This window comes from Rhodococcus sp. 15-2388-1-1a (genome assembly GCF_002259145.1).
Lineage (GTDB): Bacteria > Actinomycetota > Actinomycetes > Mycobacteriales > Mycobacteriaceae > Rhodococcoides.
The window spans coordinates 171,723-229,393 of record NZ_NPFP01000039.1; the positions used below are offsets into that span (position 1 = coordinate 171,723).

At 66.3% G+C, this 57,671-nt stretch carries 12 protein-coding genes (2 of these 12 cut by a window edge); 8 read left to right on the forward strand and 4 right to left on the reverse strand.

Annotation, left to right across the window (positions count from 1 at the left end):
- The 3 genes in view from eutC to CH302_RS21275 are tightly spaced (at most 55 nt apart) and all read left to right on the forward strand, a layout consistent with a single transcriptional unit that may run on beyond the window.
- Window positions 1-174: the 3' end of an ethanolamine ammonia-lyase subunit EutC gene (gene eutC / locus CH302_RS21265; RefSeq protein ID WP_052047380.1), read on the forward strand. It extends 618 nt beyond the left edge of the window; the window shows 174 of its 792 coding nt (coding positions 619-792); its start codon lies off the left edge, out of view; its stop codon occupies window positions 172-174.
- Window positions 175-229: 55 nt separating this feature from the next.
- On the forward strand, window positions 230-1,864 hold the full coding sequence (locus CH302_RS21270) for an AMP-binding protein (protein WP_052047379.1): 1,635 nt from the start codon (window positions 230-232) through the stop codon (window positions 1,862-1,864).
- A 13-nt stretch (window positions 1,865-1,877) separates the two neighbouring features.
- A complete protein-coding gene (locus CH302_RS21275) occupies window positions 1,878-3,824 on the forward strand; it encodes an acetoacetate--CoA ligase (RefSeq protein ID WP_037188350.1) in 1,947 nt (648 codons plus the stop codon).
- On the opposite strand, the gene CH302_RS21280 is transcribed toward CH302_RS21275, so the two are convergent.
- Complete coding sequence (locus CH302_RS21280; RefSeq protein WP_037189018.1) at window positions 3,800-4,234, reverse strand: acyl-CoA thioesterase; 435 nt, start codon at window positions 4,232-4,234, stop codon at window positions 3,800-3,802. The two genes, CH302_RS21275 and CH302_RS21280, sit on opposite strands and share 25 nt — an antisense overlap.
- A gap of 73 nt (window positions 4,235-4,307) precedes the next feature.
- On the opposite strand from CH302_RS21280, the gene CH302_RS21285 reads away from it, so the two are divergent.
- The 5 genes from CH302_RS21285 to CH302_RS21305 all read left to right on the forward strand — a co-directional run bounded on the left by CH302_RS21285 (window position 4,308) and on the right by CH302_RS21305 (window position 55,196).
- Window positions 4,308-5,765 (forward strand): amidohydrolase, encoded by a 1,458-nt coding sequence (locus tag CH302_RS21285; RefSeq protein WP_037188348.1) that lies wholly within the window; start codon window positions 4,308-4,310, stop codon window positions 5,763-5,765.
- A gap of 60 nt (window positions 5,766-5,825) precedes the next feature.
- The gene (locus CH302_RS21290; protein ID WP_037188346.1) at window positions 5,826-6,251 is read left to right on the forward strand and encodes a PPOX class F420-dependent oxidoreductase; all 426 of its coding nucleotides are present in this window, start codon (window positions 5,826-5,828) and stop codon (window positions 6,249-6,251) included.
- A 283-nt stretch (window positions 6,252-6,534) separates the two neighbouring features.
- Entirely contained in the window at window positions 6,535-27,405 is a 20,871-nt protein-coding gene (locus CH302_RS21295) for a non-ribosomal peptide synthase/polyketide synthase (RefSeq protein ID WP_255138735.1), read from the forward strand.
- 53 nt (window positions 27,406-27,458) lie between these two features.
- Entirely contained in the window at window positions 27,459-49,214 is a 21,756-nt protein-coding gene (locus CH302_RS21300) for a non-ribosomal peptide synthase/polyketide synthase (RefSeq protein WP_052047377.1), read from the forward strand.
- Between the two features lie 228 nt (window positions 49,215-49,442).
- Window positions 49,443-55,196, forward strand: a complete 5,754-nt coding sequence (locus CH302_RS21305) for an amino acid adenylation domain-containing protein (RefSeq protein WP_230596162.1) — start codon at window positions 49,443-49,445, stop codon at window positions 55,194-55,196.
- Window positions 55,197-55,268: 72 nt separating this feature from the next.
- On the opposite strand, the gene CH302_RS21310 is transcribed toward CH302_RS21305, so the two are convergent.
- The 3 genes from CH302_RS21310 to CH302_RS21320 form a co-directional block, all read right to left on the reverse strand.
- The gene (locus CH302_RS21310) at window positions 55,269-56,204 is read right to left on the reverse strand and encodes an esterase/lipase family protein (protein WP_037188336.1); all 936 of its coding nucleotides are present in this window, start codon (window positions 56,202-56,204) and stop codon (window positions 55,269-55,271) included.
- 147 nt (window positions 56,205-56,351) lie between these two features.
- On the reverse strand, window positions 56,352-57,233 hold the full coding sequence (locus CH302_RS21315) for a glycosyltransferase (protein ID WP_037188333.1): 882 nt from the start codon (window positions 57,231-57,233) through the stop codon (window positions 56,352-56,354).
- A gap of 55 nt (window positions 57,234-57,288) precedes the next feature.
- Window positions 57,289-57,671 carry the end of an ABC transporter permease gene (locus CH302_RS21320; protein ID WP_052047376.1) on the reverse strand. Its footprint extends 472 nt past the window's final position, so only the last 383 of its 855 coding nucleotides appear in the window; the start codon falls outside the window, past its right edge; its stop codon occupies window positions 57,289-57,291.

A 57,671-nucleotide genomic window follows, 5' to 3' on the forward strand; every position in this document is an offset into this window, starting at 1 on the left:
CGCAACTGCATCTCCAACATCCATCCGCCGGAAGGTCAGGGGTATGCGCAGTCGGCACGAATCGTGGCCGGTCTGTTGGCCGGTGCCAGGAAGCTCGGGCGGTCGGGTGTGGCGTTGAAGGACACCTCGCGAGCCGATGTGCTCGAGGCGACCGAGGCCCTCACCCTGGAGTGACATCACCCCTATCCGGGGGTGGCCGAGGGTGACGGCGGTCACTACCGTGGGGTGTATGGACAGTTATTCTTCCGGTGCGTCCGACACCGCGGTGCTGGACGACACGATCGGCGCAAATCTGGATCGAGCTGCGGCGCGGTACTCGGATCGTGATGCGTTGATCGATGTTGCGTCCGGGCGGAGGTGGACCTACTCGGAGTTCGTCGCCGACGTCGATCTGTTGGCGGCCGGATTGCTCGTGGCCGGAGTCGAGGTGGGTGACCGCGTCGGGATGTGGGCACCGAACTGCCCGGAATGGGTTCTGGCGCAGTACGCGACGGCCAAGATCGGTGCCGTGTTGGTCAACATCAATCCCGCGTATCGCTCGCACGAGCTGCAGTTCGTGCTGAAGCAGGCCGGGGTGTCGGTGTTGTTGTCGGCCACGGAGTTCAAGGGATCGAACTACGCGGCGATGATCGACGACGTGCGTCCCGAGGTGGAATCCCTGCGTGAGGTGCTGTTCATCGGGAGCATCCAGTGGGAAGCGATGACCGATCGCGGGCATCGAGCGCTGGCGAAGACTCCGCACATGATCACGGATGTGTCCGAGCGGCTCGGTGCCGACGATGCCATCAACATCCAGTACACCTCGGGGACAACGGGTTTCCCGAAGGGTGCGACGCTGAGTCACCGAAACATCCTCAACAACGGCTTCTTCGTCGGCGAGCTGTGCCATTACACCGCCGAGGACCGCGTGTGCATTCCGGTGCCGTTCTACCACTGCTTCGGCATGGTGATGGGCAATCTCGCGTGCACGTCCCACGGCGCAGCGATGGTGATTCCCGGTCCCTCGTTCGATCCGGTGGCGACGTTGACGGCCGTCGCCGCGGAGAAGTGCACGTCGCTCTACGGAGTCCCGACGATGTTCATCGCCGAACTGGCACTGGAGAACTTCGAGAGTTTCGACCTCGGCAGTCTGCGTACCGGCATCATGGCCGGATCACCGTGCCCCACCGAGGTGATGAAGCAGGTCATCGAGCGGATGGGGATGGCCGAGGTGTCGATCTGCTACGGCATGACCGAGACGTCGCCGGTGTCCCTGCAGACGCGGAGCGAGGACTCCATCGAGCAGCGGGTGTCGACCGTCGGACGCGTCGGTCCGCACCTCGAGGTCAAGATCGTCGACCCGATCGAGGGCAGCACACTGCCGCGCGGCGAGGCGGGCGAGCTGTGCACCCGCGGCTATTCGGTGATGCTCGGCTATTGGGAGCAGCCGGAGAAGACCGCCGAGGCCATCGACGACGAGGGGTGGATGCACACCGGCGACATCGGGGTGATGGACGACAACGGCTACGTGGCGATCACCGGGCGGATCAAGGACATGGTGATTCGCGGCGGCGAGAACATCTATCCCCGCGAAGTCGAGGAGTTCCTGTACACCCACCCCGATGTCCTCGACGCACAGGTCATCGGTGTGCCCGATCCGAAGTACGGCGAGGAGCTGATGGTGTGGATCAGGATGAAAGACGATGCCACGCCACTCGATTCGGCTGCGATACGGTCTTTCTGTGACGGACGGCTGGCGCACTACAAGATCCCGCGGTACGTGCACGTGGTCGACGAGTTCCCGATGACGGTCACCGGCAAGGTGCGCAAGGTCGAGATGCGCGAGCGATCGCTCGGTCTGATCGAACAGCTGCCGTTCGGCTGACATACTCGCTTCCATGATCAGTGCGCTGTGGACGCCGACGGATTCCGATCTTGCCGAGGCTCGGGTGACCGAGTTCGCGCGCTTCGTCGAGCAACGTCACGATGTGCTTCTACCGGACTACTCGGCTCTGTGGCGATGGTCGACGAACGAGCTGGAACTGTTCTGGCGAGCGGTGTGGGACTTCTTCGAGGTCCGCTCCTCCAGCGTGCCGAAAACTGTGCTCGCAGAGCGAGATATGCCGGGAGCACACTGGTTTCCGGGTACGCAGCTGAACTACGTGGACCAGGTGATCAGGCACGCTCGACCCGGTCGCGCCGCAATCGTCCACGCCCGCGAAGACGGTTCGACGCGGACCGTGACGTGGCAGGAGGTGATCGATCGGGCCGGGGCGCTGGCGGGGACGCTCGCAGGCGCGGGAGTTCGACGCGGCGACCGCGTCGTCGGATATCTGCCCAACGTTCCCGAGGCGGTGATCGCATTCCTGGCGACCGCGAGCCTGGGGGCGGTGTGGTCCGCGTGTGGGCAGGACTACTCGGCCTCGGCGGCGCTCGACCGTCTGGGTCAGCTCGAGCCCACAGCGCTGATCACTGCCGACGGGTACGTGTACGGAGGGAAGTTCAGGGACAAGGCCGCCGATGTCGACGCGCTCACGTCGGGGTTGCCGACGCTACGGGTCGTGGTGACGGTCGGCGAGGCGTCGGGAAGCGCGGTGAGTTGGTCTGCCGCAACAGCGCAGAGTCGCGATTTGAGTCCGGTCGCAGTGCCTTTCGATCACCCGCTGTGGGTCGTGTTCTCCTCGGGTACCACCGGTCTGCCGAAGGGGATCGTGCACGGTCACGGCGGTGTCGTGCTCGAGCATCTCAAATCCGTTGCCCTGCACTCCGATCTGGGACCAGAGGACGTGTTCTTCTGGTACACCAGCCCCAGCTGGATGATGTGGAACTTCCAGGTCGCCGGTCTACTGGCCGGGTCCACGATCGTGTGCTCCGACGGAAATCCGTCGTTCCCTACGCCGGATGCGCTGTGGGACATCGCAGCCAGGCTGGGTGTGACGTATCTCGGAACCAGCCCCGGCTATGTGCTCGCGTGCATCAAGGCCGACGCGCATCCCGGCACCGATCACGATCTCTCGGCACTGCGAGCCGTCGGGATCACCGGATCCGCGATGCCTGCGACGTCGTCGATCTGGTTGTCGGAGAACATCGGAGCCCACGTGCCGGTCTTCTCCATTTCCGGTGGCACCGACGTGGTGTCGGCATTCGCCGGGGGAGTGCGGACCGCGCCGGTCTGGGCCGGGGAGCTGTCGGTGCCGTTCCTCGGCGTCGCGCTCGACGCCTACGACGAGGAGGGCGACGCAGTCCGTGGCACCGTCGGTGAGCTGGTCGTCACCGAGCCGATGCCGTCGATGCCGCTGTACTTCTGGAACGACGCGGACGGATCTCGTTACCGGGACGCATACTTCGACACCTATCCGGGAATCTGGCGGCTCGGCGACTGGATCACCATGACCGATCGCGGCAGTGTTCTCGTACACGGGCGGTCGGATTCGACGCTCAACCGCAACGGAATTCGTATGGGGAGCGCCGACATCTATCAGGCCGTCGAATCTCTGGACGAGGTCACCGAGGCGCTCGTTCTGGGCATCGAGCTACCCGACGGCGGATACTGGATGCCCCTGTTCGTTGTGGTCCCGGACGGCGTGACCGACGAGTTGCGGGAACGCATCGAATCCGTCATCAGAACGCAGGCGTCGCCGCGACATGTTCCCGACGACGTCATCGCCACGCCCGCGATACCTCACACTCGAACCGGGAAGAAGCTCGAGGTACCGCTCAAACGGCTCTTCCAAGGTGCCACTGCCGCAGGCACTCTCGATGCACGTGCCGTCGACGACCCGGCTGCGTTGGCGTGGTTCGTCGACCGGGCGACCGAGTTTCAGCGAGTCCAGCGCGCGAGATAGGCCTTCTCCTCGGGCGCGATGCGGCGCAGGGTCTCGGCACCGACGTCGACCATCGCCATCCGGGTCGTCGCCACCACGGCGGGCGGCGATTCCGGTGCCGCACCCGCGGCGCGTACCTCGTACCCGATGGTGAAATCGACAGCGCGCACCTTCTCGAACCACAGTGTGACGTCGAGCGGACCGTCCGAATGCCGGAGCGGCTTCTTGTACGCAATGGTCACATTCGCGATCAACGCACTCTTGATCAGAGACTCGTTGGCCTCGCCCTCGCTGAGCAGCCATTCGATGCGCGCCTCTTCGAGCAAGGTGACCATCCGTGCATGGTTGATGTGCGCGAAGGCATCCATATCGGACCACCGCACCGTCACGCTCGCGTGATATCCGACGGGACCGGCCGGCTCTGTCTGCATCGCACCAGGCTCTGTTTCCATTGCTAGAGGATGGCATGCGCGCCCGTGACCACGACGCTCTAGAGTCCCAGGAGTGATTATCGCCAATGTCGCACTGGATGGTTCCGGCGTGCTCTTCGACATAGAACTCACAGGATCGGTCATCGCGTCGATCACTCCGGCGGGCACCAGGCGCGCACGGGGCGAGGAGGTGCTCGACGGTGGGGGCGGGGTGGCGTTGCCCGGGTTCGTGGACTCTCACGTGCACCTGACGCAGTGGGCGGCGGCGCGGCGGCGAATCGATGTCGGGTCCGCCGCATCGGCTGCCGACGCGGTCGCCCTGGTGTACCCCTACGCGCGCACGGCAGGCGAATCGGTGGTGCGCGCCAACGGCTTCCGTGACGCACACTGGCCGGAGGAGCCGCACAAGGACCTGCTCGAGAATGCGCTGCCCGGTGCTCGCGTGGCGATGACGAGCATGGATCTGCACACGTTGTGGCTGAGCCCGGCGTTGCTCGACGATCTGGGTATCGATCACCCCACCGGTGTGCTGCGCGACGTCGACGGTCTCGAAGCGGTCATGGCGCTCGAGGAGCAGGACGATCCGGCCGAACTCGATCGGGCCGTGCTCGACGCCACCGCCGCACTGGCGGTCCGCGGCGTCACCGGCGTCGTGGATTTCGAGTTCGCCGACAACAAGACGGTCTGGGATCGACGGCTGTCGGCCGGTTCGCCTGCGGTGCGAGTCGACACGACGGTGTGGCCGCAATGGCTCGACGAAGCACTCGAGCGCGGCGAGCGCACCGGCGACGTCTCGGCTCTGTCGGAACTGGTCCGGCGCGGACCGCTCAAGGTGATGCTCGACGGTTCGCTCAATACTCGAACGGCGTGCTGCCACGATCGGTACCCGGGCGTCGACGGGGACGACGCGTACGGGCTGTTGCTCGAAACTCGGGACGATCTGTACCGGCTCGTCTCGCGGGCGTCGGGAGGCGGAATCGTGCCTGCCATCCACGCGATCGGTGACCGCGCCAACGGCATCGCCCTCGATGCATTCGAGCGCGCCGGCTGCGGTGGCCGCATCGAACATGCGCAACAGATACTGCCGGACGACGTCGCGCGCTTCGCTGCGCTGGGCGTCGTGGCATCGGTGCAACCGCAGCACGCGATGGCCGATCGCGACATCGCCGAGGACCTGTGGGCCGGACGGCGCTCGGTGGCCTACGGTTACGGCTCGCTGCACCGAAGCGGTGCGACCTTGCTCTTCGGTTCCGATGCCCCGGTCAGTCCACCGGAGCCGCTGGCGGGAGTCGCCGCAGCGGTGTTCCGTACCGACGACGACCGACCCCCGTGGCACCTGGACGAAGCCGTGCCCCTCGAGGTGGCACTGCGCGCAGCGTGCGGCGGCCGTGGCGCGCTCCGAGAGGGGGATGCAGCGGACATCGTCGTTCTGGTCGAGCATCCCGTGCACCGCTCGGTGCACGATCTCGCCGAGACGGAGATCAGAGCCACGATCTGCGCCGGTGCGCTCACACGCGCAGCTGCTGTGTAGGAGCACGGAGGCGAAGCCCACGGATCGATCTTGTCGGTGTGGCCGCGTAGCGTGACTGCGATGACGTCGATCACCGATCCGCGCGTACGCGAGTTTCTGTCCGCGGGTACCCGCACCGGCAAGCTCGGATACCTCGCCTCCGACGGAAGGCCCCTGGTGGCACCCATCTGGTTCCTCGTCGAGGGCGACCAGATCGTGTTCAACACCGGGGCCGACACGGCGAAGGGAAAGTCGATTCGCCGTGACCCCCGCGTCGTGCTGACCGTCGATCTCGAAGAGCCGCCGTACGGATTCGTCCAGGTGCAGGGCATCGCGTCGGTCGACGAGGACCCCGCGGAGTTGCTCCGCACCGCCACCGAGCTCGGGGCCAGGTACATGGGCCGCGATCGCGCCGAGGAGTTCGGCGCACGCAACGGTGTTCCGGGCGAATTGATCGTTCGGGTGACACCGAACAAGGTCATCGCCGCTTTCGACATGACGGCATGACGACCGACGGTCGCCGCACGTTCGGCACTGTAGATTGACCGGGTGCCGAATCGAGTCGGAGTGTGTCGGGTCGGCTCGGATCGGGTATCGACTTGTAACGGTCCGGTACATACGTACGGATATGTACTGAAAGGTAACTTCGAGTTGCTCCCGGTGAGAAAATAGAGAACGAAGTAAGCAACTTGCTCGACGTGTTCGGTGCCCGCCGATCGCTGCCGGTTCGGCAGCCGGTGGGGGCGCGTGTGATTGTGGGAAAGAGAGGAATCGATTGGACCCGCTAGGTGTGGAAGGTGCTGGACACGACGACGGAGTCGGCAGTCCTGAGCATTCGTCGTTCCCCCTGTCACCGGCCCAATTGGGAATGTGGTTCGCGCAGCATGTGGACCCCTCGGTACCCGCGAACATCGCCCAGTACATCGAGCTGCACGGCGAGCTCGACGTGGAGTTGCTTCGTCGATCATCCTCACAGGCGGCACTCGAACTGCAGTCCGGATTCGTGCGCATCGTCGAGATCGACGCCGAGCCCCGGCAGATCGTCGATCCCACCCTCGACGACTCCCTGAACTACCTGGACCTACGCGGCGAGGCCGATCCTCGTGCAGCGGCCCTGGCGTGGATGCACGGCGACTACAGCGCGCCGATCGACATTCTGCGCGACCGACTGATCGCCGCGACCGTGCTGCGCCTCGAGGACGACGTCTGGTTCTGGTACGAGCGCGTGCATCACGTCGTGCTCGACGGATTCGGTGCCGTCACGTTCATGAACCGTGCGGCGGAGCTCTACACCGCGGCGGTGGAGGGCACCGAACCGAGCAAGAACCTGGCGTCGGACCTGACGAAGGTCTACGACATCGACGTGGCCTACCGCGACTCGAGCCGTTTCGAGGCCGACCGCGAGTACTGGGCGTCGCGGATCGACGGTATCGACGGAGTCACCACCCTCGCCGGTCACACGGCTGCACCGGCGGCGACGAGTCAGATCGACAGCACAGCCCTGTCCGCCGAGACGATGGACGGACTCGAAGCCCTGCGAAGCGAGACCGACACGACGATGGCAACCATCGTCATCGCCGGCTTCGCCGCCTACCTCGCGCAGATGACCGGACGCGAGGACGTCGTGCTCTCGCTCCCGGTCACCGCGCGCACCACCGCGGTGTTGCGCCGTTCCGGCGGCATGGTCTCCAACGTCGTTCCCCTCCGACTCGACGTGTCGGGTGACACCACCGTCGAGACGCTGCTCGCGCGCGTCAACGCCGAGGTCTCCGGGGCCCTGCGGCACCAGCGATACCGGCACGAGGACATTCGGCGCGATTCCGGAGCGGCCAGCGGTCAGGCCTCGTTCTTCGGTCCGTGGGTCAACATCATGCTGTTCTTCGGCGAGGTGCGCCTCGGTTCGATGGTCGGCGGCATCAACATTCTCTCGACCGGCCTCATCGAGGATTTCGGGCTCAACCTCTACACCAGCGTTGCCGGGTCGACCACCCACATCGACTTCGAGTCCAACCCCAATCTGTACGGACCCGAGCAGTCCGGGCGGAACCACGAGAGGTTCGTCGAATTCTTCGCCCGGTTCGTGGCGGCGGGAGCCAAGAGCGCGGTGTGGGATCTGGCACTGACCGACGGTGGCGAACGCGAACTCGTCGTGGCCGAGTGGAATGCCACCGAGCACGAGACCGAGCCACGCACGCTGCTGTCCGCCTTCGAAGCGGCTGCGGCCGCACACCCCGACGCGACGGCCCTGGTGTACGAGGGCGAGTCGGTCACCTACGGTGCACTCTCCGCGCGAGTGAACGGCCTGGCGCGTCACCTGATCGATATGGGTGTCGGCCCCGAGACTCTCGTCGGACTCTCGATCCGCCGTTCGTTCGACCTCGTCGTCGGCATGTACGCGATCGTGGCGGCAGGCGGCGCCTGGGTGCCGATCGACCCCGACCACCCTGCCGATCGGACCGCGTACATTCTCGACTCCGCGCAGCCGCGGTGTGTGCTCATCTCCTCGCACGACGACGTTGCGCTCCCCGAGGGAACCGAGACGGTTGCGGTCGATCTCGTCGACTGCGCGTCGCGGTCCACGGCACCCGTTCGGGACTCCGAACGCACTGCGCCACTGCGACTCTCGAATACCGCGTACGTGATCTACACCTCCGGTTCGACCGGACGGCCGAAGGGCGTCGCGGTCGAACACGCGGCGATCGACAATCAGATGGAGTGGATGCTCTCGGAGTATCCGATGGATGCATCCGACGTCTATCTGCAGAAGACGGCCACCACCTTCGACGTCTCGCTCTGGGGATTCTTCCTGCCTCTGCGGGTCGGCGCGACAATGGTGCTCGCCACTCCCGACGGGCATCGCGATTCGGTCTACGTGGCCAACAAGATCGCCGAACATCGGGTCACCATCACCGATTTCGTGCCGTCGATGCTGACGGTGTTCGTGGCCAATGCACCGACGGGTACCTGCAGTTCGTTGCGCCACGTGTTCGTCATCGGCGAGGCATTGCCGGTCGAGACCGCAGCGTCGTTCCGCGCACTGTGCTCGGCGGGGCTGCACAATCTCTACGGCCCCACCGAGGCCGCGGTCTCGGTCACCTATCACCCCAGCGGACCGCAGGACACTCGCACCGTTCCGATCGGTGTGCCCGAGTGGAACACCAAGGCCTTCGTTCTCGACGGTCGGCTACGACCGACCCCGATCGGCGAATCGGGCGAGCTGTACCTCGCGGGAGTTCAGCTGGCGCGCGGCTACGTGGGCCGACCGGATCTGAGCTCGGATCGCTTCGTCGCCAACCCCTTCGGCACCGGCGGCGAGCGGATGTACCGCACCGGTGACCTCGTGCGCTGGCGTGGCGACGGAGTGTTGGACTACATCGGCCGGACGGACTTCCAGGTCAAGTTCCGCGGACAACGCATCGAGCTCGGCGAGATCGAAACGGTTCTGCTCGCCAACGAATCGATATCGCAGGCAGTGGTATTGGTGGTCCAGACGGTCACCGGTGATCAGTTGGTGGCGTATGTCGTCGCGGCTCCGGGACGATCCATCGAATCCGCCGCGGCGATCGAGTTCGCCGGCCACGCCCTACCGTCGTACATGGTGCCTGCAGCGGTCGTCGTCCTCGACGCCCTGCCACTGAACACCAGTGGCAAGCTCGACCGAAAAGCGTTGCCGGAACCGGTGTTCAGCAGCGCGAAGAAGTATCGGGCCCCGCAGAGCCGGGCGGAGTACGTTGTCGCCGGTATCTACGAGGATCTGCTCGGTGCCTCCAAGGTCGGTCTGGACGAGGACTTCTTCGAGCTCGGTGGCAACTCTCTGATCGCCACGCAGTTGGTGACGCGAGTCGGCAGCGCTCTCGGAGTTCGCCTCGGCGTCCGTGAGCTGTTCGAAGCTCCCACGGTCGGCGCGCTGGCGGCCAGGGCCGAATCGGCGGCTCGGCTCGGGGCGGACACCCCGGTGCTGGAGTCGCGGGAACGGCCCGAACGTATTCCACTCTCTCCTGCGCAACAGCGTATGTGGTTCCTCAACCGCTTCGACCCCACCACCGCGGTGTACAACCTGCCGTTCTCCGTCCGTCTGACCGGTCCGCTCGACGTGGTCGCCCTGTCGGCCGCATTCGCCGACGTCGTCGACCGACACGAGACCCTGCGCACCGTCTACCCCGAGGTGGACGGCTCACCGGAACAGGTTGTGCTCACGGCGGCGCGGACCCCGGCGACGATTCTGCCGGTCCGCATCGAACGCGACGAACTGGGCGGTCGCCTGCACGAGCTGGTCGCCAAGGGATTCGACGTCACGGTCGATACACCGTTCCGCATCGCACTCTTCGAGATCTCACCGACCGAGCACGAACTCGCGATGGTGCTGCACCACATCGCCGCCGACGGGGCGTCGTTCGGTCCGCTGGCGCGGGATGTGCTGGTGGCCTACTCGAGCCGGGTCAAGGGGCGCGCACCCGAGTGGACGCCTCTCGAGGTCCAGTACGCCGACTACGCGCTGTGGCAACGAGCGGTGCTCGGTCCCGAGACCGATCCGCTGTCCTTGGCTTCGCGCGAAATCGCGTACTGGAGCGCGACTCTCGAAGATCTTCCCGATCAGTTGGCACTGCCGTCGAGCAGGCCTCGTCCCGCAGTGTCCTCGAACGCGGGCAGCAAGCTTCGGGTGGACGTGCCTGCGCATCTGCACGCCTCGCTGGCGAGCCTGGCCCGGGCGAACAACGCCTCGCTGTTCATGGTCATGCAGTCCGCGTACGCGCTCCTGCTCGCCCGGCTCAGTGGCACCACCGACATCGCCATCGGTGCGCCCGTGGCCGGTCGAGGAGAACCAGCACTCGACGACCTGGTCGGCATGTTCGTCAACACACTCGTACTGCGCACCGAGGTCGATCCGGCGTTGACGTTCGAGGAACTCCTCTCGCGCGTTCGTGACACGGACCTGTCCGCGTTCGCGCATGCAGACGTGCCGTTCGAGCGCCTCGTCGAGGTGCTGAACCCGGTGCGTTCGACGTCCCGGCACCCGCTGTTCCAGGTCGCGATCTCGCTGGAATCGGCGATGTCTCGTGAACTCACCGTCGGTGGCCTGCGCGCCACAGCCGCCGAATTCGACGTTCCCATCGCCAAATTCGACGTACAGCTGTGGCTGACCGAGCATCTCGACGACGGGGCACCCGCGGGTATCGACGCGGTGTTCGAGTACGCCACAGATCTGTTCGACGCCGATCTCGTCGAGAGTTTCGCTCGTCGCTTCCTGGCGATTCTGGACGCGGTCACCACGGACTCGACGGTGCCGGTCGGCGACGTCGCAATCGTCGATGCCGCGGAGCACCGGTCCGTGGTGTCGCAGTGGAACGCATCGGGAGACGACGTCTCTCGGGAGCTGACCCTGGTGGATCTGTTCGACGCCGCTGCCGCACGTCACCCGGACGGCGTCGCGGTGCGCTTCGGTGACTCGTCGATGACCTACGCCGAGTTCGACGCGCACTCCAACCGTCTTGCCCGCGTTCTCATCTCCCACGGCGTCGGCCCCGAAAGCCTGGTCGCCGTCGCCCTTCCGCGGTCTGCGGAACTCGTCGTCGCGCTCGTCGCGGTGATCAAAGCCGGCGGTGGATACCTCCCCGTCGATCCGAGCTACCCACTCGACCGAGTCGAGTACATGCTCGACGACGCTCGGCCCACAACCGTTCTGTTGTCCGGCTCGAACCGAGTGGAACTGCCGTCCGACGTCGAATCTCGTACCGGCGCAGCATTGCTCGACATCGACACCGTCGATCTGTCGTCGGTGTCCGGCGATCGTCTCACCGACGAGGACCGGACGAGTCCGCTGCGACCCGACAACGTCGCCTACGTCATCTACACCTCGGGTTCGACAGGCCGCCCCAAGGGCGTGATGATTCCGCATCGCAACGTCGTTCGGCTGCTCGACAACACCGATTCGGTCTACGGCTTCGGTGCCGACGACGTGTGGACGATGTTCCACTCCTACGCCTTCGATTTTTCGGTGTGGGAGCTGTGGGGCCCGTTGCTGTACGGCGGCACGTTGGTCGTCGTCGACTACTTCACCTCGCGGTCGCCGGAGGCATTCCACCGCTTGCTCGTCGACGAGCAGGTCACGGTGCTCAACCAGACGCCGTCGGCGTTCTATCAGCTGTCCGAGGCCGATCGCACGACGGCAACCGATCATGGCGAACTGTCACTGCGCTACGTGATCTTCGGCGGTGAAGCCCTCGAACAACGGCGTCTGACCGGGTGGTTCGAGCGGCACGGGCACCGTTCGCCCCAGCTCGTCAACATGTACGGCATCACCGAGACGACCGTGCACGTGTCCTATCGTGCGCTCGATGCCGCGTCCGTCGAGACCAGTGCCTCGGTGGTCGGCAAGCCCATCGCCGGACTGCGGGTGTTCGTGCTGGACACCCGCCTGCATCCGGTTCCGGTCGGGGTGCCCGGCGAAATGTACGTTGCCGGTGGACAACTCGCCCGCGGTTATCTCGGCCGCCGGGAGCTGACGTCGGTTCGCTTCGTGGCGAACCCCTTCTCGTCGGGAGCCGACGACGGATCGCTGCTGTACCGAACCGGTGACCTCGCACAGTGGAACGCCGCAGGCGAACTCGAATACCTCGGTCGTTCCGACGATCAGGTCAAGGTCCGTGGATTCCGCATCGAGCTGGGCGAGGTGGAGGCGGCGGTGACCGCGCAGCCGACCGTCACCCAGGCCGCCGTGGTCGTTCGCGAGGACTCGCCCGGTGCAGCTCGACTGGTCGCCTACGTGGTGTCCGCTGCGGTCGAGGGTCGGCCGATCGTCGACATCGAAGACATCAGAACCGGTATCGCCGAGGTACTTCCGGAGTACATGGTGCCGTCGGCGTTCGTCGTGCTCGACGCCATCCCACTGACCGTCAACGGCAAGCTCGATCGCCGGGCACTGCCGGCTCCGGTGTTCGAGGTGCGCGAGTTCCGTGCCCCGACGACACCGATCGAGGAGATCGTTGCCGACGTCTTCGCGGACGTTCTCGGGGTGGAGCGCGTGGGTCTCGACGACGATTTCTTCGAGCTCGGCGGTAACTCGCTGATCGCCACACAGGTGGTCTCGCGCCTGGGAGTCGCTCTCGATGCCACCGTGCCGGTGCGCATGCTGTTCGAGGCGTCGACCGTGGCGCTGCTCGCAGTACGGGTGGAGCAGGCCGCAGGGGAGGGCGGCCGCACCGCACTCGTCGCGACCGTGCGGCCCGAGCGAATTCCGCTCTCGCTCGCGCAGCAGCGAATGTGGTTCCTCAATCGATTCGATGCCGACTCCACCGCGTACAACATTCCGTTCGCATTGAGACTGACCGGCGAACTCGACGTCGCCGCGCTGCAGGTTGCGATCATGGACGTGATCGACCGGCACGAGTCGCTGCGCACGGTCTACCCGGACGCCGCGGCCGGCCCGCAGCAGTCCATCCTCGACGCCGCTCAGACGGTGCCGAACCTGATGCCCATTCCGACGTCCGCAGCCGATATTCAGCGGCAGGTCTTCACACTGGCGTCGACGACGTTCGACGTGACGGTCAACGTTCCGATTCAGGCCCGCCTCTTCGAGATCGGTCCTCGCGAGCACGTCATCGCCATGGTGGTGCACCACATCTCGGCCGACGGCTGGTCGATGGGTCCGCTGGCCCGCGACCTCATGATCGCGTACGCCTCGCGTACCGCGTGGGAGAACCCGGCGTGGATGCCGCTCGAGGTGCAGTACGCCGACTACAGCCTGTGGCAGCGTTCGGTTCTCGGCTCCGAGGACGATCCGCAATCGCTGATCTCCGGTCAGGTCGACTACTGGGCCGACATGCTTGCCGGTCTGCCCGACCAGCTGGATCTGCCGACCGATCGGCCGCGCCCGAATCGTCAGTCCTACCAAGGATCGTCGATCCGATTCGATGTACCGGCCGAGGTCCATCGAGGCCTGTCCTCGCTGGCCCACACGCACAACGCATCGCTGTTCATGGTCGTCCACGCGGCTCTGGCGGTGCTGCTCGCACGCCTGTCCGGCACCGAGGACATCGCGATCGGTACTCCGGTCGCAGGCCGAGGCGACGCAGCCCTCGACGACGTGGTCGGCATGTTCGTCAACACCCTCGTGTTGCGCACCGACATCGAATCGGGTCGGACGTTCTCGGAGCAGATCGGGCGCGCCCGCGAAGTGGCGCTCGGCGCGTTCGGACACGCCGATCTGCCGTTCGAGCGTTTGGTCGAGGTGCTCAATCCGTCCCGATCGCAGGCGCGGCACCCCCTGTTCCAGGTGATGCTCTCGTTCGAGAACCTCACCCGCACGCACGTCGACCTACCGGGTCTGTCGGTGGACAGCGTCGCCCTCGATGCCGAGGTGGCGAAGTTCGACCTGCAGCTGACCGTCACCGAGTCCATCGGAGTGGACGGTCGCGGACAGGGCATGGCCGCCGAGTTGACCTACGCGACCGACCTGTTCGACGCCGCGACGGTGAGAGGGTTCTCCGAACGTTTCGTGCGGATACTCAGTGCCGTGGTGGCAGATCCCTCGCTGTCGGTGGGAGACATCGACCTTCTCGACGACGGCGAGCGCGACCGAGTCGTGACAGCGTGGAACCGCACCGAACACGAGGTACCGGACCGGGTGACGCTGGTCGACCTGTTCGATCGTCAGGTGGCCGAGACTCCGGATGCCAGAGCATTGGTGTTCGAGGGTGAGCGGTTGACCTATGCGGAGTTCGCGGGGCGTGCGAATCGTCTTGCGCGACTTCTGGTGTCGGCCGGGGTTGGGCCTGATTCGCTGGTGGGGCTCGCGATCGGGCGGAGTCTGGACCTGTTCGTGGGTATGTACGCGATCGTGAAGGCCGGTGCGGGATACGTGCCGATCGATCCGTCGCAACCGGCGGATCGGAACGAGTACATCGTTGCCACGGCGGCTCCGGTTCGGGTGTTGTCGACGACGCGTGATCACGTGGAGTTCGCGGGGGTCGAGACGATCGACATCGACACCGTCGACGTGTCGGGCCTGTCTGCGGCACCGTTGACCGATGCCGAGCGCACGGCACCGTTGCGGGCGTCGAATCTCGCGTACGTGATCTTCACATCGGGTTCGACGGGACGTCCCAAGGGCGTGGGTGTCTCGCACGAGGCGATCGTGAATCGGTTGTTGTGGATGCAGCACGAGTACGGGTTGACCGCCGAGGACGTGGTGTTGCAGAAGACTCCGTCGACGTTCGATGTGTCTGTGTGGGAGTTCTTCTGGGCGCTGCAGAACGGGGCGTCGGTGGCCATCGCTGTTCCGGACGGTCATCGGGATGCGCTGTATCTGCTCGATGTCATTGCTCGCGAGCATGTTTCGGTGGTGCACTTCGTGCCGTCGATGATGTCGGTGTTCGTACCCGAGGTGGAGCGACGCCGAGCGTCGGGTGCCTCGCTGCGGTTGGTGTTCGCATCCGGTGAGGCATTGGCTCCCACCACGGCCCGCGCGCTACGGCGAGCAATCGCTGGAGTGGAGTTGCACAACCTGTACGGCCCAACCGAGGCTGCCGTCGACGTGACCTATCACGCTGTCACGGACGAGGATTCGGAGGTGATGCCCATCGGAGCACCGGTGTGGAACACCTCTGTCTACGTGCTCGATTCGCGACTGAATCCCACTCCCGTCGGTGTCGCAGGTGAGCTCTATCTCGCGGGTACTCAGCTGGCACGTGGCTATGTGGGACGCTCGGACCTGACCGCGGACCGCTTCGTGGCACATCCGTTCGCTACCGGCGGGCGGCGCCTCTATCGCACCGGCGACGTCGTGCGGTGGAACCGCAACGGCGAGCTCGAATACGTGGGACGGTCGGACTTCCAGGTGAAGCTGCGCGGCCTGCGCATCGAACTCGGCGAGATCGAATCGGCATTGCTGGCACAACGCTCGATCTCCCAGGCGGTCGTCGTGGTCCGCCACGAGCAACTCGTCGGGTACGTCGTACCGGCCGGTGCCTCGGTGGAGACCGGTGCCGTCCTCGGCGCGCTGCGGTCTCGGCTCGCGGAGTACATGGTGCCGTCGACGCTGATCGTGCTCGAGGAGTTTCCGCTCGGCGCGAGTGGAAAGCTCGACCGTAAGGCGCTACCCGATCCCGCTTTCGAGGTGACCGAGTACCGGGAACCGACCAACGACATCGAACGCACCGTTGCCGAGGTCTTCGCCCAGGTCCTCGGAGTCGAGCGTGTCGGTCTCGACGACGACTTCTTCGAGCTCGGCGGAAACTCCCTCATCGCAACGCAACTGGTCTCGCGACTGGGCGTGGCCATGGACACCAGAATCGCGGTGCGAGAGCTGTTCGACACCTCCACGGTGGCCGATCTGGCCGCGCGGTTGGGCACACTGGTCGCCACGGGAAGCCGCCCGCCGTTGGTGCCTCAGCAACGGCCGCAACACATTCCGTTGTCGCTCGCGCAGCAGCGAATGTGGTTCCTCAACAAGTTCGACGTCGAATCCGCAGCCAACAACATTCCGATCGCCGTGCGACTGTCCGGTCTGCTGGACCGCCGCGCAATGCAGATTGCGGTCGCGGACGTCGTGGCTCGGCAGGAATCCCTGCGCACGGTGTTCCCGGAGACCGACGGAACCGCACACCAGGTCATCGTCGACGCAGCCTCGGCCACGCCGGATCTGACGCCCATCGACATCGCCGCACACGAGGTCGCGGATGCGTTGCGAGAACTGGCGACCACCGGATTCGACCTGTCGAAGGACCTGCCCTTCCGAACCAGACTCTTCGAGGTCAGCCCCACCGAGCACCTGTTGGTTTTCGTCGTCCACCACATCGCGGCCGACGGGTTCTCGCTGGGCCCGCTGACCCGAGACGTGATGAACGCGTACGCGGCTCGCTCGCTGAACCAGGAGCCCTTCTGGTCTCCGCTGCCGATCGACTACGCCGATTACAGCCTCTGGCAGCGCCAGGTACTCGGTTCCGAGGACGACCCGCAGTCTGTCGTCTCGCAGCAGATCGACTACTGGACAACCGCTCTGGCCGGCCTGCCGGACCAGCTCGACGTGCCGTCCGACCGCCCGAGGCCCGTCGTGGCGTCGAACAGTGGTGCGCTCGTGCGCTTCTCCATAGACGAGGATCTGCACCGCGCACTGATCGATGCCGCCAGAGCAGAGAACGCCTCGCTGTTCATGGTGGTGCACACCTCCTTGGCCGTACTGCTGTCGCGGTTGTCCGGCGAAGCCGACATCGCGATCGGCACCCCGGTCGCCGGACGCGGTGAAGCTGCCCTGGACGACTTGATCGGCATGTTCGTCAACACGCTGGTGTTGCGCACCGAGATCGACACGGCGCGTCGATTCGACCAGGTACTCGCCGACACCCGCGAGACCGACCTGTCGGCTCTGGCCCACGTGGACGTACCGTTCGAGCGACTGGTCGAAATCCTCAACCCCGCCCGATCCACGGCTCGTCATCCCCTCGTGCAGGTGGTGCTCGCGTTCCAGAACCTGGGACAGAAGGATCTCGAACTGCCGGGACTGTCGGTCTCCGGTGTCGATTTCGAGACGCTGGTCGCACTGTTCGATCTGCAGTTCACGTTCGTCGAGTCGATCGGACCCAGCGGTGCTCCGCAGGGCATGACCGTAGACGTCACCTACGCCACCGATCTGTTCGACGAAGCCACGGTCGTCACGCTGGGCGATCGCCTGATCACAGTTCTCGAAGCCGTCGCCGACAACCTCTCGACCGTGGTCGGCGACATCGAACTGCTCGAGCCCGTCGAACGCAGGCGTGTGCTGGTCGACTGGAACGACACCGAGCACGAGGTCGACCGAGCACAGACGTTGGCCTCCCTCGCCGGACAGGTCGACTCGTCCTCCACCGCACTGGTTTTCGGAGACGACACGCTCACCTACGGCGAATTCCAGGAACGGGTCGCTCGGCTGGCGCGCTTCCTGATCGACCGTGGTGTCGGACCCGAGAGCGCAGTGGGCATCGCTGCCCGTCGCTCGGTGGAACTGCTCGTCGGAATCCACGCGATCATCGCCGCCGGTGGCGCGTACGTACCGATCGATCCCGACCAGCCGGCCGAGCGGATCGCACACATTCTCGGAACCGCGGCACCGGTCTGCGTGCTGACCACGTCACGAGACGCGGTGGAGGCCGACGGCGTCGAGGTCCTCGACATCGACACCCTCGATCTGTCCGGCTTCTCCGATACGCCGATCACCGACGCGGACCGAATCGGTGCGCTGGCACCGTCGAACACCGCCTACGTCATCTTCACGTCGGGTTCGACCGGGCAGCCCAAGGGCGTGGCCGTCACCCACGAGGCGATCGTGAACCGCCTGCTGTGGATGCAGTCGGAATACGAGCTCACCACCGACGGCGTCGTGCTGCAGAAAACCCCCGTCACATTCGACGTGTCGGTATGGGAGCTGTTCTGGCCGTTGCAGATCGGTGCCACGTTGATCATCGCGAAACCCGACGGTCATCGTGATCCGCAGTACCTGCTCGAGACGATCGAGGCGCAGTCGGTCACGACGGCACACTTCGTACCCTCGCTGCTCGAGGTCTTCGTTTCCGTCGTGGCAGCAGCGCCGTCGACTGCGGCCACCACTCTGCGGACTCTGTTCGCCTCCGGAGAGGCGCTGCCCGCCGAGGTCGGCGATCGGCTCCGACGGGTGCTGCCGGGCGTGGCGCTGCACAACCTCTACGGTCCCACCGAGGCTGCCGTCGACGTTACCTATCACGCGGTCTCGGAAGCGGACGTCGACCTCGTGCCGATCGGTGTCCCGGTGTGGAACACCAGAACGTACGTCCTCGACGCGCGACTGTCTCCGGTCGCTCCCGGGGTGGCGGGCGAGCTGTACCTCGCCGGAGTTCAACTGGCCCGCGGATACCTCGGACGAACGGACCTGACGGCCGATCGATTCCTTCCCGACCCGTTCGGAGAACCGGGCACGCGCATGTACCGCACCGGGGACCTGGTGCGCTGGCGTGCGGTGCCCTCCGGTTCGGGACGGTTGGAATACCTGGGCCGCACCGACTTCCAGGTCAAGCTCCGCGGACTGCGAATCGAACTCGGCGAGATCGAGACCGTGCTGCGCAAGCATCGGTCCGTGGAATCGGCCGTCGTTCTGGTTCGGCAGACAGCTGCCGCGGGCGATCAGCTGGTCGCCTACGTCGTACCCGCTGTCGGCGGAACCGTCGACGTTGCCGAACTGACGGAGTTCGCGTCGCGCTCGCTCGCGAGCTACATGGTCCCGGCCGCGACCGTCGTGCTCGACGCACTGCCGCTGACGCCCAACGGCAAGCTCGATCGTCGTGCGCTGCCGGAGCCGAACATCGAGCAGCGTGCTTTCCGTGCGCCGACCACGACGTCGGAAACCGTTGTGGCAGAGGTGTTCCGCGATGTCCTCGGAATCGATGTGGTCGGTGCGGACGACGAGTTCTTCGCCCTCGGCGGCAACTCCCTCGTCGCCACGAGAGTGGCGTCGAGAATCGGCGCGGCACTCGACACCACGGTGACCGTCCGGACCATCTTCGAGGCCTCGACCGTGTCCGCCCTGGCGGCCAGGCTCGACGAGCTCTCGGGCTCGGGCCGTCGAATTCCTCTGGTGCGCACCGATCTGCCGGATCTGGTACCGCTCTCGCTCGCGCAGCGCCGCATGTGGTTCCTCAACCGGTTCGACCCCGAGTCCGCGACGGAGAACCTCCCCGTCGCCATCGATCTCGGCGGCGACCTCGACATCCCCGCCCTGCGCGCGGCCGTCGCCGACGTCGTCGAGCGGCACGAGTCGCTGCGAACGGTCTACCCGGAGGTCGACGGTGTCGCTTCTCAGGTGATCGTTCCGGCTCAGCAGGTGGTTCCGGATCTGGTGCCCACGGCGACCACCACGGCCGAACTGCCGTCGGCGTTGGCGGCGCTGGCCATGGGCGGGTTCGACGTCACCACTGCGCCGCCGTTGCGTGCCGCGTTGTTCGAGCTGGACTCGGACCGCCACGTTCTGGCGTTCGTCACCCATCACATTGCCGCAGACGGATTCTCGATCGGTCCCATGACTCGGGATCTGATGGTCGCGTACGCGGCGCGCAGCGCGGGCACCGAGCCCGGTTGGGCTCCGCTCGCCGTCCGCTACGTCGACTACACGCTCTGGCAGCAGGCCGTTCTCGGCTCCGAGGACGATCCGACGTCACCGGTCTCGAACCAGATTCGGCACTGGACTCGGGCACTCGCTTCGCTGCCGGACGAGGTCACCTTCCCCGGCGATCGAGTCCGCCCGGATCGGTCGTCGTACCGCGGCGGCAACATCACCCTCGCCCTCGATGCCGACACGCACGGACGCCTCGGCGACGTGGCCCGCGCCAACCAGAGCTCGCTGTTTATGGTGTTGCACTCCTCGCTCGCCGTGCTGCTGGCCCGACTGTCCGGAGAGACCGACATCGCGATCGGTACACCGGTCGCAGGGCGCGGCGAGGCCGCACTCGACGACGTCATCGGAATGTTCGTCAACACGCTGGTGCTGCGCACCGATATCGATCACGGCGGCGCATTCACCGAGCTTCTGGCGCGGGCACGCGAGACCGACCTGTCGGCGTTCGCCCACGCCGAGGTGCCGTTCGAGCGGCTCGTCGAGGTACTCGACCCACCGCGGTCGGCGGCTCGTCACCCGCTCGTCCAGGTGATGCTCACCGTGCAGAACATGGAGCAGACCGAGCTCGAACTCCCGGGCCTGAGCGTGCGCGCAGTCGACCTCGAGGTCGAGACGGCCAAGTTCGACGTTCAGTTCACGTTCACCGAGAACCACGTCGACGGCGGCATGACCATCGACGTCACCTTCGCCCGCGACCTGTACGACGACAGCACGGCGCGTGCAATCGGCGAACGTCTGATCCGCGTCCTCGAGTCCGTGGCACTCGACCCGGGTCAGCGAATCGGCGACGTCCCGGTGATGGACGAAGCCGAACGCGGCCGTGTACTCGCACTCGCCCAGGACGCGCCTGCCGTCGCCGATTCGCTCGACACGATCGTCGATCTCTTCGCCGCTCGGGTGGCCGAGGACCCCGACGCTCCCGCAGTGGTGTTCGAGGGTGCCTCCACGAGCTACCGACAGATCGACGAGTCCTCGACGGCACTGGCGAGAATTCTCGCCGCCCAGGGGGTCGGGCCGGAGTCGCTGGTGGCCGTCGTGCTGCCGCGCACCGCCGATCTCGTCGTGGCACTGCTCGCGGTGCTCAAAGCCGGGGGTGCCTACGTACCGATCGACCCGTCTTACCCGGCGGACCGCATCGAATTCGTCCTCACCGATTCTCGTCCGGTGGCCGTCCTGACGTGGACGGGTGTGGAGGTGGCGCTCCCCGCAGCGCTTCCCAGGATCGACATCGACACCGCCTCGGCCGAGAGCGACCTGCCGGCGACCGATCCGATTCCGGCGACCGCGGCTGCGACGGCGTACGTCATCTACACCTCGGGCTCGACAGGCAAGCCCAAGGGTGTGCTGATCCCGCATCGCAACGTCGTACGGCTGTTGGCGAACACCGCGCGGCACTTCGGTTTCGGTCGAGGCGACGTGTGGACGCTGTTCCACTCGTTCGCGTTCGACTTCTCGGTGTGGGAACTGTGGGGCCCGCTGACCACCGGCGGTAGCGTCGTCGTGGTCGACTACTTCACCTCCAGATCGCCGGAAGCATTGCGGGAGTTGCTCATTCGTGAGCGTGTCACCGTTCTCAACCAAACTCCGTCCGCGTTCTACCAGCTCGATCAGGTCGATCGCACCGCAGGCTCGGCAGATGCCTATTCGTTGCGGTACATCGTGTTCGGTGGCGAGGCGCTGGAACTGCGACGACTGGCCGGTTGGTTCGATCGTCACGGCGACGACTCCCCGCAACTGGTCAACATGTACGGCATCACCGAAACCACGGTCCACGTCTCGCACCGTGTCGTGGACGCGCGGTCCGCGGCGCAGGCATCGGGATCCCTGGTGGGACGCGCCATCTCCGGGCTGTCGGTGTACGTACTGGATTCGCGGTTGTCGCTGGTACCCGCAGGCGTGCCGGGGGAGATGTACGTCTCCGGTGGTCAGGTCGCGCGCGGGTATCTCGGCCGAGCCGGATTGAGCGCGACGAGATTCGTCGCCGATCCCTTCGCAGGTGACGGATCCGTGCTGTACCGCACCGGCGATGTCGCTCGGTGGTCGACCGACGGCGAACTCGAGTTCGTCGGTCGCGCCGACGACCAGGTCAAGATCCGCGGTTTCCGAATCGAGCTGGGCGAGGTCGAATCCGCCGTTGCGTCCGCTCCTGCCGTCGGGCAGGCAGCGGTGATCGTGCGCGAGGACACTCCCGGTGCCGCACGCCTGGTTGCCTACGTCGTGCCCGCGGCCGAGTCGACCATCGACATCGACGTCGTCAGGGCCGCGATCGGGGAGAACCTTCCCGAGTACATGGTGCCCTCGGCCTTCGTGGTGCTCGACGCGATTCCGTTGACCGCCAACGGAAAGCTGGACCGACGAGTCCTGCCCGAGCCGGCTGCGCGCACTCGTGAATTCCGGTCACCGACCACTCCGGTGGAGGAAATGGTCGCCGACGTCTTCGCCGATGTTCTCGGCGTCGAACGTGTCGGTCTCGACGACGACTTCTTCGAGCTCGGCGGCAATTCGCTGGTGGCAACACAGGTGGTGTCCAGGCTGGGCGCCGCAGCGGACACGACTGTTCCCGTGCGCGCTCTGTTCGAGGCACCGACGGTCGCGGCTCTGGCTGCGCGGGTCGAGCAGGGTTCGGGCGCAGGCGCGCGTCCGGCGCTGGTGGCATCGACGCGACCGAGCCGAGTGCCGCTCTCGCTCGCGCAGCAGCGGATGTGGTTCCTCAACCGCTTCGATTCCCAGTCCACCGCGTACAACATCCCGTTCGCACTTCGGCTCAGCGGACGTCTCGATGTCGACGCGTTGCAACGTGCGGTCTCCGACGTGATCGAGCGTCACGAGACTCTGCGATCGGTGTACCCGGATTCACCCGAGGGCCCGCATCAGGTGATAGTGCCGATGTCGGAGGTTCCCACCACCCTCGAGGTGATCGACACCGACGCGGAGTCGGTGACCACTCGAGTTCTGGAACTGCTGTCGGCGACGTTCGACGTCACGACCCGGGTGCCGCTGAAGACCGCGCTCTTCCGCGTCTCGGACACCGAATTCGTACTCGGCATGGTCATCCACCACATCAGTGCCGACGGTCTTTCGGTGATGCCGTTGTCCACCGACGTCATGACCGCATATGCCGCGCGCACCCGCGGTTCCGATCCGGCGTGGGCACCGCTGCCGGTGCAGTACGCCGACTACGCGCTGTGGCAGCGACAGGTTCTCGGGTCCGAGGAGGACTCGGAATCGATTGCTGCGCAGCAGATTCGGTACTGGGAGAATGCTCTGGCCGAGTTGCCCGAGCAGATCGAACTACCGCTCGATCGTCCGCGTCCCGCCGAGCAGACCTTCCGGGGCAGCCGCGTCGATTTCCGGATCGACGCAGCCGCGCACGCTCGACTGTCCGAACTGGCACGCGCGCACAACGCGACGGTGTTCATGGCGGTGCATGCGGCGTTCGCCGTGCTGCTCTCGCGCATGTCGGGATCGCCGGACATCGTCGTCGGAACCCCCATCGCGGGTCGTGGCGAAGCGGAGATCGAAAACCTCGTCGGCATGTTCGTGAACACGTTGGTGCTGCGGCTCGACGTGGCTGCCGGAGCGAGTTTCGAGGACCTTCTCGACGCAGCTCGAGAAACCGATCTGCAGGCCTTCGCCAATTCCGACATGCCGTTCGAGCGGCTCGTCGAGGTCGTCAACCCCACCCGGTCGACGGCCCGTCACCCGCTGTTCCAGGTCGGCTTCTCGTTCCAGAACTTCGCGCGCCGAGAATTCGAGCTCGACGGACTGGACATCTCGGCACTGGACACCGAGACCGGAACGTCGCAGTTCGACCTGCACCTGATCGTCTCCGACGCCCCGCGCGACGACGAGGCGTCCGGTGGCTTCGATGCGTTGTTGACCTACGCGACCGATCTGTTCGACGAGCGCACCGCTCGCTCGCTCGTCGCGCGGTTCGAGGCCGTTCTCGACGCCGTCGCGGCGTCGCCGTCGACCCCGGTCGGGGACCTGGATCTGTTCCTCGACGGTGAGCTGCCCGCCATCGTCGACGAGTGGAACGACACCGACCGTGAGTTCGATTCCGCAGTCGGCGGCACTCTCGCCGATCTGTTCGCGGACTCGGCAGCGCGTCACGCCGACGCCGTTGCACTCGTGCACGACGACGGCACGCTGACGTACGGCGAGTTCTCCGAGCGGGTGTCGCGTCTGGCCCGTCACCTGATCGGCCTGGGTGTCGGACCCGAAGTTCCAGTCGGACTTGCCATCAGGCGATCGGTGGATCTGCTCGTCGGCATGTACGCCGTATCCGTGGCCGGTGGTGCCTACGTCCCGATCGATCCGGATCAGCCGGCCGAGCGCAACGCGCTCGTGTTGGAGACCGCTGCGCCGCTGTGCGTACTCACATCCGGTGCCGTCGGGCCGGAGATCTCTTCTGCGGCAACGGTCGTCGATCTGGCACAGCTCGATCTCACGAGCCGGTCGTCCACGCCGGTGGGGACCTCCGAGCGCCGCGGTGTGCTCTCCGCCGAGAACACGGCCTACGTCATCTTCACGTCCGGCTCCACCGGGCGACCCAAGGGCGTGGCGGTCTCGCACGGTGCCGTCGTCAACCAGTTGAACTGGCTGCGCGCGGAGTACGGCCTGAACGAGACCGATGCTTCGCTGCTCAAGACCGCAGCGACATTCGACCTGTCGGTGTGGGAGTTCTGGTCGCAGCTGACCTCGGGTGGGCGGCTCGTCGTCGCGAACCCCGAGGGGCATCGCGATCCGGACTACCTGCTCACGCTGGTCCGTCGGCACGCGGTGACGACGTTGCATCTGGTCCCGTCGATGTTGTCGATGCTCGGCACCGTTGCCGCGGGCGAGCTGTCACCCGATCTGCGACGCGTCCTGGCCATCGGTGAAGCACTACCCGCAGCGGTGGCGCAGGATTTCCGACGGCACAACGGTTCCGCCGAGCTGCACAACCTCTACGGCCCGACCGAGGCAGCGGTGTCGGTGACCTCGCACCCGGTCACCGATGCCGACACCGTGGCCGTGCCGATCGGCGTGCCCGAGGCCAACACCGCCGTGTTCGTGCTGGACTCTCGTCTCCATCCGGTTCCTGCCGGAGTCACCGGAGAGCTCTATCTCGCCGGTGCGCAACTGGCGCGAGGATACTTCGGGCGAGCAGACCTCACCGCCGAGCGGTTCGTGGCGAATCCGTTCGACGCGAACGGAACGCGGATGTATCGCACGGGCGACCTCGTACGCTGGCGAGTTCCGCTCGTCGACGGTGCGCCGGCAGCGGCCCGCCTCGACTACATCGAGCGTGCCGACTTCCAGGTCAAGATTCGCGGATTCCGCATCGAACTCGGTGAGATCGAGGCTGCCCTGCGCACACAGGCAACGGTGGCCGACACCGCCGTCGTGGTGCACTCCGGCGAATCGATGGGGGACCAGTTGGTCGCCTACGTCGTCGGACAGTCCGGAGCTGTACTCGACGTGGCGAGTGTCGAAGCCGAACTCGCTCGCGCCGTGCCGTCGTACATGGTTCCTGCGGCGTTCGTCGTCCTCGATGCCCTCCCGCTCAACGCCAACGGCAAATTGGATCGACGGGCCCTTCCGTCACCGCAGTTCGAGGTTGCCGAGTTCCGTGCCCCGGTCACTCCGATCGAGGAGATCGTCGCGGCCACCGTGGCGGAACTACTCGGTCTCGATCGCGCCGGACTCGACGACGACTTCTTCGCGCTCGGTGGAAACTCATTGGTCGCAACGCAATTGGTCTCGAGGCTGGGCCAGGCGCTCGACGCCCAAATTCCGGTGCGAGCAGTGTTCGCGGCGTCCACCGTTGCAGGTCTGGCCGCTCACATCGCCCCGCTCGTCGGTGGCGGTGCGCGCCGGGAACTGACCGTCCGTGAGCGACCCGATCTGCTTCCGCTCTCGATCGCTCAGGAAAGAATGTGGACGATCAACCGGATCGACCCCGGTTCCTCGGCGTACAACATTCCTGTCGCGGTCCGGCTGACCGGCACACTCGACATCGACTCCCTGCGCGGGGCATTCGACGACGTTCTCGGACGCCACGAGATTCTGCGCACGGCATACCCCGATTCGGTCGACGGGCCGGTGCAGCAGATCGGTTCCGTCGCCGACGTGCGGGTCGACCTGACGCCCGAGCGGGTGGAACCTGATGCAGTGATCTCGCGCCTGACCGAGACCCTCGGTGCCGGGTTCGACGTCACGAAGTCGGTTCCGGTGCGGGCCGCGCTGCTACAGGTCGCCGAGAACGAGCACGTACTCGCCGTGGTGGCACACCACATCGCCGCCGACGGCTTCTCGATGGGTCCGCTGATCCGTGATGTCATGGTGGCCTACACCGCTCGGGTTGCGGGGGAGATGCCGGCATGGACGCCGCTACCGGTCCAGTACGCCGACTTCGCGCTGTGGCAGCGTGACGTGCTCGGCAGCGAGAGCGACCCCGAGAGTCCGCTCGCGAAGCAACTGGCGTACTGGACGACCGAGTTGGCAGGAGCGCCGGAACAGTTGGCGCTCCCGCTGGATCGGCCGCGACCGCCTCGCCCGACGATGCAGGGTGCCTCGTACGACTTCTCGTTCGGCACCGACATCGCATCGGCGATCGAGAAGATCGCGCGCGAACACTCGGCGACGACGTTCATGGTGGTGCACAGTGCCTTCGCCGTGCTGCTCTCGAGGCTGAGCAACTCCTCCGACATCAGCATCGGCACTCCCACTGCAGGTCGCGGTGAACAGCAACTCGACGAGCTCGTCGGCATGTTCGTCAACACGCTCGTGTTGCGAACTCGACTCGATCAGAGCGGCACGTTCACCGAGCTGCTGCAGCAGGCCAAGGACAAGGACCTGGCGGCGTTCGGCCACGCGGACGTCCCCTTCGAGCGGCTCGTCGACGCACTGGGCCGGGCACGGTCGAGTGCCTACACCCCGCTGTTCCAGGCCATGCTGACCTTCCAGAACCACGTGACCGGAACGTTCGAGTTGCCGGGTCTGCAGGTGCAGGCCTTGCCCGCGGGCGACGACCAGGCCAAGTTCGATCTGCAGCTGACCGCAGTCGAAAGATTCGACGACACCGGCGCTTTGCGTGACATCGACGCGACGTTCACCTATGCGACGGCGATCCTCGACGAGTCGTCGATCGCGACGTTCGCCGATCGACTGCTGCGGATTCTGAACGCCGTCGTCTCGGATCCGGATGTGGTGCTGCGGTCCATCGACATCCTCTCCGACGAGGAAAAGGCCGAGTTCGCACCGCGAACCAAGCCCAAGACGGTGGACGATCTACCCGAACTGGTTGCCCGGGCAGCGAACGTCGCACCCGATGCGGTGGCACTCGAACACGAATCGACGACGATCGATTTCGCTGCTCTGCACGCCAAACTGGCACAGATGTCGGCAACGATGGGCTCGGCTGTGAAGCCGCAGGCTCTGGTGACGGTCACACTGTCGGCACTGGTTCCGGGTATCTTGCCCGCCCTCGGTGCTGAGGGGCTGAACACCGCTCTGGCATCGTTGATCGAACGGGCGGAGTCGGTGATCGCGTCGTCGTGACGAGAACCGAGTTCGCCGGTTGTGCACGTGGATCGATCAGGAGGAAAAGTTAGATGGCGGTAGGACGTCGAAGCGATGCAGCTCTGACGGTCGAGGACCTTCCGCGCTTGGTTCGGAGCGTTGCAGCGGTCGAACCCGACCGCGTAGCGCTCGTGCACCTCGGTACGGAACTGACCTACGCCCGCCTGGACGAGGAGATCACCACCCTCGATGCGGCCATGGGCGGCGTCCTCGGCCCCGACGCGCTGGTCCCGGTCGTGCTGTCCAACACTCTCGCGGGCCTCATCGAGGCCACCGAGGGTGGTCTGGACGCCGTCGTGTCGACCGTCGTCGCGGATGCAGTGTCGGTTCTCGGCGACGACGATTCGACGTCGAGCCCGGCCGATCCCGAAGCCACCACGCTGTACACGTTGTTCGCCGATCAGGCCGAGCGCACCCCGGACGCACCTGCCCTCGTCTTCGGCGACGAGACTCGAACCTACGCCGAGTTCGCAGCCTCGGTGGAGCGTCTCGCCCGAGTGCTGATCGCACGGGGAGTCGGCCCCGATTCGGCGGTGGGACTGTCGATTCGCCGATCGTTCGATCTGCTGGTGGGTATGTACGCCGTCTCCGCAGCAGGCGGGGCCTACGTTCCGTTGGACCCGGATCATCCGATCGATCGACTCGGGTACGTTCTCGACACCGCGAACCCGGTCCTGGTCCTGACGACCACGATCGACCTGCCGCAGTTGCCCGAGGGCACCGTCACCGTTCTCGTCGACGACGTCGACCTGACCGATGTGCCGGGAGGGCGGATCACCGATGCGGATCGACGTGGCACCCTGACCGAGGACGACCTCGCCTACGTCATCTTCACGTCCGGTTCGACGGGACGTCCGAAGGGTGTGGCGGTGAGCCACCGCGCCATCGTCGCCAACATCTCCTGGCGTCAGCGCGAGTACGCGATGAGCGCTGCCGACGTCGTGTTGCAGAAGACTCCGTTCACGTTCGACGTGTCGGTGTGGGAGTTCTTCTGGCCGTTGCAGATCGGTGCCACGCTCGTGATCGCCGAGCCCGACGGACACCGCGACCCCGCCTATCTCGCCCGCATCATCGGCGAGCGCAGCGTGACCGTGACGCACTTCGTGCCGTCCATGCTCTCGGTGTACGTCGCCGAACCCACTGCTGCGCAGGCCGATTCGCTTCGGATGGTGTTCGCCTCCGGTGAGGCCCTCCCGGCGCGGACCGTCAACGCGTTCCACTCGATCTCGAACGCGGAACTGCACAACCTCTACGGGCCGACCGAAGCGGCCGTCGACGTCACGTACTACCGAACCCAGCAGGTGGAAGAGGCCTCGGTACCGATCGGCGCTGCCGTCGACGACACCGACCTCTACGTGCTCGACGAGGGTCTGCGGCGCTCACCCCGTGGAGTCGAGGGAGAGCTCTATCTCGCGGGCGTGCAGCTCGCTCGCGGATACCTCGGCCGCACCGACCTGACGGCCGATCGATTCGTGGCCGACCCGTTCGGTGAGCCGGGTGACCGCATGTACCGCACCGGCGACCTGGTGCGCCGACGCGGCGACGGCCTGATCGAGTACATCGGCCGCACCGACTTCCAGGTCAAGCTACGCGGCCTCCGCATCGAACTCGGCGAGATCGAGCAAGCGCTGCTCGCCGAGCCCGAGGTGACTCAGGCCGCTGTGCTCGTTCACGCCGACCGGTCGCAGGCACAGCTGGGCGAGCAGCTCGTCGGTTACGTCGTCAGTACCGAACCCGAGCTCGATCACGACGGCCTCGCGGACGCGGTGCGCCGTCGTATGCCCGAGTACATGGTGCCGTCGGTATTCGTCGTCCTGGACGAGTTCCCGCTCGGTGCCAGCGGAAAGCTCGACCGAAAGGCGTTGCCCGCTCCCGATTTCGCGTCGCTCGTACGCGAATACCGCGCCTCGAGCACCGACACCGAAACGGCCTTGGCGGCGATTTTCGAGACCGTGCTCGGCATCGATCGCATCGGCGTCGACGACGACTTCTTCGTCCTCGGCGGAAACTCGCTCAACGCCACCCGCGTGATCGCGCGAGTCAACGCAGAACTGGGCACCGCGGTGGATGTGCGGTCGTTCTTCGACGCACCGACCGTCGCCGAACTCGCCGCGGCAGTCGACGCCGCAGGCTCGGCGCACGCGCGACCGGCGTTGGTTGCGCAGCAGCGGCCCGAACGTGTGCCGCTGTCGCTGGCCCAGCAACGGATGTGGTTCCTCAACCGATTCGAGCCGGACTCGGCTGTGAACAACATCCCGGTCGCCATCGCGTTGAGTGGTGAACTCGATTTCACGGCCCTGCAGTCGGCCTTGGTCGACGTGTTGGATCGGCACGAATCGCTGCGGACGGTCTACCCCGATCACGACGGTATCGGCTTCCAGCGAGTGCTCGAATCGGACTCGGTGGCAGTGGAATTGGAGCGAGCGACGGCCACCGGAGCCGACGTCCCCGCCGCGCTGCTCGAATTCGCGCTCAGGCCCTTCGATCTGGCGGTACAACTGCCCTTCCGTGCGGTGCTGCTCGAGACGTCCGAGACCGAGCACGTGCTTGCGTTCGTGGTGCACCACATCGCGGCCGACGGATTCTCGATGGGCCCGCTGACGCGAGACGTGGTGGCGGCCTACGTTGCCCGCTCGAACGACCAGGCCCCTCGATGGACTCCGCTCGAGGTGCAGTACGCGGACTTCACGCTGTGGCAGAGGGCCGTCCTCGGTAGCGAGGACGATCCGGATTCGCTGATCTCGGCGCAGGAGAACTACTGGCGGCACCAGCTCGGTGGTGCTCCCGACCAATTGGAGCTACCGACCGATCGTCCTCGCCCGGCTGTCGCCACCACCAACGGCGGCACGCACACGTTCGAGATCGACGCCGACCTCGTCCGCGAGCTGGAGAAGCTCGGACGGGACCACAACGCAACGACGTTCATGGTCGTGCATGCCGCACTGGCGGTGTTGCTGGCCAAGCTCGCCGCCGCCGACGACATCAGTATCGGTACTCCGGTCGCCGGCCGTGGTGATGCGGCCCTCGACGACGTCGTCGGGATGTTCGTCAACACACTGGTGCTGCGCACCGAAGTCGATCCACGGACGTCGTTCGACGATCTGCTGCGCGAGACGCGGGAGGTGGACCTCGCCGCGTTCTCGCACGCCGAGGTGCCGTTCGAGCGTCTGGTGGACGTGTTGGCCCCGGTGCGCTCGCAGGCACGGCACCCGCTGTTCCAGGTGATGTTGACGTTCCAGAACCTGGACCGAACCTCGGTGGAACTGCCCGGCTTGACCATAGCGGCGGTCGACTACGAAGCAGACCTGGCGAAGTTCGATCTGCAGGTGACGCTGTGGGATTCGGCACCGGCCGGCTCCGAGCCCGCAGGCCTGACGGTCGCCCTGACCTATGCTGCGGACCTCTTCGAGAAATCGACGATGGACCGGTTCGGTGAGCGGTTCGTTCGTGTTCTTCGTGCGGTCACCGCAGCGCCAGCCGTAGCCGTCGGAGAGATCGACCTGCTCGACTCGGTCGAGCAGAAGTCCGTGCTGGCGTTCGGTTCGGGGCAGGCGCACGAGATCCCCGGCGGAACAACGCTGGTGGATCGGTTCGACGCTCGCGTCGAGCAGACTCCCGACGCGCAGGCCCTGGTGTTCGAGGACGTCCGGCTGACGTACGCCGAGCTCGACGCGCGCGCGAACCGCCTGGCGCGGTACCTGATGTCCGTGGGTGTCGGGACCGATTCGACGGTCGGCCTCGCGGTAGGCCGCAGCATCGAGCTGCTCGTCGGCATGTACGCGATCGTCAAGGCCGGTGCCGCGTACGTACCCATCGATCCGGCTCAGCCGGCGGAGCGCAACGAGTACATCGTGAGCACGGCCGCGCCGGTACGGGTGCTCTCGAGCACCCGAGACCACGTCGAGTTCCCGAGTGTGGAGACGGTGGACATCGACACCGTCGACGTGTCGGAGTACTCGTCGGCGCCGGTGACCGATGCGGAGCGGACGGCACCGCTGCGGGCAGAGAACCTCGCATACGTCATCTTCACCTCGGGGTCGACGGGTCGGCCGAAGGGCGTCGGCGTATCGCACGCGGCGATCGTCAACCGGTTGTCGTGGATGCAGCACGAGTACCCCCTCGGTCCGCAGGACGTGGTGTTGCAGAAGACACCGGCGACGTTCGACGTGTCGGTGTGGGAGTTCTTCTGGGCGTTCCAGATCGGCGCATCGGTGGTCGTCGCCGTTCCCGAGGGCCATCGGGATCCGTCGTACCTGCTCGATGTCATTGCGCGCGAACAGGTTTCGGTGGTGCACTTCGTACCGTCGATGATGTCGGTGTTCGCGCCGGAGGCACTGCGCAGGCCGGACGCGGGAGCGTCGCTGCGTACGGTGTTCGCCTCGGGGGAGGCGCTCGCGCCTGCCACCGCACATTCACTGCGCCGCGCACTCCCGCAGGTGTCGGTGCACAACCTGTACGGCCCGACCGAAGCTGCCGTCGACGTGACGTATCACGCGGTCACCGACGCGGACACCGCAGTGGTGCCGATCGGCTCGCCGGTGTGGAACACCGATGTGTACGTTCTCGATTCGTCCTTGCGGCCGGTTCCGGTCGGAGTGTCGGGAGAGCTCTACCTCTCGGGTGTCCAGCTCGCCAGGGGATACGTGAGCCGACCCGATCTGACCGCGGATCGCTTCGTCGCCGATCCGTTCGCAGTCGACGGTGAGCGGATGTACCGCACCGGCGACGTGGTGCGATGGCTGCCCACCGGCGAAGTGGAGTACGTGGGCCGGTCCGACTTCCAGGTGAAGCTGCGTGGCCTGCGTATCGAACTCGGCGAAATCGAATCGGCTCTGTTGGATCTGCCCGAGATCGCTCAGGCCGTGGTGCTCGTGCGACGAGAACAACTGGTCGCCTACGTCGTTCCCGCCGAAGGCTCGATCGACGTGGACCGGGTACGCACGGCACTACGTGAGCGTCTGGCCGAGTACATGGTGCCGTCCACCGTCGTGGAATTGGCGGAGTTCCCGCTCGGCGGAAGTGGCAAGCTCGATCGAAAAGCACTGCCCGATCCGGAATTCGAGGCAACACCCTACCGAGCACCGTCCGATCCGATCGAAGAGATCGTCGCAAACGTGTTCGGCGCGGTTCTCGGACTCGACCGAGTCGGTGTGGACGACGACTTCTTCGCGCTCGGCGGCAATTCGCTCGTCGCCACTCAGGTCGCCGCACGACTCGGTGCCGAACTGGGCACGACGGTGCCCGTCCGAACGATGTTCGAGGCAGGCACGGTGGCAGCCTTGGCTGCTGCGTTGGAAAGCCACGTCGGCCACGGAGCGTCCGCGCCCCTGGTGCCGCAGGAACGCCCCGAACGAATTCCGCTCTCGCTCGCCCAGCAGCGGATGTGGTTCCTCAACCGATTCGAGCCCGAATCGGCGGTCAACAACATCCCCGTGGCGATCCGGCTCACCGGAGCACTCGACACCGCGGCCCTGAACGCGGCGGTCACCGACGTTCTCGACCGGCACGAAGCACTGCGCACGGTCTACCCGAGTGTGGACGGAGCGGGGCACCAGGTAATCCTGCCTGCCGAATCGGTGGCACCGGACCTGACGCCCACCACACCGTCCGCCGACGGTGCGGTGGCCGACCTGATCGCTTTCGCCTCCGAAGGATTCGACGTCACCCAGTCGATTCCGTTGCGCGCCAGACTGTTCCGAGTCACCGACGACGAGTACGTGCTGGTCGTCGTGGTTCACCACATCAGTGCCGACGGGTGGTCCATGGGCCCGCTGACGCGCGATGTCATGACCGCGTACCTCGCTCGTGTGGCCGGCGAGGCTCCGCAGTGGACGCCCCTGTCGGTTCAGTACGCCGACTTCGCGCTGTGGCAGCGCGCCGTGCTCGGCGACGACGCGGACCCGAGCAGCCTGATGGCAGCACAGGCGAACTACTGGCGTTCCGCACTGGCGGACCTGCCCAGTGAGCTGACTCTGCCGTACGACCGGCCGCGTCCTGCGGTCCAGACCTACTCGGGCGGGCGGTTCCAGTTCGACATCGATGCGGAGCTGCGCGCCTCGCTCGACGATCTGGCCCGGTCGACCGGAACCACCCTGTTCATGGTGCTGCACGGTGCACTCGCTCTGTTCCTCGCTCGTATGTCGACGTCGGACGACGTTGCGGTGGGTACCGCCGTCGCAGGCCGCGGCGAGGCCGTCCTGGACGACGTGATCGGTATGTTCGTCAACACCCTGGTGCTCCGCACCTCGGTCGATCGAAGCAAGGGATTCACCGACCTCCTCGGCCACGTCCGGGACGTCGACCTCGATGCGTTCGCACACGCGGACATCCCCTTCGAGCGTCTCGTCGATCTGCTCGAACCCGAGCGCACGACAGCCAGGCACCCGCTGTTCCAGGTGGCGATCGCGTTCGAGAACCTCCCGCCGAGCGAATTGCACCTACCTGGTCTGACGGTCTCGGCTGTGGACGTCGAGGTCGACACCGCCAAGTTCGACCTGTCGTTGACGCTGCACGAGAAGTCCGACGGCACCGGTCTGGCCGCCGGCTTCCTCTATGCGCGAGACCTGTTCGACGAGAAGACGATCGAGGTGTTCTCGCGTCGTTTCCGTTGGCTGCTCGAAGCGATCGTGGCGACACCGAACACCCCGGTGGGCGATCTGTCCATCCTCTACGACGACGAGTACGACCGGCTCACACACGTCCACGGTGACGACGTGTTGGCCGGTGGCACTCTGGCCGAGATCTTCGCTGCCGGAGCCGCACTCGACCCGTCGGCGACCGCGATCCGCTACGAGGGCCGCTCGATCTCGTACGCCGAACTCGATGCGACGTCCTCGCAGCTCGCCCGGGTGCTCATCGAGCGCGGGGCCGGCCCCGAATCCGTTGTGGCTCTGGGATTCCAGCGCTCCTACTTCATGGTGCTCGCGGTGTGGGCAGTGGCCAAATCCGGGGCTGCACACCTACCCGTCGACCCGACGTACCCGCAGGATCGCATCGCCCACATGGTCTCGGACTCCGAGGCCGTACTCGGCCTGACCACCCGGGCGCACTCGGATCGGCTCGCCGACGGACAGCAGGATCTGCTCTGGCTGAGCGTCGACGACGAGGAGTTCGTGGCCGAGGTCCGCACCCGCTCTGCCGAGCCGGTCACCGACGCCGACCGCCTGCGACCCGTCACGTTCCAGAACCCGGCCTACGTCATCTACACCTCGGGCTCGACCGGCAAGCCGAAGGGCGTCGTCGTCACGCACGCCGGACTCGGCGGTGTTCTCGACGCAGCAACCGACCTGTACCACCTGAAACCGGCCTCGAGGTTCCTGCACGTCTGCTCGCCCAACTTCGATCCTTCGGTCCTGGAGTGGATGGCGGCGTTCTCCGTCGGCGCGACGTTGGTGGTCGTACCGGCATCGATTCTCGGCGGCACCGAGTTGTCCGAATTGTTGAAGGCGGAGAGGGTCACTCACACGATCATCACGCCCGCGGTGCTCGGCACGATGAGTCCCGACGGGATCGATTCGCTCGAGGTGCTCTCGGTCGGCGGCGACGTGACCACGCCCGAATTGCTCGCCCGGTGGGCAGGGGACCGGAAGTACTTCAACGGGTACGGACCGACCGAGACCACGATCATCTCCAGCTTCGCTGAGTTGACGCCCGGCGAGCCGATCACCATCGGTCGACCGATTCACGGCATGTCCGTGCTGATCCTCGATTCCCGACTCGAACCCGTTCCGACCGGTGTCGCGGGTGACCTCTATCTGTCGGGCGGTGCGCTCGCTCGCGGTTATCTCGGTAGGCCCGGTCTGTCTTCCGAGCGCTTCGTGGCCAACCCGTACGGCATCGACGGCGCACGGATGTATCGCACCGGCGACGTGGTGCGGTGGACCGACGACCTGCAGCTGCAGTTCGTCGGACGCACCGACTTCCAGGTCAAGGTGCGCGGCTTCCGTATCGAGCTCGGCGAGATCGATTCCGCGCTCACCGCTGTTCCCGAGGTCGACTTCGCCGTCACACTCGGTCACGAACTGCCGTCGGGCGTCACGACCCTCGTGTCGTACGTTCTGCCGACGCGCGGGTCCGTCGTCGACGTCGACGAGTTGACCGCCTTCGTCGGAAAATCACTGCCGGCCTACATGATTCCGTCGTCGATCATCGTGCTCGACACCGTTCCACTGACCCCTGTCGGCAAGTTGGATCGCGCCGCACTTCCCGCGCCCGTGTTCGAGGCCCGTGAATTCCGAGCACCCACAACCGCGGTCGAAGAGATCGTTGCCGGAGTGTTCGCCGACGTCCTGCACATCGATCGAGTGGGATTGGACGACGACTTCTTCGCCCTGGGCGGTAACTCGTTGATCGCCACCCAGGTGGTCTCGCGACTCGGCGCGGCCCTGGACACCGTCGTGCCGGTGCGCGCGCTGTTCGAGAGCTCGACCGTCGCCGCGCTGGTGGCGCACGTGGAGAGCGCTGTCGGTTCGGGCGGTCGAGCTGCACTCGTGGCGGGTCCGCGTCCCGAGCGCCCACCGCTCTCGCCGGCGCAGCAGCGGTACTGGTTCCTCAACCAGTTCGACACGACGTCGTCGGTGGACAACATTCCGTTCGCCGTGCGGTTGTCCGGCGAGCTCGACGTCGCTGCGCTGCAGTCCGCGGTAGGCGACGTCGTCGAACGCCACGAGTCTCTTCGTACCCGGTACCCGGACTCGGCGCAGGGCCCGTTCCAGCAGGTGCTCTCGGCGTCCAAGGTGCGCATGGACCTCGCCGTCCGCGACGTGGCCGGTGCGAATGTCGTTGCGGCTGTGACCGAGTTCTTCGGGCGCGGCTTCGATGTCACCGTCGAGGTGCCGGTCGACGCGCGTGTGTTCCGCGTGGGTGAGAACGAGCACGTCCTGGCCTTCGTCGTACACCACGTGTCGGCCGACGGTGCGTCGATGGGCCCGCTGGCCGTCGACGTCATGACCGCGTACACCGCGAGATCTGCAGGGGCGGCCCCGGACTGGGAGCCGCTCGAGGTGCAGTACGTCGACTTCGCGTTGTGGCAGCGAACCGTGCTCGGTACCGAATCGGATCCTGATTCCGTTGCAGCGCAGCAGGTGTCGTTCTGGAAAGATGCGCTCGCCGAGCTCCCGGATCAACTGGTACTGCCGACCGACCGCCCGCGCCCGCCTGCGCAGAGTTTCCGCGGCGATGCGGTGCGGTTCACCGTCGACGCAGGCACGCACGCCGCTCTCGCCGAGCTCGGACGTACCGAGCAGGCAACGTTGTTCATGGTGGTGCACTCGGCATTCGCGGTGTTGCTCGCACGCCTGTCCGGTTCCGAGGACATCGCCGTCGGAACGCCCATCGCCGGCCGCGGCGAGCGGGCTCTCGATTCGATGATCGGGATGTTCGTCAACACTCTCGTCTTCCGGTCGACCGTCGAATCGTCGATGACCTTCCGTCAGTTGCTCGCTCAGGCCCGTGAGCGGGACTTGGCCGCGTTCGCGCACTCCGACGTTCCGTTCGAGCGTCTCGTGGAGGTGCTGAACCCGGTGCGGTCGACGGCACGCAACCCCCTGTTCCAGGTGGGCCTGTCCTTCCAGAACCTCGCCGAGTCGACGTTCGAGCTGCCGGGTCTGACGGTGAGTGCCGTCGAGGCGGATGCTGTGACGGCCAAGACCGATCTGCAGCTGTCCATCTCGGATCGTTACGACGCGGACGGCTCGCCTGCGGAACTGTCGGCCGAATTCGGTTACGCCACCGATCTCTTCGATCGCGCCACGGTCGAAGCCTTTGCCGACCGGTTCGTTCGCCTCCTCGCCGCAGTGGCCCAGGACCCCTCGGCCGTCATCGGCGATCTCGCTCTGCTCTCGCCCGAGGAGCACACCCGGATCGTGCGCACGTGGAACGACACCGATCACGATGTCGATGCGTCGCAGACCCTGGTATCGCTGTTCGACCGACAGGTGCAGGCGCAGCCCGACGCGATCGCGGTGGTCCATGCGGGAGAATCGCTGTCGTACGCCGAGTTCGATCGTCGAATCAACCGGTTGGCTCGCGTCCTGATCGGTGCAGGCGTCGGCCCGCAGGTGACGGTTGCCCTGGCGATCAGGCGCTCGGTGGATCTGCTCGTGGCGATGTACGCCGTCGCCAAGGCAGGCGGGGCGTACGTACCCATCGACCCGGATCAGCCGGCGGACCGCAATGCCTACATTCTCGAGGTAGCCGCTCCCGCTCTGGTGTTGAGCACCGCGCGTGACGATGTCGACTTCGAGTCGATTCCGGTTCTGCTCGTCGACACCGATCCTCGACTGCTGGGTGCAGAGGTCTCGGACGCGCCTGTCACCGACAGCGAGCGCACCTCGCCGCTGCGGCCCGCAAACACCGCGTACGTCATCTTCACGTCCGGATCCACCGGCCGTCCCAAGGGCGTCGCGGTCGGTCATGCCGCCATCGTCAACCAGCTGCTCTGGCAGAGCGCCCATTACGGGCTGGGCAACACGGACCGGGTACTGCTCAAGACTGCCGCCACCTTCGATCTGTCCGTGTGGGAGTTCTGGGTCGCCACCGTCTCCGGTGGTGCGATCGTGGTCGCCGACGCCGAGGGCCACCGCGATCCCGCCTACCTCGTCGATCTGATGAACCGGGAATCGGTGACGACACTGCACACCGTGCCCTCCGTTCTCGACGCGTTGGTCACCGCGTCGGCGGGAGTCCTACCGCGGCATCTGACACGGATCCTGGCGATCGGCGAGGCGCTGCCCGTCGCGACGGCCGAGCGCACACTGCGCAGTTCTGCTGCGCGACTGGACAACTTGTACGGACCGACCGAGGCAGCGGTGTCGGTGACCGCGCATCGAGTGGCGACCGTCGACGGCACCACGGTTCCCATCGGTGGCCCGGAGTGGAATACCCGTGTCTACGTTCTGGATTCGCGTCTGGCTCCCGTTCCGGTCGGCGTCGCCGGCGAGCTCTACCTCGCGGGTGCGCAGCTGGCCGACGGGTACTTCGCGCGGCCGGATCTGAGCGCCGAGCGTTTCGTTGCGGACCCGTTCACCCCCGGGGGCCGCCTGTACCGGACCGGTGACCTCGTCTCCTGGCGCGCAGACGGCGAACTGGAGTACGTCGGCCGTACCGACTTCCAGGTGAAGATTCGCGGTTTCCGTATCGAACTCGGCGACATCGATGCCGCTCTCGGATCGCTCGACGAGATCCGTGACGTCGCCGTGATCGCTCTCGCTGATTCGGGATCGGGCGCACGGCTGGTGGCCTACCTCGTGCCCGCCATCGGGGTGACACTGGATCAGGACGGCATCCGCCGGACACTCGCCGAACGTCTGCCGTCGTACATGATCCCGTCGGCCTTCGTCGTGCTCGACGCTCTCCCACGAGGCGTCAACGGCAAGCTGGATCGACAGGCGCTTCCCGAACCACAGTTCGAGACAGCCGAGTTCCGCGCACCGACCAACCCGGTGGAAGAGACCGTCGCGGCGGTCTTCGCCGAGGTACTCGCTGTGGAGCGAGTGGGTCTGGACGACGACTTCTTCGCGCTCGGCGGTAACTCGTTGATCGCCACCCAGGTGGTTTCCCGGCTGGGGGCGGCGCTCGACACGCAGGTACCGGTCCGCTCGATCTTCGAGTCGCCGACGGTGCAGTCGCTCGCACGCGCGATCGAGTCCGAGGTGGGTACCGGCGCGCGCCGGGCACTGACGGCTCGAACACGACCGGACTCGGTGCCGCTGTCGATGGCTCAGCAGCGCATGTGGTTCCTGAGCCAATTCGATCCGACCTCCGCCGTGAACAACATCCCGGTCGCAATTCGATTGTCCGGCAGCGTCGATGTCGATGCACTCACCAACGCCGTGCACGACGTGCTGGCGCGGCACGAAATTCTGCGCACCGTGTACCCGGAGGTCGACGGACGAGGCCATCAGGTGGTGCTCGGTACCGCGGAGGCCGGCGTGACGGTCGTCGTCGACGACGTGGACGAGAGTTCGATCGAGCAGGCCCTGCGCGACTTCGTTTCCGCGGGATTCGATGTGACCCGAGCTGTTCCGGTGCGAATCCGGATCCTGCGGGTGAGCGAGACCGAGCACGTATTGGCGTTCGTCGCCCACCACATCGCCGCTGACGGGTTCTCGATGGGACCCCTGACGCGCGACGTCATGGTGGCCTACACCGCCCGTGCCGCGGGGGAGAGCCCGCAGTGGGCACCACTTCCGGTGCAGTACGCGGACTACGCGTTGTGGCAACGCGAGGTGCTCGGCTCCGAGGACGACCCCGATTCGCCGTTGGCGAAGCAGCTCGCCTACTGGACGTCGGCTCTGGCCGGTGCCCCGGCGCAGCTCGATCTCGCGACCGACCGGCCGCGCCCGGCGGTGGCGTCGTATCGCGGTGCGGCATACAACTTCTCGATCGACTCGACACTTCAGTCGAACATCGCTCGGGCCGCCCGAGCAGGAAACGCCACGAACTTCATGGTGGTGCACACCGCGCTCGCGGTGCTCCTCGGCGCGATGGCGGGAACCGACGACGTGACGATCGGAACCCCGGTCGCAGGTCGCGGTGACGCGGACCTGGACGAGCTCGTCGGCATGTTCGTCAACACGCTCGCCCTCCGTACCGCGATGAACCCCGCGGCAACGTTGCGCGAGCAGCTCGCCGCAGTTCGTGAGGCCGACCTGGGTGCCTTCGGGCACGCCGACGTGCCGTTCGAGCGGCTCGTCGACGAGCTGGCCCCGGACCGCTCTCAGGCTCGTCACCCGATCTTCCAGGTCATGTTGACGTTCCAGAACCTGAATCGTCAGACGTTGGCCCTGCCCGGGCTGAGCGTCGAGGGAATCGATCTCGGTAGCGCGTTCGCGAAGTTCGACCTGCAGGTGACGCTGTGGGAGAACACCGACGAGCACGGTGCTGCGGCCGGCATCGACGTGCAATTCGACTATGCCACCGATCTTTTCGACGAGTCCAGCATGTCGTCTCTCGGGCGACGGCTCGTGCGGGTGCTGCACGCGCTCACCGACGCACCGGACGGAGTCGTCGGCGACATCGACATCCTCGAGGAAGGCGAACGTACCCGCGTCCTCGAGGAATGGAACGCGACCGCGCACGAGGTGGATCCCGGCGCAACTCTGGTGTCGCTGTTCGAGACCCGAGTTGCGGCGTCACCGGAGAGCATCGCCACGAGCTTCGCCGACGATCGAGTGACCTACCGCGAGTTCTCCGAGCGGGTCAACGCGCTCGCGCGCCTGCTCATCGCCGAGGGAGTCGGCCCGGAAACTGTGGTGGCCACGGCCATGCGCCGCTCGATCGACATGCTGACGGGTATCTACGCCGTGCTCGCCGCCGGTGGTGCCTACGTCCCGGTCGACCCGGACCTTCCGGCCGAACGAATCGGCTACATCCTGGACACGGCGGCACCGGTGGTGCTGCTCACGACCGAGCACGACGGCGCAGGTCTCGTCACCGACGCCGCCACGATCCTGGTCGACACCGTCGACACGACAGGTCTGTCCACGGCACCGGTGACCGATGCCGAGCGAACCGCACCGCTGCGACCGGCGGACACCGCGTACGTCATCTTCACCTCCGGCTCCACCGGTCGTCCCAAAGGCGTTGCGGTCAGCCACGAGGCCATCGTCAACCGCCTGCTGTGGATGCAGGACGAGTACCGTCTCACCGACCAGGACAAGGTCCTGCAGAAGACTCCGGTCACGTTCGACGTATCGGTCTGGGAACTGTTCTGGCCGTTGCAGATCGGCGCCGAACTCGTCATCGCGGTGCCCGACGGCCACCGAGACCCGGCATACCTGGTGAGCACCGTCGCCGAACGCGGCATCACGGTCGCGCACTTCGTCCCGTCGCTGTTGGCCGTGTTCGCCGCCGCGGACGGTGTCTCGAGCTGCACCGGCCTGCGTGCGGTCTTCGCCTCGGGCGAGGCGCTGCCTGCATCGGTTGCCTCCGCCCTGCGCGCTGCACTGCCTGCCACCGAACTGCACAACCTGTACGGCCCGACCGAGGCCGCGGTCGACGTCACCTTTCACCGAGTCCTGCCGTCGGACACCGTGTCGGTTCCCATCGGTGCACCGGTCTGGAACACCCGAGTCACCGTGCTCGATGCACGCCTGCACCCGGTTCCGGTCGGGGTACCCGGGGAGCTGTATCTCGCCGGGCGGCAACTGGCCCGCGGATACCTCGGCCGTCCGGACCTCACCGCCGACCGGTTCGTCGCCGACCCGCACGGCAGTGTCGGCTCGCGGATGTACCGCACCGGCGACCTGGTTCGCTGGAACGCAGACGGCGAGCTCGAGTACCTCGGCCGCACCGACTTCCAGGTCAAACTCCGAGGCCTGCGGATCGAGCTCGGCGAAATCGAAGCCGCGTTGACTGCCGATCCGTCGGTCGACCAGGCCGTGGTTCTCGTCCGCCGGACGCCGTCGGCAGGTGAACTACTGGTCGGGTACGTCGTTCCTGTCGCCGGGGAGACGATCGACACCGCAGCGGTCACCACCTCGGTCGCCACCCTGGTTCCGGAATACATGGTCCCGGCCGGGCTCATCGTGCTCGATGCCCTCCCACTCGGGCCGAACGGCAAGCTGGACCGCAGAGCACTACCCGAACCGGAATTCGGCAGCGATGCCGAATTCCGTACGGCGACAACCGACACCGAACGCGTCATTGCCGAGGTCTTCGCGGACGTGCTCGGCCTCGACACCGTCGGCGTCGACGATTCGTTCTTCGCGCTCGGCGGCGACAGCATCGTCTCGATTCAGCTCGTCTCTCGCGCGAAGGCCAGGGGAATTCAGTTCGGGCCGCGAGATGTGTTCGAGCGGAAGACTGTTGCCGGTCTCGCCGAGGTCGCCGTGATCGTCGGTGAGGGCGCTGACGCGGCCGTGCTCGAGGAACTCGACGGCGGCGGCGTCGGCTGGATGCCGCTACCTCCGTTCGGTGTGGCGATGATCGAGCGCGGCGGCGGGTGGTCACGCTTCCATCAGGCCGTCACACTGGAGCTGCCGCTCGGTATCGACCGAGCCGGGATTCTCGCCACGGTGACCGCAGTGGTCGATCGACACGACGTGCTGCGGTCGACCCTGGTGCACGACGACCGCGGCTGGGGTCTCGATGTTGCGGGCACCGGTACCGTCGACGTGGATGCACTGCTCGCCCGGGCCGATACCGGGTCGGCTACAACAGTGTTCGACGATGCAGTCGGAACGCTCGACCCCACGGCCGGGCGCATGCTCGCCCTCGTCTGGGTCGATCGAGGACCCGAGGAAGCGGGCACGCTGACCGTCGCGGCGCACCACCTCGTGATCGACGGAGTGTCGTGGCGAATTCTGGTTCCCGACTTCGTCTCCGCCTGGGCTCAGGTGTCCGGGGGAGTGGACCCGAGCCTCCCCGAGGTCGGAACCTCGATGCGGCGGTGGACGCATGCACTGGTCGACGCGGCAGCGAGCGAGGCCCGGCTGGCCGAGTTGCCGCTGTGGCGCTCGATCGCCGACACCGAGGATCCCGTGCTGGGCGACCGCCCCTTCGATCCCGCGGTCGACGTCGTGGCGACGCTCGAACGGTTGAACATCGAACTGGCACCCGACGTCACGCGCACCTTGCTGACCACCGTTCCGGAGATCTTCCGCGGTGGTGTCGGCGACGGGTTGCTGGCCGGGCTCGCTCTGGCCGTCACGAGACTGCGGTCCGAGCGCGGCGTCACCGCACCGGCAACGCTGGTGCAGCTCGAAGGCCACGGCCGCGAGGAAGCGGTGGTTCCCGGAGCGGATCTGGGACGCACCGTCGGCTGGCTGACCAGCCTGTTCCCCGTCCGCCTCGACCTGACCGGAATCGATGTCCAGGCTGCGTTCGCAGGAGGGTCGCAGCTCGGCGATGCCGTCAAGGCCGTCAAGGAACAGATGCTGGCGCTGCCCGATCGAGGCATGGGCTGGGGACTGCTCCGTTACCTGAACTCCGAGACCGCTGCGGAACTGGCGGAACTCGGGACCGGACAGATCAGCTTCAACTACCTGGGTCGGGTCGACACCGGCGAGGTCCCGGACGAGATGAAGGCGCTCGGCTGGTTGCCGGCCGCCGATGGTGAGCTCTCCGCGCCCGGTGACGCCGACATGGCCGCGAACAAGACGATCGACATCAACGCGATCGTGCTCGACACCGACGAGGGTGGGGTCCTGAGCGCGTCCTTCGCATTCCCGACCGGAGCCGTGTCCGCGGACACGGTCGAGCGTCTCGCCGGGCTGTGGTCCGACGCGTTGTCGGCGCTGGCCACGTACGCCGAGGCACCCGGCTCGGGTGGCCTGACTCCGTCGGACGTTCCGCTGGTGCGGCTCTCACAGCCCGACATCTCGTCGTTCGAGGCGCGGTACCCGGAGCTGGCGGACATCTGGTCGCTGTCGCCGCTGCAGCAGGGACTGCTCTTCCACGCGTTGTTCGCCGATGCGTCGATCGACGTCTACACCATGCAGGTCGTACTCGATCTGGCCGGCGAGGTGGACGCCGAACGGTTGCATCGCGCTGCGCAGACGCTGCTGGACCGGTACGACAATCTGCGTACGTCGTTCACCGCGACCGCGGACGGCGAGACGGTGCAGATCGTTCAGCAGAACGTTCGGCTGCCGTGGAACACGATCGATCTGTCTCATCTCGACGGGCTCGAACGCGACGCTGCCGTCGCCGACGCACTGGCCGCGGATCAGCGACGGCACTTCGACGTCTCCACGGCACCCCTGCTGCGGTTCCTGCTCGTCAGGATCACGCCGACCACGTACAAGCTCGCGATGACCAACCATCACGTGTTGCTCGACGGGTGGTCGTTGCCGCTGGTGATGAAGGAACTGTTGTACCTGTACGCGGCGCAGAGCTCCACGGCGGCGCTGCCTCGGGTGCGGTCGTATCGCTCGTACCTGGCGTGGCTCGATCGACAGGATCCGGCCGTGTCTCTGAGCGCGTGGACCCGGGCACTGGACGGTGTCGAGGAACCGACGTTCGTCGCACCGCCGAGTGTCGGACGAGAGATCTCCGCACGCTCGGCCGAGACGGAGCGATTCGTCGATGCCGAGACCACCGCGTCGCTCGTTGCGCTCGGTGGCAGACTCGGCGTCACCGTCAACACGCTGGTGCAAGCGGCATACGGACTGTTGATCGCACACATCACCGGCCGCACCGATGTCGTGTTCGGTGCCACGGTCTCCGGTCGTCCCGCTGCTCTTCCCGGCGTCGAGTCGATGATCGGGCTGTTCATCAACACCATCCCGGTGCGGGTGCGCTTCGATCCCGCCGACACGGTGGAGAACTACCTGGTCCGGATCCAGGGTGAACAAGCAGATCTTCTCGACCATCACCACATGGGGCTGGTCGACATCCAGCGGGCGATCGGCGTCGGGAATCTGTTCGACACCCTGACCATCTTCGAGTCCTACCCGGTGGACGAAGCGCAACTGACGCAACAGGCTGCGGCCATCGACGGCATGACCGTCGAGGGCGTGAGCTCCAACGACAACACCCACTATCCGCTGACGTTGCTCGTCGTGGCCGAGGACCGAATCTCGTTCACGCTCAAGTACATCAGCGATCTGTTCGACGCTGCGTACGTGGAATCGATCCTGTCCCGGCTCGTCGGTGTTCTCGAGACCTTCGTCTCCGACACCGCGGCGGCGGTCGGCGATATCGATCTGCTCGGCTCGGACGAACGAACTCGAGTGATCGACACCTGGAACGACACTGCGCACGAGGTCGACGCCGGCATCATGTTGACCGCGCCGTTCCGGGCTCGGGTTGCGGCGAACCCGGACGCCACGGCCGTGCTGTACGAGGGCACCGCAGTGACCTACGCCGAGTTCTCGGAGCGGGTCAATCGTCTTGCCAGAAAACTGATTTCGCTCGGCGTCGGCCCGCAGTCGCTCGTCGCTCTCGGCATGAGGCGAGGCATCGACCTGATGGTCGGCATGTACGCCGTCCTCGAAGCCGGCGGCGCATACGTACCCATCGATCCGGACCACCCGGCCGAGCGCATCGAGTACATCCTCGACACCGCGGTGCCCGTCGCCGTTCTCTCGACCAGTCACGATCGGACGGGACTGCCGGAACGGTTCCCGATTCTCGAACTGGACACCCTCGATCTCGCGTCCTACCCGGCAGACACCGTGGCCGACGCCGACCGATTGGCACCGGTACGCCCGGAGAACACCGCCTACGTCATCTTCACGTCCGGGTCGACCGGGCGACCCAAGGGCGTCGCGGTGCCGCACCGCGCGATCGTCAACGAGATGGCGTGGATGATCGACCAGTACTCGCTCGACGAGAACGACGTCTACCTGCAGAAGACGGCGACGACGTTCGACGTGTCACTGTGGGGCTTCTTCCTCCCACTCCAGGTCGGTGCGAGCGTCGTTCTCGCGACCCCCGACGGCCACCGCGACCCGGCGTACGTCGCGGAGCGCATCGCCCGGCACGGCGTCACCGTCACGGACTTCGTGCCGTCGATGCTCACGGTGTTCGCCGCGTACGCCACCGAGGAGCAGTGCCGGTCGTTGAGACACGTCTACGTGGTGGGTGAGGCACTGCCCCCGGAGACGGTGAAGGACTTCCGCGCGATCACCTCTGCCGGGATCCACAACCTGTACGGCCCCACCGAAGCCGCAGTGAGTGTGACGTACTGGGAGACGTCTGCCGACGAGGGCGCGACCGTCCCGATCGGTGCGCCGGAATGGAACACCCAGGCCTACGTTCTCGACGGCAGGCTGCATCCGGTTGCCGCAGGGACCGCGGGTGAGCTTTATCTGGCGGGGACGCAGCTCGCCGACGGATACCTCGGGCGAGTCGACCTGACGATGGACCGCTTCGTCGCGAACCTGTTCTCGGCTGCCGGCGAGCGCATGTATCGCACCGGAGACCTTGTCCGATGGCGATCGGGGCCGGGCGCTGCAGGAGTCCTGGAGTACATCGGGCGCACCGACTTCCAGGTCAAGTTCCGTGGCCAGCGGATCGAGCTCGGTGAGATCGAGACCGCACTGTTGGCCCATCCCGACGTCAACCAGGCCACGGCCGTGGTGGCGACCACCGGTGCCGGCGACCAGCTCGTCGGATACGTGGTGCCTGCGCCGGGTAGAACGCTGGACCCGGCCGAGGTACGCACCTTCGTCGGCGGCGCGCTGCCGAAGTACATGGTGCCGGCGACGGTGATGGTGCTCGCGGAATTCCCGCTGAACACCAGCGGCAAGCTGGATCGAAAGGCACTGCCGGAGCCGGTGTTCGAGGTTCGCGAGTTCCGTGCTCCCGCAACGCCGGTCGAGGAGATCGTGGCGGAGATCTACGCGGAGCTGCTCGGCGTGCAGCGGGTCGGATCGGACGACGACTTCTTCGATCTCGGTGGTAACTCGCTGATCGCCACGCGAGTGGCGGCACGGGTGTCGGCTGCGCTCGGGAAGAAGGTCGGTGTCCGAGACCTGTTCGAGGCCTCGACGGTCTCGGCACTCGCCGCGCGTGCCGAATCACGCATCGACGACGCGAACGGTGTGCCGCTGCGTCGCCGACCGGCCGGACAGACCGTTCCGTTGTCGCTCGCGCAACAGCGCATGTGGGTACTGAACCGACTCGACCCCGAGTCCGGGGCCTACAACATGCCGCTGGCGCTCCGTCTGCGAGGCGAGCTGGATGTCGCGGCACTGCAGAGCGCCGTGTCCAGCACCGTGGAACGCCACGAGGCACTGCGCACGCGCTACCCGGAAGATGCGAACGGTTCGCCGTACCAGGAGTTCGTCGACGCCGGATCGGTCGTACCCGATCTGACTCCGATCGACGCGACCGACGACTCCGACACCGCCGAACGGATTCGCGCACTCGTCCACGAGGGCTTCGACGTCACCGTCGCACCCCCGGTCCGGGGAGCACTGTTCCGCTTCGACCCGGACGAGTACGTCTTCGTCATCGTGATGCACCACATCAGCGGAGACGGCGCATCGATGGCACCGCTGGCCCGTGACGTCATGACTGCGTACCTCGCTGCGGCGTCGGGAACCGACTACACGCCCGAACCGCTGACGGTGCAGTACGCGGACTTCGCGGTATGGCAGCGGCAGGTGCTGGGCTCGGACAGCGACCCCACGTCGATTCTGTCGCAGCAGTTGGCCTTCTGGGCGGACGAGCTCAGCGGGATCACCCCGGTCGTGTCGTTGCCGTGGGATCGGCCGCGGGCGGCTACCGCCAACCTGCGCGGAGCCAGTGTGAGTGTCGAGCTGGACGAGTCGGTACACACCGGGCTCGCCGCGATCGCGCGCGAGAACAACGCGACTCTGTTCATGGTGTTGCACGCGGTCCTCGGGGTGCTGTTGTCGCGGATGAGCGGCTCTCGCAGCTTCGCCGTCGGCACGCCCATCGCCGGGCGCGGGCACGAGGCGCTCGACGGACTGGTGGGCATGTTCGTCAACACGCTGGCGCTGCGGACGGACGTGGACCCGGATGCGACGTTCGCAGAGCTGCTGACCGCTCTACGCGAGACCGACCTGCGGGCCTTCGCGAATTCGGACGTCCCGTTCGAGCGGGTCGTCGACACCATCGCACCGGACCGGAACGCCGGGTACACCCCGCTGTTCCAGACGGTGCTGTCGGTGGAGCCCCACGGCGAGGCGCGCTTCGAGCTGCCGAACCTGGTGGTCGAACCCGTCAGCGGCTTCGAGCCGACAGCGAAATTCGACCTGCAGGTCACGGTGGAGACCCAGCACGCCGACGGGAACAGCGGCACCGGAACCCTGAACGTCGAATGGGTGTATGCCGCCGATCTGTTCGACGAGTCCACGGTCGCGTCGCTGGCGGAACGATTTGCACGCATCGCGGGTGCTGTGGCGGCAACACCCGCGGTCGTCGTCGGCGACATCGACGTGCTCGACGCCTCCGAGCGGGCGGCACTGACCGAGACCCCGCAGACCGCTGACTCCACTGCGGCACCGGCACGGTCGGACCTGACCTTGCCGCAGGTACTCACTTCGACGGTGGACGCAGATCCCGATGCGCCCGCGTTGTCGTCGGACGGAGTCGAGACCACCTACCGTGAGCTCGACGAGCAGTCCTCACGTATGGCTCGGGTACTGATCGAACGTGGCGTCCGAACCGGAGTCGTCGTCGGCGTCACTGTCACCGACGCTGTTGCGGCAGTCGTGACGCGGTGGGCGGTGGCGAAGGCAGGCGGAGCCGTGGCTCCGATTGCCACGTCGAACTCCTCCGACGTTCTCGAGCGGGCAGGCGCATCCGTCCTCGTCCTCGACGGTGACGACGCGCCGAGCCGGACCGGGTCCGTCACGACCATTCACCTCGGGCAACCGGACGTCGTCGACGCCATTGCCGCGAGTTCCGCGCGGCCGGTGACGTATTCGGACAGAACGGCCGTTCTGGGACCGGACAGCCCGGCGTTGGTCGTGGACGAAGACGGCACCGTCATAGATCATGGAACGCTCGCTGCGCTGGCGACGAATGCGGTGAGCGACTGGTCCGTGGCCTACGATTCACGGCTGGCCGTTCCCACCCGGTTCGACACCGCTGCAGCAGTTCTGGCCGGCGTGATCGCTGCGGCGGCAGGTGCAGCTCTGGTGACCGACCGGGCGGAATCGGCAGAGGACGCCGCCGACCTCGTGTCGGCCGAGTGGGTGACCCATGCGTTCCTCACCGCCGCAGACATCGTCGGGGTCGATCGACTGCAGCCCGAGGACACCGAGGCCCTCGTTGCGATCGTGTCGGTCGACGGTGACGGTGCCGAGATGAGCGGTGTCGACATTCCGGTGCATCGTCTGCCCGGGTCGATAGGAACCGTCGACCGATAGGGTGAGGCGAACTGCAACGCTCGCCGCGTCGTGGACGATGAACGGTCGGATCGGCCGACGCGTCGTCCACGACCACGCGCGGGGCAACACTGGTGAGGAGTCTTGGATCAGATGAGTTCGGATGGATCGACCGGTATACCGTCCGAGTCGGGTGGCCGAGTGGGGGGACGGCCGAGTCGCCCCCGGCCCACTCGCGCCCGGCCGACCCGAAGTCGACCCGCTCGTACGGTGTCGCTGCCGACCCTGCTCGCCGCGGCGGTGGAGAAGAATCCGGACGGCACGGCGGTGGAATTCGGTACCCGATCGCTCACCTATCGAGAGATCGACTCCCGGTCGTCCAGGCTGGCCCGGTTGCTCATCGAACGCGGGGTCGGCCCCGAGGATTTCGTGGCACTGGCACTGACCCGTTCGATCGAATCTGTCACGGCCGTGTGGGCCGTGGCGAAGACCGGTGCTGCATTCGTGCCCATCGACCCCAACTACCCGGCCGCCCGAATCACGCACATGGTGAACGACTCCGGCGTGCGAATGGGTGTCACTGCAACACAATTCGAAGAGGCGATGCCGACGTCGGTGTCGTGGATCAGCCTCGACTCGTCCGACACCGAAGGTGCACTCCAGGGGTTGTCCGACGATCCCGTCGTGGCGGACGACCGACGGGCACCGATTCGCCCGTCCACGCTCGCGTACGTCATCTACACCTCCGGCTCGACCGGTCTGCCGAAGGGCGTCGCCGTCTCCCACGCCGGGCTGGCACCGCTGACCTCCACTCAGGTCGAGATCTACGGGCTGGACTCCGATTCGCGCACACTGCATTTCGCGTCCCCCAGCTTCGATGCGTCCGTGCTGGAGCTACTGATGGCTGTGGGCGCCGGTTCGACGATGGTCATCGTCCCGCCCGGTGTATACGGCGGTTCCGATCTGGGTGACATGCTCCGCCACCACCGCGTCAGCCATGCGTTCATCACCCCGGCAGCGCTGGCCTCACTCGATCCGGCAGAGGTGCCCGACATGCGAGTGCTCGCGATCGGCGGCGAGGCCTTCACCTCGGAACTGATGTCGAAGTGGGCACCGGGCAGACGTTTCCACAACGTCTACGGCCCCACCGAAGCGTCGATGGTGTGCAACATCTCGCCACCGTTGAACGCGGGCGAAGCCGTGCTGCTCGGGCCGTCCACCAAGGACATGGGCTACCACGTGCTCGACGACCGGTTGCGGCAGGTGCCCGCCGGGGTGCCGGGGGAGCTGTATCTGACCGGTGCCGGCCTTGCGCGGGGATACCATCGACGATTCGCGCTGACCGCGGCGCGTTTCGTCGCCAATCCGTATGCGGCCGAGGGTAACTCGGATCAGAGTCGGCTGTACCGCACCGGTGACCTGGTGCGCTGGCGGGAGGTGGCGTCCGGACGGGCCATCGAATACCTGGGCCGCAACGACTTTCAGGTCCAGATCCGAGGCTTCAGAATCGAACTCGGTGAAATCGACGCCGTTCTCACAGCGCAGGACGGGGTCGATTTCGCTGTGACTCTCGGTCACCGCAGTCCCACCGGCGCAACCGTTCTCGCAGCGTACGTATTGCCGGTGGCAGGGACGGACGTCGACCTGGACCGGGTGCTGGACGAGGCCGGGCGGAGTCTGCCTGCGCACATGGTGCCTTCGGTGATCACGCGGATCGATTCGATCCCGCTGACTCCCACCGGCAAGCTGGACCGAGACGCACTGCCGGAACCGGTGTTCGAGGCCGCGGAGTTCCGGTCCCCGTCGACCACTACCGAACATGTGGTGGCCGATATCTTCGTCGAGCTGCTCGGGGTCGAACGTGTCGGCCTGGACGACGACTTCTTCGCGCTCGGGGGTAACTCCCTGATCGCCACACAGCTCGCGGCTCGATTGGGTTCGGCTCTGGGCGTCCATGTTCCGGCGCGCTCGGTGTTCGAGTCCTCCACCGTCGAGGCCTTGGCGCAGGCCGCCGATTCGGCGGACGGTCCGGTTCGAGCTGCGCTCGACACGTCGAGGCAGCGGCCCGAGCGCATCCCGCTCTCGTCCGCACAGCAGCGCATGTGGTTTCTCAACCGCCTCGACACCGACTCCGCCCTCAACAACGTGCCGGTCGCTCTGTTGCTCCGCGGAGAACTCGATGTCGACGCGTTGCAGGCCGCCGTGGGGGACGTGGTCGGTCGACACGAATCGTTGCGCACCGTGTACCCGGAGATCGACGGTGTCGGGTACCAACAGGTGCGGGACGAGGCCGAGACGCACGTCGGGATGGACGTGGTCCGCATCGCTCGTGACGACGCGCTCGCTGCGGTCACACAGTTCTTCACCCGGGGATTCGACGTCACCGTCGAGATCCCGTTTCGTGTCCGGCTGTTCCACATCACGGACCCCGCCGGTGCAGCACCGGAGTACGTGCTGGCCTTCGTTGCACACCACATCTCGGCGGACGGGCTCTCGATGGCCCCGCTGTCCCGCGACGTCATGACGGCGTACCTCGCGCGGCACGGCGGATCGGCACCGCAGTGGGCACCGCTGCCGGTCCAGTACATCGACTACACACTCTGGCAACTCGACATGCTCGGCTCCGAATCGGATCCGAAGTCGTTGGCACGCAAGCAGATCGACTATTGGCGTCGCACGCTCGACGGCCTCCCCGAGCAGTTGGATCTGCCCTCCGACCGGCCGCGCCCGCGGGTCGCATCGGGACAGGGGGCGGTGACGGCGTTCGAGATCGATGCTGCACTGCACGCCCGTGTACTCGAGTGTGCACGCGAGCACGACGCCACCGCGTTCATGGTGGTGCATGCAGCGTTGGCGGTGCTGCTGGCCACGTTGTCCGGGACGTCCGACATCGCCGTGGGAGCACCGGTGGGTGGCCGCGGCGACGCACGGTTGGACGACCTGGTTGGCATGTTCGTCAACACGGTGGTCCTGCGAACGCAGATCGCTCGAGATGCCTCGTTCGGTGCGGTACTCGCTGCCGTACGTACCTCCGACCTGGAGGCTTTCGACAATGTGGACGTACCCTTCGAGCGTCTTGTCGAGGTACTCGATCCGGTGCGATCGCAAGGGCGGCACCCGCTGGTCCAGGTGGCGCTGTTCTTCCAGAACTTCTCCCAGGGATCGTTCGAGCTCCCCGATCTCGGCGTCGAGGCATTCGGGTCCGGGGCGGCGTCGGCGAAGTTCGATCTCCAGGTGACGCTCACCGAACTCGGAGACGGCGCAGGTCTGGCCGGCGAGCTCATGTACGCGACGGATCTGTTCGACGAGGCGACGGTGGCGTCGTTCGGGCGGCGGTTGGTGGCTGTACTCGAGGCGGTGACCGCTCGCCCGGATGTCGTGGTCGGTGATATCGACGTTCTCGATCCGGCTGAGCGTGAACAACTCTCGTCGCGGGGGAACGGCAGCACAGTGGCTGTCGATTCGGGCGAGGTGTTGTTGGATGGTTTCGACCGCACGGTGGTCGATTCGCCGGATGCGGTGGCATTGGTGTTCGGTGAACAATCGTTGACGTATCGGCAGTTCTCGGACCGGGTGGATGCGACTGCGTCGTTGTTGCAGGAACGTGGTGCCGGGCCGGGTGTGTTGGTGGGGTTGGCGATGCGGCGGTCGGTCGAGCTGGTGGTCGGCATGTATGCCGTGCTTCGATCCGGTGCGGCCTATGTGCCGGTGGATCCGGATCAGCCGGCCGAGCGCAACGACTACATTCTCGATACGGCGTCGCCGGTTGTCGTGTTGTCGACGGCACGGGACGAATTCGTCACGGGGACAGCGATTCCGGTTGTCGACATCACCCATCTGCCTGAGCCGTCCGGGTCGGTGGTGTTTCCGCGCGCCTCCGGGGACGACCTGGCGTACGTGCTGTTCACGTCCGGGTCGACCGGTCGTCCGAAGGGCGTGGCGATCGAACACCGGGCCATCGTCAACCAGATGTTGTGGATGGCGCAGGAATACGGTCTCGATCCGTCGGATGTGTACCTGCAGAAGACGGCGACGACGTTCGACGTCTCGCTGTGGGGTTTCTTCCTGCCCCTGCGTACCGGAGGTCGGTTGATCGTTGCGGCCCCGGGTGCGCAACGTGACGTCGAGGCGGTCGCCGCCGATATCTCGCGGCACGGTGTGACTGTGACGGACTTCGTGCCGTCGATGCTGACGGTCTTCGTCGAAGCGGTGTCGGCGCAGTCGATCTCGTCGTTGCGACATGTTTTCGTCATCGGTGAGGCGTTGCCCGCGGGTACCGTCGATGCCTGGCGGGCCGTGTCGGATGCGCGGGTGCACAACTTGTACGGTCCCACCGAGGCGGCGGTGAGTGTCACCTATCGCGATGTCTCCGAGGACGGGGCGTTGTCCGGATCGGGGGCCGGTTCGGTCTCCATCGGTGTGTCGGAGTGGAACACGTCGGTGTACGTGCTGGATTCGCGGTTGCATCCGGTACCGGCGGGCGTGCCGGGGGAGTTGTACTTGGCGGGTGTGCAGTTGGCGCGGGGTTACGTTGCGCGGCCCGACTTGTCGGCGGAGCGGTTCGTGGCGAACCCGTTCGGCGATGCGGGGGCGCGGATGTATCGAACTGGTGACCTGGTGCGGTGGTCGATGGATTCCGATCGGCTCGAGTACATCGGTCGCACCGATTTTCAGGTGAAGTTCCGTGGGCAGCGAATCGAGTTGGGAGAGATCGAGACTGCGTTGACGGCGCGGTCGTCGGTGAGTCAGGCTGTCGTCGTGGTGTCGCACTCGGCGGTCGGTGAGTCGTTGGCGGCGTACCTGGTTCCCACTCCCGGCACCGACATAGATGTCGAGGCGGTGCGGTCGGAGGCGGTGTCTGCGCTGCCGTCGTACATGGTTCCGTCGGCCTTCGTCGTGCTCGACGCTCTACCTCTCAACGCTGCAGGAAAGTTGGATCGTCGTGCGCTGCCTGCTCCGGAGTTCGAGACCCGAGAGTTCAGGGCCCCGCAGACACCGGTGGAGGAAGCTGTTGCCGGCGTGTTCGCGGACGTTCTGGGAGTCGAACGTGTGGGACTCGATGACGACTTCTTCTCGCTCGGCGGCAACTCTCTGCTGGCTGTCAAGTTGGTCTCCGCGCTGAAGGGGGCCCTCGGTGGTCGGTCTGTTCCTCTGAACTGGTTGTTCGTGGACGCGTCCGTCGCCTCGCTTGCGGCGCGAATCACTGCTGCCACGGCATCGGGAGTCGGCGGAGCGGAAGCAAGCGGGCTCGAGGTCCTCATACCTCTACGGGTAGGTGGTTCTTCGGCCCCGCTGTTCTGTGTCCACCCCATCGTGGGTCTGTCCTGGGCCTTCGGCGCTCTGGCACCGCACATCGGCGACGACCGCCCGATCTACGGATTGCAGTCACCCGCGCTGTCCGGTGCAGAACCTGTGCCGCAGTCGATAGAGCAGTGGGCTGCCGTATTCGTGGACAAGATTCGCGCCGTGCAACCGTCGGGCCCGTATCACCTGCTGGGGTGGTCCATGGGCGGACTGATCGCGCATGCGATGGCCGTGCAACTGCAACGTGAGGGCCACGAGGTCTCGACGCTGGCCATGATGGACTCGTTCGTTGCGGGTGGATCGGACCACCTCGTCGACAGGCCGGTGTCGGTGGACGAAATTCTCGGCGGGCTGGGTATCGGTACGGACGATCACCCCGAGATCGGTGAACTCACGGTCGACTCCGTGGCCGAACTGTTGAAGTCGATGCCCGCACCCTTCGACTCGATTTCCCACGAACGGGTCTCCGGGATACTCGACGGCATCGCACGATCGGCAGAGCTCATCGAAACTTATGTGCCGCAGACCTTCACGGGTCGGGCGCTGCTGTTCGCATCGGTCACCGACGATCCCACGGGCAACGTGGCGGCGGCGACGTGGCACGGTGCGCTGAGCGAGGGCGTGACGGTCGTTCCGGTCCATGCGACGCACTGGCAGATGGCGTCGTCGCCGGCATCGACCGAGATCGGGCCCGTGCTGGACGCGGAATTGCGCCGGTAGGCCGTTCGGCAACGACGAAGGCCTCACGACACCGTGTCGTGAGGCCTTCGTCGTTGCGTGTAGGAGAAACGCTCAGCAGGGTGCAGGCGTGGTGGTTGCGTAGTCGGGATCGAGTGCAGTCTTCACCATGTACAGGGGAGCGGGATCGGCAACGAGACCGACGTGGGACGTCGTCGCCGCGGGGCACACGTCCTGAACCCAGACGTTGTGCACCATCGCCGGGTCGCCGGACTTGAGGAAGGTGTTCGCGGGCGGCGTCGAGACGGTGTCGTTGCGCGTGGCGATGACGGTGTACTCCACCCCGGGTTCGACGTCTCCGCCCTCGTTCAAGCTCGTAAGCGTCGTCGAACCGACGAGTTGCTGGGCACCCGCCATGTTGTATGTCAGGGGGGTGAGTGCGTCGCCGGGCAGACCGAGCGACGTGAGCAATTCGGAGAGTTGCTGCAGACCACCGAAGGTCGTGCCGTGATTGGTGGCACCGAGGGTGACCAGCGTGTGCACCTTGTTGCGGGCTGGGTCCTGCGCATCGGTGCCGCCATCGAACTTCATGTACTGCCGAGTGGCGGTGCCGCCCTGCGAATGGCCGACCATGTCGACTTGCTCGGCACCGGTTGCCGCGAGTACTTCGTCGACGAAACGGCCGATCTGTCGGCCTGACTCAGCGATGTCGCCGGAGCCCCAGATGGTCGTGCCCGGGTCGAGGAGGAGCGAGACGCCGCCGTAGTTGGGGGCGAAGACGCAGTAGCCCTCGCTCTTCAACTGCGGTGCCAGGATCTTCCACGTGGACGCATCCATCTTGGTTCCGTGGACGAGCACAACCGGACGGGGATGGGCCGCGCTGGGAACGCAGCCGAAGTCGTTGGCACCCTCGAGCGTAGGCGTGGCGGACACCGAGGTGCCGGTGGGCGACGGTGCAGCGACCGCTGTGCCCGTCCCGGTGAAGGACAGGGCACCGGCCATCGCGACAGCAATCGCTGTGGGCAGTACTCTCGTGAACTTCTTCGGCATGGCCTCAATCTCGTCTGGGGCGTGGATCCGCCGCTGTTCGCAAGCATCTGCGTCACCGACCGTAACAGCCGGACACGCGTACGTAACAGGCGTGCTGGTCAAGGGTGCCCGCCACGCAGGCCGGTCGGCGAGCGCGTGTGGTGCACATCACCAACCGATGGCTCCGTACCTGATCCCTGCGCGAAGCTCGCCGACTCGGATCACGAACGCGCGGAGCCAGTGGCCCCGTGACATCCCGGTCAGCGACGTCGGCAACAAGGGATTGCGCAGCAGCAGCGCCATCCACCAGGACGCGACGCGGCGCACTTTCAGTGCCGGGCACCCCTGTGGCCGGTAGATTCCGCGAAGCTTGGCGAAGCCGAACCCCAGACGAAAGGACTGACGCAACATGGGTCGCAGCTCGGCGCGAAGTCGATACGCGACGACCGGCTCGTCACTGAATCCCAGGGTGTATCCCGCGAGTTGCGCGCGCCAGCTGAACTCCACATCCTGGCTCGCCCTGAAGCGATTGTCCATGCCGCCGAGATCGCGGTACACCGACGCCCAGCAGGCCATACTCGCGCCGATCGCGAACGGCAGGAAATCGGTGCGGCCCTGCTTCTCCGGCTCCGTCGTGGGCGTCCACGACAACGCCCGGGCGCTGTTCAGCGTGACGGTTTCGACTGCAGTGCCGACAACATCGAACGACGACGCCTTCTGCACGAGCGTGGTGAGCCACGACGTGTGCACGACATCGTCCGAGTCGCAGAACGCCAACAGATCGCCAGAGGCGCTCTCGGCACCGCGATTGCGTGCGTGCGCCGCACCGACCTGCTGCGACGCGTCCACGCAGGTCAACTGCAGTCGATCCCGCAGGGGATGCGAAGCGACGTGATCGCTGACTCGTCCGTCGCCGGCGTTGTCCGAAATCAGCACGTCGAACGGACAGTCGACATCTTGCTCCGCCAACGCCTGCAACTGTGCGTCGAGTAGGGGATCCAGCGAGCCCACAGGAATGATCACCGAGATCGACGGATGTGCGGTGTGCATATGGTTCACGACGTCACCTCCGTTCCGGGCCGTGGGTCGACCGGAGCCACTTCGATCAGCCGTCCGACGATGCCTTCTTGTATCCGCGAATTGCCGGGATCAGAAACACCGCGGCCATTCCGAGCGACCACGCAAGAGTCTGCAACACCGGTGTCAGGACCGGACCACCCATTGCCAGGTTTCGCATCGCATCGACCGCCACCGACATCGGCTGCGCCGCGACGACCGGTTGAAGCCATGGTGGGTAGGCCAGCACGGGTACGAAGCCGGCGTTGAAGAACATCAGAAGCGTGGCGAAGATCGACACGACTTCGACCAGGGGTGCGTCGCCCGCGACGGTGGCCAGGAATGTCACCATGACCGCGAACCCGATACCGAACACGATCGGCACCAGAATCAACAAGATGCCGGCCGGAATTCCCTGGGTGAATCGGAACC

Coding starts and splice junctions, on each gene's coding strand:
- CH302_RS21270 (WP_052047379.1), top strand. CDS start 230: ATGGACAGTTATTCTTCCGGTGCGTCCGACACCGCGGTGCTGGACGAC.
- CH302_RS21275 (WP_037188350.1), top strand. CDS start 1,878: ATGATCAGTGCGCTGTGGACGCCGACGGATTCCGATCTTGCCGAGGCT.
- CH302_RS21280 (WP_037189018.1), bottom strand. CDS start 4,234: ATGCAGACAGAGCCGGCCGGTCCCGTCGGATATCACGCGAGCGTGACG.
- CH302_RS21290 (WP_037188346.1), top strand. CDS start 5,826: ATGACGTCGATCACCGATCCGCGCGTACGCGAGTTTCTGTCCGCGGGT.
- CH302_RS21300 (WP_052047377.1), top strand. CDS start 27,459: ATGGCGGTAGGACGTCGAAGCGATGCAGCTCTGACGGTCGAGGACCTT.
- CH302_RS21310 (WP_037188336.1), bottom strand. CDS start 56,204: ATGCCGAAGAAGTTCACGAGAGTACTGCCCACAGCGATTGCTGTCGCG.
- CH302_RS21315 (WP_037188333.1), bottom strand. CDS start 57,233: ATGCACACCGCACATCCGTCGATCTCGGTGATCATTCCTGTGGGCTCG.